Source organism: Citrifermentans bremense (assembly GCF_014218275.1).
In the GTDB taxonomy this organism is placed as follows: Bacteria; Desulfobacterota; Desulfuromonadia; order Geobacterales; family Geobacteraceae; genus Geomonas; species Geomonas pelophila.
The window spans coordinates 4,053,360-4,110,464 of record NZ_AP023213.1 but is presented as its reverse complement, the minus strand read 5'-3'; the positions used below and the strand labels follow the sequence as shown (position 1 = coordinate 4,110,464).

51 protein-coding genes and 1 pseudogene (2 of these 52 running past the window's edge) are annotated in these 57,105 nt (G+C 60.0%); 20 read left to right on the top strand and 32 right to left on the bottom strand.

Going from position 1 to position 57,105, the window contains the following annotated elements:
- From GEOBRER4_RS18240 to GEOBRER4_RS18230, 3 genes are all read left to right on the top strand, one after another.
- A protein-coding gene (locus GEOBRER4_RS18240; RefSeq protein WP_185243458.1) for an AAA family ATPase crosses the window boundary here: on the top strand, positions 1–673 show its 3' portion. Its footprint begins 1,682 nt before the window's first position; the window shows 673 of its 2,355 coding nt (coding positions 1,683–2,355); the start codon falls outside the window, past its left edge; its stop codon occupies positions 671–673.
- The gene (locus tag GEOBRER4_RS18235; protein WP_185243457.1) at positions 670–2,628 is read left to right on the top strand and encodes a UvrD-helicase domain-containing protein; all 1,959 of its coding nucleotides are present in this window, start codon (positions 670–672) and stop codon (positions 2,626–2,628) included. The genes GEOBRER4_RS18240 and GEOBRER4_RS18235 overlap by 4 nt, the downstream gene beginning before the upstream one ends.
- 276 nt (positions 2,629–2,904) lie before the next feature.
- Positions 2,905–6,612 (top strand): ATP-binding protein, encoded by a 3,708-nt coding sequence (locus GEOBRER4_RS18230; RefSeq protein WP_185243456.1) that lies wholly within the window; start codon positions 2,905–2,907, stop codon positions 6,610–6,612.
- 557 nt (positions 6,613–7,169) lie between these two features.
- Here GEOBRER4_RS18230 and GEOBRER4_RS18225 read toward each other — a convergent pair.
- Positions 7,170–7,919 carry a metallophosphoesterase gene (locus tag GEOBRER4_RS18225; protein WP_185243455.1) on the bottom strand — a complete coding sequence of 250 codons (750 nt, stop codon included), beginning with the start codon at positions 7,917–7,919 and terminating at the stop codon, positions 7,170–7,172.
- A gap of 378 nt (positions 7,920–8,297) precedes the next feature.
- Positions 8,298–8,531, bottom strand: a complete 234-nt coding sequence (locus tag GEOBRER4_RS18220) for a hypothetical protein (RefSeq protein WP_185243454.1) — start codon at positions 8,529–8,531, stop codon at positions 8,298–8,300.
- Positions 8,532–8,697: 166 nt separating this feature from the next.
- Here GEOBRER4_RS18220 and GEOBRER4_RS18215 point away from each other — a divergent pair, with 166 nt between their 5' ends.
- Both GEOBRER4_RS18215 and GEOBRER4_RS18210 read left to right on the top strand, forming a co-directional pair.
- A complete protein-coding gene (locus GEOBRER4_RS18215; RefSeq protein ID WP_185243453.1) occupies positions 8,698–8,925 on the top strand; it encodes a helix-turn-helix domain-containing protein in 228 nt (75 codons plus the stop codon).
- A 304-nt stretch (positions 8,926–9,229) separates the two neighbouring features.
- A pseudogene (locus GEOBRER4_RS18210) lies at positions 9,230–10,162 on the top strand (RQC domain-containing protein); the annotation flags it as partial.
- A gap of 67 nt (positions 10,163–10,229) precedes the next feature.
- On the opposite strand, the gene ilvA reads toward GEOBRER4_RS18210, so the two are convergent.
- Genes ilvA through GEOBRER4_RS18195 form a run of 3 tightly spaced genes read right to left on the bottom strand, consistent with a single transcriptional unit; the run spans position 10,230 to position 13,245 of the window.
- Positions 10,230–11,438, bottom strand: coding sequence for a threonine ammonia-lyase (gene ilvA, locus GEOBRER4_RS18205; protein WP_185243452.1), 1,209 nt, complete (start codon positions 11,436–11,438; stop codon positions 10,230–10,232).
- Between the two features lie 16 nt (positions 11,439–11,454).
- Positions 11,455–12,459, bottom strand: a complete 1,005-nt coding sequence (locus tag GEOBRER4_RS18200; RefSeq protein WP_185243451.1) for a cation diffusion facilitator family transporter — start codon at positions 12,457–12,459, stop codon at positions 11,455–11,457.
- A 48-nt stretch (positions 12,460–12,507) separates the two neighbouring features.
- A complete protein-coding gene (locus tag GEOBRER4_RS18195; protein WP_185243450.1) occupies positions 12,508–13,245 on the bottom strand; it encodes a hypothetical protein in 738 nt (245 codons plus the stop codon).
- Positions 13,246–13,389: 144 nt separating this feature from the next.
- Here GEOBRER4_RS18195 and trxB point away from each other — a divergent pair, with 144 nt between their 5' ends.
- From trxB to GEOBRER4_RS18175, 4 genes are all read left to right on the top strand, one after another.
- Positions 13,390–14,340 (top strand): thioredoxin-disulfide reductase, encoded by a 951-nt coding sequence (trxB, locus tag GEOBRER4_RS18190; protein WP_085814820.1) that lies wholly within the window; start codon positions 13,390–13,392, stop codon positions 14,338–14,340.
- A 264-nt stretch (positions 14,341–14,604) separates the two neighbouring features.
- Positions 14,605–16,134, top strand: coding sequence for a YifB family Mg chelatase-like AAA ATPase (locus tag GEOBRER4_RS18185; protein WP_185243449.1), 1,530 nt, complete (start codon positions 14,605–14,607; stop codon positions 16,132–16,134).
- On the top strand, positions 16,131–16,583 hold the full coding sequence (locus GEOBRER4_RS18180) for a hypothetical protein (protein WP_185243448.1): 453 nt from the start codon (positions 16,131–16,133) through the stop codon (positions 16,581–16,583). Before GEOBRER4_RS18185 ends, GEOBRER4_RS18180 begins: the two co-directional genes overlap by 4 nt.
- A 39-nt stretch (positions 16,584–16,622) precedes the next feature.
- The gene (locus GEOBRER4_RS18175; RefSeq protein ID WP_185243447.1) at positions 16,623–16,826 is read left to right on the top strand and encodes a hypothetical protein; all 204 of its coding nucleotides are present in this window, start codon (positions 16,623–16,625) and stop codon (positions 16,824–16,826) included.
- A gap of 67 nt (positions 16,827–16,893) precedes the next feature.
- Here GEOBRER4_RS18175 and GEOBRER4_RS18170 read toward each other — a convergent pair whose 3' ends face one another.
- The 4 genes from GEOBRER4_RS18170 to GEOBRER4_RS18160 form a co-directional block, all read right to left on the bottom strand.
- Complete coding sequence (locus tag GEOBRER4_RS18170; RefSeq protein ID WP_226377834.1) at positions 16,894–17,754, bottom strand: multiheme c-type cytochrome; 861 nt, start codon at positions 17,752–17,754, stop codon at positions 16,894–16,896.
- A 27-nt stretch (positions 17,755–17,781) separates the two neighbouring features.
- Positions 17,782–18,117, bottom strand: coding sequence for a multiheme c-type cytochrome (locus tag GEOBRER4_RS20175; protein WP_226377833.1), 336 nt, complete (start codon positions 18,115–18,117; stop codon positions 17,782–17,784).
- 175 nt (positions 18,118–18,292) lie between these two features.
- Positions 18,293–18,691, bottom strand: a complete 399-nt coding sequence (locus tag GEOBRER4_RS18165) for an Hsp20/alpha crystallin family protein (protein WP_185243446.1) — start codon at positions 18,689–18,691, stop codon at positions 18,293–18,295.
- A gap of 32 nt (positions 18,692–18,723) precedes the next feature.
- Positions 18,724–19,170: an Hsp20/alpha crystallin family protein gene (locus GEOBRER4_RS18160; RefSeq protein WP_185243445.1), complete on the bottom strand. Its 447-nt coding sequence runs from the start codon at positions 19,168–19,170 to the stop codon at positions 18,724–18,726.
- A 283-nt stretch (positions 19,171–19,453) separates the two neighbouring features.
- On the opposite strand from GEOBRER4_RS18160, the gene GEOBRER4_RS18155 reads away from it, so the two are divergent.
- From GEOBRER4_RS18155 to GEOBRER4_RS18125, 7 genes are all read left to right on the top strand, one after another.
- Positions 19,454–19,903: a DNA-processing protein DprA gene (locus GEOBRER4_RS18155; RefSeq protein WP_185243444.1), complete on the top strand. Its 450-nt coding sequence runs from the start codon at positions 19,454–19,456 to the stop codon at positions 19,901–19,903.
- A 285-nt stretch (positions 19,904–20,188) separates the two neighbouring features.
- A complete protein-coding gene (locus GEOBRER4_RS18150) occupies positions 20,189–20,644 on the top strand; it encodes a Fur family transcriptional regulator (RefSeq protein WP_185243443.1) in 456 nt (151 codons plus the stop codon).
- 256 nt (positions 20,645–20,900) lie between these two features.
- On the top strand, positions 20,901–22,331 hold the full coding sequence (locus tag GEOBRER4_RS18145; protein WP_185243442.1) for a carbohydrate porin: 1,431 nt from the start codon (positions 20,901–20,903) through the stop codon (positions 22,329–22,331).
- A gap of 82 nt (positions 22,332–22,413) precedes the next feature.
- Entirely contained in the window at positions 22,414–22,665 is a 252-nt protein-coding gene (locus tag GEOBRER4_RS18140; RefSeq protein WP_085814831.1) for a FeoA family protein, read from the top strand.
- A gap of 2 nt (positions 22,666–22,667) precedes the next feature.
- The gene (locus tag GEOBRER4_RS18135) at positions 22,668–22,895 is read left to right on the top strand and encodes a FeoA family protein (protein ID WP_085814832.1); all 228 of its coding nucleotides are present in this window, start codon (positions 22,668–22,670) and stop codon (positions 22,893–22,895) included.
- Positions 22,892–25,117: a ferrous iron transport protein B gene (feoB, locus tag GEOBRER4_RS18130; RefSeq protein WP_185243441.1), complete on the top strand. Its 2,226-nt coding sequence runs from the start codon at positions 22,892–22,894 to the stop codon at positions 25,115–25,117. Before GEOBRER4_RS18135 ends, feoB begins: the two co-directional genes overlap by 4 nt.
- 1 nt (position 25,118) lies before the next feature.
- Positions 25,119–25,244: a FeoB-associated Cys-rich membrane protein gene (locus GEOBRER4_RS18125; protein ID WP_185243440.1), complete on the top strand. Its 126-nt coding sequence runs from the start codon at positions 25,119–25,121 to the stop codon at positions 25,242–25,244.
- An 89-nt stretch (positions 25,245–25,333) separates the two neighbouring features.
- Here the strand turns inward: GEOBRER4_RS18125 and GEOBRER4_RS18120 are convergent, their stop codons facing one another.
- Positions 25,334–26,566: a bifunctional alpha/beta hydrolase/OsmC family protein gene (locus tag GEOBRER4_RS18120; RefSeq protein ID WP_185243439.1), complete on the bottom strand. Its 1,233-nt coding sequence runs from the start codon at positions 26,564–26,566 to the stop codon at positions 25,334–25,336.
- Between the two features lie 305 nt (positions 26,567–26,871).
- Here GEOBRER4_RS18120 and GEOBRER4_RS18115 point away from each other — a divergent pair, with 305 nt between their 5' ends.
- Positions 26,872–27,630 (top strand): endonuclease/exonuclease/phosphatase family protein, encoded by a 759-nt coding sequence (locus GEOBRER4_RS18115; RefSeq protein ID WP_185243438.1) that lies wholly within the window; start codon positions 26,872–26,874, stop codon positions 27,628–27,630.
- 112 nt (positions 27,631–27,742) lie between these two features.
- Positions 27,743–28,081, top strand: coding sequence for a hypothetical protein (locus tag GEOBRER4_RS18110; protein WP_185243437.1), 339 nt, complete (start codon positions 27,743–27,745; stop codon positions 28,079–28,081).
- 162 nt (positions 28,082–28,243) lie between these two features.
- On the opposite strand, the gene GEOBRER4_RS18105 is transcribed toward GEOBRER4_RS18110, so the two are convergent.
- The gene (locus GEOBRER4_RS18105) at positions 28,244–30,064 is read right to left on the bottom strand and encodes a KUP/HAK/KT family potassium transporter (protein WP_185243436.1); all 1,821 of its coding nucleotides are present in this window, start codon (positions 30,062–30,064) and stop codon (positions 28,244–28,246) included.
- Positions 30,065–30,312: 248 nt separating this feature from the next.
- Between GEOBRER4_RS18105 and ileS the strand changes: the two genes are divergently transcribed.
- Both ileS and lspA read left to right on the top strand, forming a co-directional pair.
- Positions 30,313–33,090: an isoleucine--tRNA ligase gene (ileS, locus tag GEOBRER4_RS18100; RefSeq protein WP_185243435.1), complete on the top strand. Its 2,778-nt coding sequence runs from the start codon at positions 30,313–30,315 to the stop codon at positions 33,088–33,090.
- 32 nt (positions 33,091–33,122) lie between these two features.
- Positions 33,123–33,617 (top strand): signal peptidase II, encoded by a 495-nt coding sequence (lspA, locus tag GEOBRER4_RS18095; RefSeq protein ID WP_185243434.1) that lies wholly within the window; start codon positions 33,123–33,125, stop codon positions 33,615–33,617.
- Positions 33,618–33,799: 182 nt separating this feature from the next.
- On the opposite strand, the gene ybgC is transcribed toward lspA, so the two are convergent.
- The 21 genes from ybgC to recA form a co-directional block, all read right to left on the bottom strand.
- Positions 33,800–34,201, bottom strand: coding sequence for a tol-pal system-associated acyl-CoA thioesterase (gene ybgC / locus GEOBRER4_RS18090; RefSeq protein ID WP_085814841.1), 402 nt, complete (start codon positions 34,199–34,201; stop codon positions 33,800–33,802).
- 16 nt (positions 34,202–34,217) lie between these two features.
- Positions 34,218–37,451, bottom strand: a complete 3,234-nt coding sequence (gene glnE, locus GEOBRER4_RS18085) for a bifunctional [glutamate--ammonia ligase]-adenylyl-L-tyrosine phosphorylase/[glutamate--ammonia-ligase] adenylyltransferase (RefSeq protein ID WP_185243433.1) — start codon at positions 37,449–37,451, stop codon at positions 34,218–34,220.
- The gene (mtnA, locus tag GEOBRER4_RS18080) at positions 37,448–38,488 is read right to left on the bottom strand and encodes an S-methyl-5-thioribose-1-phosphate isomerase (protein WP_085814843.1); all 1,041 of its coding nucleotides are present in this window, start codon (positions 38,486–38,488) and stop codon (positions 37,448–37,450) included. Before mtnA ends, glnE begins: the two co-directional genes overlap by 4 nt.
- A 155-nt stretch (positions 38,489–38,643) precedes the next feature.
- Positions 38,644–40,095 carry an Asp-tRNA(Asn)/Glu-tRNA(Gln) amidotransferase subunit GatB gene (gene gatB, locus GEOBRER4_RS18075; RefSeq protein WP_264177107.1) on the bottom strand — a complete coding sequence of 484 codons (1,452 nt, stop codon included), beginning with the start codon at positions 40,093–40,095 and terminating at the stop codon, positions 38,644–38,646.
- Positions 40,096–40,226: 131 nt separating this feature from the next.
- The gene (gatA, locus tag GEOBRER4_RS18070) at positions 40,227–41,684 is read right to left on the bottom strand and encodes an Asp-tRNA(Asn)/Glu-tRNA(Gln) amidotransferase subunit GatA (protein ID WP_185243431.1); all 1,458 of its coding nucleotides are present in this window, start codon (positions 41,682–41,684) and stop codon (positions 40,227–40,229) included.
- A gap of 80 nt (positions 41,685–41,764) precedes the next feature.
- The gene (gatC, locus tag GEOBRER4_RS18065; RefSeq protein WP_085814847.1) at positions 41,765–42,052 is read right to left on the bottom strand and encodes an Asp-tRNA(Asn)/Glu-tRNA(Gln) amidotransferase subunit GatC; all 288 of its coding nucleotides are present in this window, start codon (positions 42,050–42,052) and stop codon (positions 41,765–41,767) included.
- Positions 42,053–42,146: 94 nt separating this feature from the next.
- Positions 42,147–42,887: a fibronectin type III domain-containing protein gene (locus GEOBRER4_RS18060; RefSeq protein WP_226377832.1), complete on the bottom strand. Its 741-nt coding sequence runs from the start codon at positions 42,885–42,887 to the stop codon at positions 42,147–42,149.
- Positions 42,888–42,920: 33 nt separating this feature from the next.
- Complete coding sequence (gene argH, locus GEOBRER4_RS18055) at positions 42,921–44,297, bottom strand: argininosuccinate lyase (RefSeq protein ID WP_085814849.1); 1,377 nt, start codon at positions 44,295–44,297, stop codon at positions 42,921–42,923.
- A 75-nt stretch (positions 44,298–44,372) separates the two neighbouring features.
- A complete protein-coding gene (locus tag GEOBRER4_RS18050) occupies positions 44,373–45,515 on the bottom strand; it encodes a hypothetical protein (RefSeq protein WP_185243429.1) in 1,143 nt (380 codons plus the stop codon).
- A gap of 227 nt (positions 45,516–45,742) precedes the next feature.
- A complete protein-coding gene (locus tag GEOBRER4_RS18045) occupies positions 45,743–46,195 on the bottom strand; it encodes an NUDIX domain-containing protein (RefSeq protein ID WP_085814851.1) in 453 nt (150 codons plus the stop codon).
- A 64-nt stretch (positions 46,196–46,259) separates the two neighbouring features.
- The gene (locus GEOBRER4_RS18040) at positions 46,260–47,480 is read right to left on the bottom strand and encodes an argininosuccinate synthase (RefSeq protein WP_185243428.1); all 1,221 of its coding nucleotides are present in this window, start codon (positions 47,478–47,480) and stop codon (positions 46,260–46,262) included.
- Positions 47,481–47,544: 64 nt separating this feature from the next.
- Positions 47,545–47,847 (bottom strand): HepT-like ribonuclease domain-containing protein, encoded by a 303-nt coding sequence (locus GEOBRER4_RS18035; RefSeq protein ID WP_197971388.1) that lies wholly within the window; start codon positions 47,845–47,847, stop codon positions 47,545–47,547.
- Entirely contained in the window at positions 47,840–48,136 is a 297-nt protein-coding gene (locus GEOBRER4_RS18030) for a nucleotidyltransferase family protein (protein WP_185243427.1), read from the bottom strand. The genes GEOBRER4_RS18035 and GEOBRER4_RS18030 overlap by 8 nt, the downstream gene beginning before the upstream one ends.
- A gap of 25 nt (positions 48,137–48,161) precedes the next feature.
- The gene (gene argF / locus GEOBRER4_RS18025; RefSeq protein ID WP_185243426.1) at positions 48,162–49,073 is read right to left on the bottom strand and encodes an ornithine carbamoyltransferase; all 912 of its coding nucleotides are present in this window, start codon (positions 49,071–49,073) and stop codon (positions 48,162–48,164) included.
- A gap of 51 nt (positions 49,074–49,124) precedes the next feature.
- A complete protein-coding gene (locus GEOBRER4_RS18020; protein WP_185243425.1) occupies positions 49,125–50,318 on the bottom strand; it encodes an acetylornithine transaminase in 1,194 nt (397 codons plus the stop codon).
- A gap of 142 nt (positions 50,319–50,460) precedes the next feature.
- On the bottom strand, positions 50,461–51,339 hold the full coding sequence (gene argB / locus GEOBRER4_RS18015) for an acetylglutamate kinase (RefSeq protein WP_085814857.1): 879 nt from the start codon (positions 51,337–51,339) through the stop codon (positions 50,461–50,463).
- A gap of 110 nt (positions 51,340–51,449) precedes the next feature.
- Positions 51,450–52,589 carry a hybrid sensor histidine kinase/response regulator gene (locus GEOBRER4_RS18010; RefSeq protein WP_185243424.1) on the bottom strand — a complete coding sequence of 380 codons (1,140 nt, stop codon included), beginning with the start codon at positions 52,587–52,589 and terminating at the stop codon, positions 51,450–51,452.
- 74 nt (positions 52,590–52,663) lie between these two features.
- The gene (gene alaS, locus GEOBRER4_RS18005; protein WP_185243423.1) at positions 52,664–55,291 is read right to left on the bottom strand and encodes an alanine--tRNA ligase; all 2,628 of its coding nucleotides are present in this window, start codon (positions 55,289–55,291) and stop codon (positions 52,664–52,666) included.
- A 170-nt stretch (positions 55,292–55,461) separates the two neighbouring features.
- Positions 55,462–55,932 (bottom strand): regulatory protein RecX, encoded by a 471-nt coding sequence (locus GEOBRER4_RS18000; protein ID WP_185243422.1) that lies wholly within the window; start codon positions 55,930–55,932, stop codon positions 55,462–55,464.
- On the bottom strand, positions 55,933–57,087 hold the full coding sequence (locus GEOBRER4_RS17995; RefSeq protein ID WP_185243421.1) for a type IV pilus twitching motility protein PilT: 1,155 nt from the start codon (positions 57,085–57,087) through the stop codon (positions 55,933–55,935). It abuts the gene before it with no gap.
- 3 nt (positions 57,088–57,090) lie between these two features.
- A protein-coding gene (gene recA, locus GEOBRER4_RS17990; RefSeq protein ID WP_185243420.1) for a recombinase RecA crosses the window boundary here: on the bottom strand, positions 57,091–57,105 show its 3' portion. Its footprint extends 1,002 nt past the window's final position; only the last 15 of its 1,017 coding nucleotides appear in the window; its start codon lies off the right edge, out of view; its stop codon occupies positions 57,091–57,093.

Genomic DNA, 57,105 nt, shown 5'->3' with positions numbered 1-57,105 from the left:
GAGGCCCCTGGTTGAGAAGCTCCGGATTCCCACCGTCGTCATCACCGACCTCGATCCGACCGAGAAGAAGGCCGGACCCAAAGGCAAGATGCGCTGGCTGGCCACGGCGAACACAGGCCAGGCTGGCCTCAGGTGCGGCAACGCCACGCTGCGCGAATGGCATCCCAAACTGCAAAACGTGGACGACTTCAAGGCGCCAACGCCCGCGCAACTCATCTGGACCGGTGCCCCGGACTGCAAGGTGCGGTTCGCATGGCAACTGCCGGTCGCTGAGGCGAGCAACCAATGGCCGACGACCTTCGAGGACTCGCTTATCCTGACCAACATCGATTGGTTCAAGGGACTGAACAAGTTGGCTGAAGAGGCCGAGGCTGCCATGGCCGGCGGCCAACACAAGGACAAGGACAAGGACAAAGACAAGGAAAAGAAGGTCAACCCACCTACCGGTGCACTGGCCGAAGCGGCCGAGGTCGTGGCAGGCGCTGCCACCCACGTGGACCTACTGAAGGCCCTGCACGCGCTGATGCACGATTCGTTCAGCAAGGGCGATTTCGCGGCCGGCATCTTTGAGCGCGTCGCGGCCGGTGAGGACGTCACGTGCCCTAAGTACATCGCCGACGCCCTCACCTGGCTGCAGGATGAACTCGATCCCGCCGAAAGCGTGACGCCATGACCGGCACCGTCGTCCATGAAGGAAACGACCGCGACGCTGGCGTCGTCGAGGAAATCTGCGGGTACCTGACGGAGCAGCCGCCGCAGAGCTTCTTCCTGTTCGCGGGAGCCGGCTCGGGCAAGACACGCACGCTGGTCGAAGTGCTGCGCCGGCTGACCGGCGTCGTGCCGCACGCGAGCGGTGGAAGGCTGGCCAACCGCCTGCGCCTCTATGGTCGGTCTATCCGCGTCGTCACGTATACGAAGAACGCCGTTGCGGTCATCAGCGGCCGGCTGGGCAGCAATGACCTGGTCGCCGTCTCGACCATCCACTCGTTTTGCTGGGAACTGATCGGCGGCTTTGACGAGGACATCCGCGAGGCGCTCATTGCCGACAAAGCGGTGCAGCTCGAAGAGGCCAAAACCAAGGCAGCGGCCAAGGTGAGGGGCATCAGTGATACAGACCGCAGGAAATTCGCCGAGATCGAAGCGGAGATAGAAGCCCTGAAGGGCGTGCCGACATTCATCTACCACCCCGACAAGGACACCTACGGTGAAGGTGCCATGCAGCACGGCCAAGTGCTGGACGCCACGGCTTGGCTGCTGTTGAACCGGCCGACGCTGCGAACCATTCTGCAGGATCGCCACCCCATCATCCTGATCGACGAGTCCCAGGACACGATGAAATCGGTGCTGGACGCGCTAATGAAACTGGCGGAGCCCAGGGGCAGCGGCCTCACGCTCGGCCTCCTCGGGGACCACCGCCAGCGCATCTACATGGACGGGCATTCCGACCTGCCCGGCCTCGTGCCTCCCGGCTGGGCCAAGCCGGAGTTGAAAATGAACCACCGCAGCCAGCAGCGAGTTGTTCAGCTCATCAACAAGATATGGGCGGCGAAGCTGGCGGGTCGTACACAACCCTCCTCAGGCATCGAACAGCATCACCGCACCGAGAAGACCGGGGGCACGGTGCGCTTGTTCATCGGACGTACATCCCTCTCGACACCAGAAAAGCGTCAGAAGGAAGCCTGGGTCGCATTACAGATGCAGCAGGCGGCCCAGAGCGATGCGTGGGCGACGTCTGCCGGCTATCAGTCGCTCGCGCTGGAGCACAAACTGGTTGCGGCGCGCGGCGACTTCTTGAATGTCTACACGGCGATAACGCTCATCGACCCGAACGCCGCGGCACCGTCGGGCAGGGGTGAGAACACGGGGCCTTCAGTCGCTCGGCTGGTGCTTCAGGATCTCGCGCAGCTCGCGGCCTGCGTGGCTGCGGACGGGTCCGTCAACGACTTCGCGGCCACAGAGGTGCTCAGACGCGCCGGCTGCCTTGATCAACTCCCGGCTGACGCCGATCAGCGTATCGCGCGGACAGAGGAAATGCATGAGGCCCTCGCGGCGTTTGGCTCGGCGTGCGTCAAACCAGACGCTACCGTCGCCGAGGTCGTCGCTCCCATCATCAAGGCGCAGGTGTTCAAGGTGGACTCTCGGCTGCTGCAGCAGTTTGCCGACCAGACCCCACCGCCAGCTGCGCCGATTCCGCGCCAGGAAACCGAGACGGACGACGCACGACGGCGAAGGGGGTGGTGCGCGTTGTTCAAGGCGCCATGGGCCGAACTGGAGCGGTACCGGCGCTACCTGGCCGGCAACTCCGAACTCGCCACGCACCAGGTGGTCAAGGGGTCGGAGTTCACGCACGTCATGGTGGTCATGGACGACGACCAGTCCGGCGGCAACCAAATCTCTTACGACAAGTTGTTTGGCGCGACCGAACTGGGAAAACGTGATTTGGACAACGTCCAGGCCGGCAAAGAGACGACCATCGACCGAAGCCTGCGACTGCTGTACGTCACCTGCAGCCGGGCCCGAGAAACGCTGGCACTGGTGTTATGGGCCGAGAACCCGGCAGAAGCGCTGAAATTTGCGCGGAACAAGAGCGACTGGTTTACAGCGGAGGAAATCGTGGAAATCGCTTAAAGTGAACATGGGGTCAGCCATTTATAACACGATAACTTTTCTCCCAGATGAGAATCCGAACGAAAAACGTCAAAAGGCAACGCCCAACCAGCGCCTTGGACGCGGACGGCTGACGCCGCCGGTCAAGGCGGCGCGCCGTTGAGCATTAGGATAAAGAAAAGTTAAAGCCTTAATAAGGATCGGACTATATTTCTCTTCGGGCAGACTATGAATAATCTCCTAGATGTTCCAATCACATCAGTAACCGAGCTCACGGCAGAGGGCGCAGTGGTTGTCATGCGCACCATTCTTCGATCTGAATGTGGTTACGCAAAATTGCCCCCAGCTGTATTGACGATCTCTTCTCGACTCACGGTCGCGGATGGCGGTATCGATGCGGAAATCAATATTCCCTCCGGTATTGTGCTTCCAAATGATTGCATTTTTCAGCAGGGACTTACTGGATTCCAAATTAAATCCGGAACAACGTTCAAGCCTTGGACGCCAAGCGCCATTCGTAGCGAATTGCTCAACAGCAAAGGAGAGCTATGCCCTGAGGTAGAGCGTCTCATTCGCCGTCGTGGACGCTACACACTTGTTTGCACTGGTCATGACCTGACTCCGGAACAGCGTAACGATTCGCGGCACCACATTACTCTTGTATTAGCCGAGGTGGGTGTCGAAGGATACGAAGATCTGGTTGAGGTTTTCGGTGCAAGTCAAATTGCCGAATTTGCCGAGCGTTATCCAGGGACAGCATCCCTTCTGGCAATCGACCCAATTCAGGAAGCTTGGGTACTCGATGAGTGGCAGCGTGACGCACATATGGCAAACTTCTTCGAAGCATCACCAGAGCAGGATCAATTGATTGCCCAAATACGTGCAGGCTTACAAAAGGAAACCAAACATTTACGTATTCTGGGTGAGCCAGGTCTGGGCAAGACACGAATTGTGCTTGAGGCTGTCAAGGACGTGGATATTGCACCCTATGTGCTTTACATACAGCACGGGTCACAGTTTGGGCAGACGAGGCTCTTCCGCCAGTTACTGAAATGCGGTTACGACAAACCGCTTATAGTTGTCATAGACGAACTTGCAGAGTCTGATCTGTCAGATATTTGGAGACACTTAAAACCTCGTTGCGGTAGCCTGAAGATAGTGTCGCTTGATCATGGGAGAGACGAAAGTCACGACGAAGAAATTGTTAGACTGAATGCCCCGCGCCTACCTGATGAGACGATAAAAAAGATACTTGTTCGCGGAGTTGGCGACTCACGTGAGATCGATCGATGGGTTGCGATTTGCGAAGGTTCGCCTCGGGTTGCACAGGCGGTTGCAGATAACTTAAGAGCAAATCCAGGTGACCTTCTGAAATCCCCAGCCACAGTACCAATTTGGACCAGATTTCTACATGGCTACGGCATCCGGGATGAAGGTTCCGCGAGACAAGTCGACTGTGTGACACAACATCTAGCACTATTTAGCAGATTTGGGTACGAAGCCCCCGTAGGGAAAGAAGCAGAGTACATAGCTGAACTCATTCGCGAAAATGATCCAACTATTGGATGGGCGCTTTTCCAGGAGATTGTCCAAAGCCTACGTGCACGAAGGGTGCTACAGGGGAGCAGAACGCTCTTCTTTGTGCCCAAAGCCCTACACATTTACTTGTGGAAGCAGTTTTGGGAGCGCTATGGGCGAGGATTCGACTTCACTCAAACCTTCGACAAGATGCCGGAGTCTTTACACGCTTGGTTCATGAACATGTTCAAGTTCGCAGAGGGTACGGCAACAGCGCACATAATTGACGACATCCTTAGACCAGAAGGCATTTTTTCTAAACGCGAAGCGTTAATGTCGATGAAAGGTTCTCAATTTCCCTCAATTTTGGCCGAAGCCAATCCATCTGCTGTGCTGCGGCTTCTGGAAGCGACAATCGGCAGATGGACGGATCAGGAGCTTCTAGCTTTCGAGGATAATCGGCAAAATCTAGTCTGGGCGCTCGAAAAGATCGCCGTTTGGCCAACGCTTACCGTCAGGGCTATCCAAGTGCTAGGGCGTCTCGCTGTCAACGAGAATGCCAATTACTCCAACAACTCCACGGGCACCTTGATTGGATTATTTCACATTGGTCCTGAGGCAGCTGCTACCGAATCGAGTCCCGAAGCCCGACTTCCGGCAATGCTCAAGCTTCTTCATGCTCCTCGTGATGCAGAACGTCTTCTTGGGCTCAAAGCGATTCGTGCGGCCCTCGACAGTCGTGGCATGGGCTTCCGGATTGTCGGGCCTGAGTATCAAGGGCTACGGGAGAGAGCAAAACTCTGGACACCTACGACATACGGAGAGTGGTGGCAAGCCAAGTTCGTCTATTTCCAGACGCTGGTTGATGAGACCCGGAAATGGCCGCCTTCCCTGCAAACTGAAGTTTGCGAGACCTTGCTGGAAGCCGTAGAACAGCAAATTACAACCCCACCATGTACCGAGTTGGCGTTTCAAGTCCTCAATCTACTTGTGGATGATCCTGCGATGTCGCCAGAGAAGCTGAATGCCTTCTTTTGGCATTGGAGGGAGTATCAAGACGATGGCAAGCACCCAGAAATCACCACGAGGCTTAGCTGCCTTGAGCGTCGTTACACAAGGCGTGACTTAGCGAGCCGGTTTCAACGCTACGTAATCGATGTGGACTGGATGGAATGGGACGACGACTTTCGCGAGCGGCACAACAAGGTCAGGAACCGTGCGAAGCCACTGGTTAACGCTTTGGCTCGCCGCATCGCAACGCATCCCGAGAAGTTGAATCAGATTCAGCACCTCCTGTCGCCAGCGAAAAATTCGCCTGCACTGTGGCATTTCGGAGCACAGTTGGCACAGAACGATAGGTCTCGAGAGTTGCTACTCTCACTCATTAAGTTGGCACTGGAAACAAAACACCAAGTGTGTCTGCATGGCTACCTTTCTGTAGTCCAACTAAGCGATCCAGATTTTTATGCCGCAACAGTGGCATGCTTTTTTGACACAGAGAGTACAGCATGGCTTGGTGCAACTATTGCGCTCCATTCAGCTTATGATGATGGGCTGTTCGTTAAGTGTCAGGATGCATTAGAAAAGAATTGGATCGATCCATATCTATTTCAGGTGTTGCGATATGGTAGGGCCATCGAATCGGTCCCCCCTGAAAGAGTTATGCGTCTGCTATGTCAACTGCACGACCATGGAGGACAGGACTCGCTGTCCCTGCTGATTGATCTACTGGAGTCTATCCCGTTCAACGATTCATCGCAGTTCAATCCAGATTTCGTGTTCGGGGTCGTGTCTAGATCCATTCCTGACGAGGAGAGCCGAAATGTAATGCGCGGCTACCACTGGAAAAATGTCTGCTTAAAACTGATCAAGTGGGACCGGAGTCGTGCCCTTTCTATGCTGGATTGTTTGCTTGCTAAAATGGGCACAGTCTACCGCCTGAGCTACGATCATAATGTTGTGCCTCTCGCAAATGAGATCGTAAAAGCAAATCCTGCCGGAGCGTGGAAAATTGTGAAGACGCATTTTGAGGGAGCACTTCCAAAATGGCGTAACGATTTATTCGGTTGGCTTAAGGGAGGCCTATCAGGATTTAATGAGGAAGGCACAAAAGGCGCAATAGCCGATCTGCCGATATCGGAAATTATTGAATGGATAGAAGAAGACCCTTCATCCAGGGCTTCGCTGATTGCTCACGCAGCCCCCGGAACACTAGATGAGGACAAAGGGGGGCGACTGACGAGAGAATTGTTATACAGGTATGTCGAGTGCGACGGTGTGCAAAGTGGAATCAGTGCATCATTTCACTCAGGAGGATGGACCGGCCCAACAAGTGACTATCTGAAGCGAAAACGCGACAAACTCCGCACTTGGCTCGCGGCTGGTTTCGAGTTTGAGGTAACACAATGGATCGAGAACGAAGTAGAATATTTAGATCGAAGGATTGAACACGAGGAAACAAATGAAGAGCGTTCGCGGTTTGATTGAGTTGGCAGGAAGTAGGGCTAAACTCCAAATTTCAAAAAGTAAGGGACGAAGGGGTTCCAACCCACGGTTGGACCGGCCTAAAATCTTGCCGGTCAGCCTTATGATGTTGGCATAAAGGGAAAATACATGGGACTTGATATTTATGTAGGACCATTGACCAGATACCATGCGGGTGACTAGAAGACTATTCTTCAGCAGATGGCACGCCAATCGGGGACGAAAGTTGAAATCATAACGTCACATCCTGATCCAGGTGACTCAATCACAGATAAAACAATCGTCAGTCAAGCCGTACTTTCATGGATGGCAGGCATTTCCGCTGCTCTCAAATCTCCCGTAACAGAGGACATTACTTGGAATGATGATCCTGACGGCACATATGTCACAGACAGGCCCGACTGGCTCGGATATCTCATGGCCATGGCTCACGTCGAAAGAGCCAGATTGTCTTGATCTACACTATCCTCACTGACACCACAAGACAGTAGCTTATGAAATCAGAGCATTTCCGAATTAACCAGTTAAACGCTGGCGCCGAGACGTAGTCCGTAAACAAGTCACAATATAAGTTCAACTAGTTGATCCTTTTGGGTATCATAGACCCAATAACCTTCGAAAGTGTTAAGGTTAATCCAAGAAGCTGCGGGACCACCGGCAAAGTCCATGCTAGTTCCTCTCTCTGGATAGGGTACTGGAGTATGTCCAAAAATTTGTAGACCAACTGCAGGACTCGGTTGGGTCTGTTCACCAAACGCATCAAACCAGAAAATTCCACCATATTCATCCGTGCCGCCTCGACAAACTGGAATTTTGAACAACGGTCCATACCCAAATCGCAACTCATCCGAATCTTGCTGAGGGAGTCCGGTCCGGAGTTCTCTTATGAACTCGGCATTTAGCCAAGCCACAACGGCTTCCAAGTCAGTGGTCTCTACTTCTTTTGCGAGAACTCGCGCTACCTTTGGTGAGACTCCTGCATGCGTGCAAAGCCAGCCATCAACGGAATAGGCGGCGCGGAGTCGGTCCCGGGCCGTGTCGAACTGCTTCAGGAATGCACTTTCCCCAAAATTTCCATAACATTTCCAGGGACGTTCCGGAAGGTAAGCAAGGTCGTGGTTGCCCCACAAGAGAATAGAGTCAGATTGGAGAAGCAGGTCGAGGCATTCTGCTTCTTTTTCGAAAGATGAAGGCCTTTCTCGGCCATCGACAAGGTCTCCAAGGCATATATGGAGTTCCTCTGGCCGAAAGGCCAGGAAGGCTTTGGCGACAGCGGGGTCACCATGTATGTCAGTTGCGATTATAGCCATGTTGGGTCCTGTTTTGCCGGCACCAGCATTTTTGACCTCAGCAGGTTCATTAAGCTGAGAATGCCAACCAACTCCCAGATATATGCGAGCGGGTTTCGGCAGGCTATGTCGGTATTTCTGCTTTGCAGTGTATTTAGGTCATATGCTATGGTGCGCAGGAGTCGGTTTGTGGTCGAGAGACGTCGTGTCTGCAGGGGCAATACGAGGTCGAAGGGTCTAGGTCGGGCCTGTAACCTACTTAAGACGTGACGCCACAAACTGGCTTTTTTCATTTGTTGTTGGCTTTGCCCCACCCCAGTTTCATGGACCCCCACAGAGGCACGTCCAGGTAATCCTTTTACTCTCCCCCAAGCGTTGGTGATACCGGAGCAGTGTTCGTTACTCCCTACCGGTCTCAGCGACCAGAGGGGTACTACCTAGCTTAAGCAACAATAGAAGCTGCTTTGCAATTTGGACACAATTACGGTTCAAAACATTTGCGGTTTCAGCCTCAATATCACTTTTCCCACTTGGATCCACCCAGTAGGAAAGATGGTGGTCAATCATGGCTGATAACTGCTCGGCTGTAAAGTACTGCTGCTCAAGGCTGCCACCACAACATGAAGGCTTCATTTTTTGCTCCTTAATGGGATGTCCAGTCTATGCCGCTCTGGCTGACATGTCATACATAATCCACACATCACTGCGACAATAACATGCAATCCTCATTTTTTGAAGACTATAGTCCGAAGACTAATTAGCGTTTTATAGGTACGGTGCCTGCCTAGGAGGGCGGCACGTGAGACCTGAAGACGCGTTTGGCAAAGTATTGCGAGATCTTCGCGTGAAAAGTGGCCTTTCGCAGGAAAAGCTGGCCTTGGAAGCGAACTTAGATAGAACGTTTATATCCCTACTAGAGCGGGGCTTGAGGCAACCATCATTAGTCACTATTTTGGAAATATCAAAAATACTAAAAGTTCCTGCTGCGCATCTTGTTGAACTAGCAGAAGCAGAAATGAAGAAATAACTGTAGCCAACTTTACAAAAGCCCCCTCACTCCCGACCTCGTCTACTGTATTAACATTGTCCTGCACAAAGCTGCAAGAATAAGAACGACAGCTCTTTTCACTTAATTTGGGGATCAGCTCGCCCGCTGTTCCATTCTGAGCAGCTCCAACTGTGGGGCTGCCGTGATTTGAGGTGGTCGCAACAACATCTATTGCGCCGACAGCCCAAGCTTTGCTTTGAACCGCAGCCACTCTTGCCACCTTGGGCAGCCCCCCCCCCTGCACGCTTAAAAAACCGACTTTAACTCACGTTCCGATAAAAGCATGGGGATAGACAAGTCCAACGTCCGCTTCGTGGTGCATTACGACATGCCGAAGAGCATAGAGAGCTACTACCAGGAGACGGGCCGTGCGGGCCGTGACGGGCTTCCCGCCGACGCGCTGCTGTTGTTCGGTTACGGCGACGTCGCGGTGGCGCGTGGGCTCATCGGCAACGGCGGCAACGCGGAGCAAAACCGGATCGAACTGCATAAGCTCAACTGCATGATCGGGTTCGCCGAGGCGCAGACCTGCCGGCGTCGGGTGCTCCTTGGCTATTTCGGGGACCGACTGGAGCAGGACTGCGGCAACTGCGACATCTGCGAGAGCCCGCCGGAGCGCTTCGACGCCACCGAGGATGCCCAGAAGGCGCTCTCCTGCGTCTACCGCGTCGGACAGCGCTTCGGGATGGGGCACGTCATCGACGTCTTGCGCGGTTCGCAGAACCACCGGATCCAGGAGCTGAAGCACGACCAGCTTTCCACCTTCGGCATAGGGAAGCAGCATTCCCAGGATTTCTGGGGGAACCTTTTCCGCCAGTTGATTCACCTGGGGTACCTGGAGCAGGACCTGGCGAACTTTTCTGTCTTGAAGCTGACCGAGGGTGCGCGCCCGCTTTTGAGGGGGGAGATGCGGTTGGAACTTGCCAAGCCGCGCGACACGAAGGTGGTGGAGAAGAAATCGGCGGCCAAAAAGCCGGCTTACGACGGCGCGCTGTTCCAGGAGCTGCGGGAGCTAAGGAAGGGGATCGCGGACGAGCAGCAGGTGCCGCCATTCGTTGTATTCGCCGACGCGACGCTCGCCGAGATGGCGGCACAGATGCCCAAGGACAAGTGGGAGTTGCTGAAGATAACCGGGGTGGGGCAGCACAAGATGGCCCGCTACGGCGATGCCTTCTTGCGGGTGATCAGGGACCATCTGGAGAAGGCGGAGAATTAAACGTTAAAACCGTTGGCCACTGGGAATATTGCTTCTTTCACAATCTTCTCCGTGGCCAACGGTTTTTTTATTTGATGACTTCCAGCAGGTAATCTTGCTTATTCAGGTGCCTGATCACATCCTGGATATGCTCAGCCCCCCTGGTCTCCAACTCGACCAGCACCTCGGTCTTCCCTATGGGAAGCGACTCGGAGCGGCGGTCATGGGTGATGATGGATATGTTGGCCCGCGCCTCGGCGATCTCGGTGGCGAGCCGCGCCAGCGCGCCGGGAACGTCGTCCAGCTCGATCTTGAGCTTCAGGTAGCGCCCCGCAGCCAAAAGACCCCGCTCCACGACCACGGCTATGGTCTTCACGTCGATGTTACCACCCGAAAGAAGCGCCACCGTCTTCCCGGAGATCCGCTTCACCTTGCCGTTCAAAAGCGCAGCAAGCCCTACCGCGCCGGCAGCCTCCACCATCAGCTTGTTCCGTTCCATGAGAGAGACGATGGCGAGTGCGATCTCCTCCTCGTCTACCAGGACGATCTCGTCCACGTACTCCTTTACTACCGGAAAGGTGTCGCTTCCCGCGGTCTTGACCGCGATACCGTCGGCGAGGCTAGCCCGTATCGGGACCGTCACGACTTCCCCTTTGTGCAGCGCCTGGTGCATCGAAGGGGCTGCGGCGGCCTCGACACCGATGATCCGCACCTGCGGGTTGGTCTCCTTGATGGCGCGGGCGATGCCTGCAATCAATCCTCCCCCTCCCACCGGGACCAGCACGTTGGCGAGATCCGGGAGATCCTCGAGCAGCTCAAGCCCGATGGTTCCCTGTCCCGCCATCACCAAGGGATCGTTGAATGGGTGCACGAAAAGTGCTCCGGTAGCCTTGGCCTGCCTCAGGGCGGCGGCACACGCCTCGTCGAAGTTCCTCCCCTCCAAAACGACCTCCGCGCCGTAATCGCGGGTGGCGAATACCTTCTGCGGCGGTGTGCTCTCCGGCATGTAGACCACCGCCTTCACCCCGAGGAGATCGGCGGAGAAGGCAACTCCCTGTGCGTGGTTTCCTGCCGAGGCGGTGATGACGCCGCCCGCCAGAGCCTGACGCGGCTGCGCCGTCATGAAGTTGAGTGCGCCGCGTATCTTGAAGGCGCCGGTGCGCTGCAGGTTCTCGCATTTGAAGTAAAGGGGGAGGCCGAGCCGCTCGCTGAAATGCTGAGCATGGATCAGTTCCGTGCGGCGCACCCTTTTCTTGAGTCTCTGGGCTGCGTCGACGATCAGGTTGTAATCAAGCATTATCTACCGTCCGGGGTCAATGTGTGTGGTCGTGGTGGTGATGCCCCTGGCAGCTGCCGTGGGGGTGGTGGTGCGGATGGGCATGTGCGTGTGCCAGGGACGCCGCGCGTGGGCGGTGGCGGAACTGCTTTGCCCCTTCTATGTCGGTGCAGCGGCTGGTTTCCAGCTGGAGCGTGGTGTGGGAGATGTGGTAGCGCTCGAAAAGCCGTTCCTCGATCCTCCTGAGGATGCCGCCATGGTCGCCTTTGAAAGTCGGTGGAACCACGACGTGCCCGGACAGCGCCAGGATGTGCGAGCAGATGGTCCAGATGTTGACGTGATGCACTTCTTCCACACCTTCTATCTCCAGGATGGTGGCCGACACCTTCTCCACCTCGATGCCGCGGGGAACCCCTTCTAAAAGGATGTGCACTGCCTCGCGCATCACGCGCCAGGAACCCCAGAAGATGATGAAGCCGATGCCGACGGAGATGAGCGCATCGAGAAGATACCAGTTGGTGAAGTACATGATGATCCCGCCGATGATCACTCCTACCGAGGCGGCTGCGTCGCCGATCACGTGCAGAAACGCGCTGTGCACGTTCAGGTCGTCGTGAGAGTGCGAGTGGAGCGCCCCCGCCGAGACCAGGTTCATCACCAGGCCGATGAAGGCGATGATCAGCATCTCCAGGCTCTTCACCTCTTCGGGATGGACGAAGCGGATAACCGCCTCGTAGCAGATGATCCCGGCGATGAGAAAGACGGTGCTGCCGTTTATGAAGGAGGCGAAGACCTCCATCCGGTGCCAGCCGAAGGTGCGGGTGTCGCTGACCGGGTAGGAGGCAAGCTTGATGGCGCCCAGGGAAAGCAGCAGCGCGAAGAGGTCGAGGAAGACGTGCGCCGCATCAGAGAGAAGCGCAAGGGAGTTGGTCCAAAGCCCCCCCGCCAGTTCGGCGACGAGCGTGACAGCGGTTAGTATTATGGCGTACTTGAAGCGTCCCGTTATGCTCTGGTCCAGATGGGTGTCGGCGTGGGCATGCATGGTGTTCCCCGGCGGGAGGGGGGGAAGCCCCCTCCCGACTGACGGTTGTTAGAAACCTATGGCAGCCTTCAAGGTGTAGATCGGGCGCTCCTGGTATTCCACCTCGCCTGTGAAGTGGAACAGCGGGAACGGGGAGACCTGCACACCGGCGAAGACGCGCGGCTGGAAGACGTCTTCTGATTTGAGATTGGGAGAGAGGGTCTTGAGGTTCCCTTTCGCCTCGCTGCTGATCCATACCCCGCCTGCTCCGGCGTACGGGGTCAGGATGAGGAAGCCCTTGCTGATCGACGCATCTACGCCGGCGGTCTGCAGGTCGAGGTCGCCCACCCCGGAGAGCTTGCTGTAGGTGCCGCGAACGCCGAGGGCTGGGGTTGCGGCGGTACCTTCCAGGATCGCCTTGCTGACTTCGATACCCCAGAGCTTCATGTTGGAGTCCGGTACGTAGGAGTACATGGCGCCGACGTCGATTCCCAGCGGCAGCCCTTTTCTCGCGCGCAGCTTGGGGAGCACCGCGTAGGAGGGTGCGTTCCCCTCGAAAGCCTTGTTCATGTAGTCGCTGCCGCTGATGTCCACGGCTGAGACCTCCAGCCCCACTTCAAAGCCGGTGATTCCAAGAGGTTCCGCAGGTGCGGTGTTCTTGAAGGAGATGGCGGCGCCAGCCTCCTTGGTGAAATCTTTGAACTCCCCTTGGGTAAGTGCGCCGGTGAAACGGATATCTTTTGCCATTGCTTGCCCCCCCCCGACCAACGCCAGGGACAGTGCCAGTGATACCACGATTTTCTTCATGCTTCCCTCCTTCTCATTATATGACAACGGCTTGAATATTAGCAGAGGTACCTATTCCGGTCAATGACTTAGCCCTTTGGCGCCTTGCAATTCTCCAGATATGCTGATATCTTCTCGGCTAAATTTCAGCTGGAGGTCGTTTTAATGGAAGTGACTCACCACCGTCTCATTATTCTAGGCTCGGGCCCTGCCGGATACACCGCTGCGGTCTATGCTGCGCGTGCCAACCTGAACCCGGTACTGATCACCGGGCTGCAGCCGGGGGGGCAGCTGATGACGACGACCGAGGTGGACAACTGGCCGGGCGACCCGGAAGGGGTGATGGGCCCGGATCTCATGGAGCGCATGCGCCTGCACGCCGAGCGTTTCGGCACCCAGTTCATCTACGACCACATCAGCAAGGCCCAGGTCACCAAACCCCCGTTCGTGCTGGAAGGGGACAACGGCAGCTACAGCTGCGACGCCCTGATCATCGCCACCGGCGCGTCCGCCAAATACCTGGGGCTTCCCTCGGAGCACGCGTTTAAGGGCAAAGGCGTTTCCGCCTGCGCCACCTGCGACGGATTCTTCTATCGCGGCAAGCCGGTAGTAGTCATCGGAGGCGGCAGCACCGCGGTCGAGGAGGCGCTCTACCTCTCCAACATCGCGAGCCATGTAACGGTGGTGCATCGCAGGGACAAGTTCCGCGCCGAGAAGATCCTCGCCGACAAGCTGATCGAGAAGACCAAGAACGGCAATGTCACCATCGAGTGGAATCATCACCTGGAAGAAGTGCTGGGGGACGAGTCCGGGGTCACCGGCGTAAGGCTCAGGCACACCAGCGGCTCGGACAAGGTGATCAGCGCGCACGGCTGCTTCATAGCCATCGGGCACCAGCCCAACACCCACATCTTCGACGGACAACTGGAGATGGACGAAGGGTACATCCGCACCAACTGCGGCTATGAAGGGAACTCCACTTCCACCAACATCCCCGGCGTCTTCGCCGCCGGAGACGTGCAGGACAGAAACTACAAGCAGGCGATCACCTCCGCCGGGACCGGCTGCATGGCCGCCCTCGATGCGGACCGCTACCTGGAAATGCTCAAGTCCTAGCTCATCTTCAACGAAAGCTCCCCCTCGCCAGGAGGGGGAGCTACCCTGACACCCCCACCGATGCCGCCGCGCGACTCTGTGCAAAGATGATCTGATCTCGTCGCTTTCCCCCGCTTGACCAATCCTTGGTAGCTGTTAATCTGGCTGACGTCGTTTCAACCCGCTACTGGAACTCAGCACCTGCCTCCCACATACGCACACACAGGCTGTCTCGCCATAAGACTCAGAACTTACCAGATAACTCTGGATCAGTTGGGGGTTCTCATGCTAGCCAAGGTTCTCTCCAGCGCTCTGGTCGGAATTGATGCCATCCTCATCGACGTGGAGGTGGACATCGCCCAAGGGCTGCCTCAACTGGCCACCGTGGGGCTTCCCGACAACGCGGTAAAGGAGAGCAAGGACCGGGTCAAGGCGGCACTGAAGAACTCCGGCTACGATTTCCCCAACCGCAAGATCACCGTAAACCTCGCCCCCGCCGACGTGAAGAAGGAAGGGGCCTCCTTCGATCTCCCCATCTCCATAGGGATACTGGCCGCAACCGGCGCCATCAGGGAAGAGCAGCTTCAGCGCTACATCCTCCTGGGAGAGCTCTCGCTGGACGGAGGTGTGAAACCGGTGCGTGGCTGCCTCTCCGTAGCGGTCGCCGCGCGCGAGGCGGGGCTTTCCGGCATCATCATCCCGGCAGAGAACGTCGCCGAGGGGGGAGTGGTCGAGGGGGTCGAGGTGATAGGGGTCACTGACCTCTCCCAGGTCGTCGGCTTTCTGAACGGCCAGGCGGAGATAGCACCTTACCGCGCGGACATTGCGGCCCTGTTCGGCCAGGGGGGAGAGGCAGGCGACGATTTTTGCGAGGTGAAGGGGCAGGAGCATGCCAAGCGCGCACTCGAAGTGGCCGCAGCCGGAAGCCACAACCTGCTCATGATAGGTCCTCCTGGATCGGGAAAGACCATGCTGGCGCGGCGCATCCCCTCTATCCTCCCACCCATGCTTTTCGAGGAGGCGATCGAGACCACCAAGGTCTACAGCGTGATGGGGCTTTTGGAGCGGGACCATGCGCTCATCTCCAGCAGGCCCTTTCGATCCCCGCACCACACCATCTCCGACGTGGGGCTGATCGGCGGCAGCAACACCCCCAAGCCCGGCGAGGTGTCGCTCTCCCACAACGGCGTCCTTTTTCTCGACGAGTTGCCCGAGTTCAAGAAGCACGTGCTGGAGGTGCTGCGGCAGCCGATGGAGGACGGCAGGGTAACCATCTCCCGCGCCCTCTCCTCGGTCACCTACCCGAGCCGCATCATGCTGGTCGCCGCGATGAACCCATGTCCCTGCGGCTATCTCGCCGACCCGGTGCACCTCTGTTCCTGCACCCCCCTAATGATCCAGCGCTACCGCTCACGCATATCGGGTCCACTCCTCGATCGCATCGACATCCACATCGAGGTTCCAGCAGTGAAATACCGCGAACTGTCGGACCGGGGGGAGAGCGAGGGCTCGGTCGAGATCGCCGCGCGCGTCGCCCGCTCCCACGACGTGCAGAAGGAGCGCTTCAAGGGGACGAAGGTGCGCTGCAACGCCCAGATGACGGCGAGGATGATCCGCAAGTTCTGCGAGACCGACGCGGCTGGGAGCCGGATGCTCGAGGTGGTCACCGACCGTCTTGGCCTGTCGGCCCGAAGCTACACCAGGATCCTCAAGGTCGCCCGCAGCATCGCTGATCTGGACGGCAGCGAATCCATCAAGGAACACCACATCTCCGAGGCGATCCAGTACAGGAGCCTGGACCGGAAAACGGGATGAGGGGCGAGGTGATGCTGGCGAGGCCAGGGGATGACCCGCACCAGGAACTCCTGTTCCAGCTGGCACGGCGGTTCAGAGAGGCGATCTTGCGGAGCAACCCGCGGACGAGCCGCCTGGCAACTCTCCGGGAGTTCCCCGCAGGCGCTTGCGGTGACGCTTCGCTGCTGCTGGCGAAATACCTTCAAGTCAACGGGTGCGGACGGTCCCATTACATGGCTGGGAAGAGAAAAGGTCGGACCCATGCATGGCTGCAACTTGCCGATTTAACCATAGACATAACGGCGGACCAGTTCGATGACCAGGATGCCGGTGTAATCGTCTCCGCGGACAGTTCCTGGCACTCCTCCTTCGAGGGAAAAATCCAGAGCGTCGCAGACTTCTGCTTGTACGACCAACGCTCCGCCTTCGAGCTCGCTACTGCATATGAGGCCATCACGGGTTGCCTTTAGGGATTTGTAATTCCATCTGGCACGGCAGGAGGTTCCACCATGCTCTCCAAAGACGACGCTAAAAAGAAAAGGGAACGCAGGCATTCCCCTTACGCCTGGACCTGCCCACTTTGCGGCAAAGCATGCCACGGCAACGGCGGCCAATCGGCCCACCAGAGCTGGCATTTGAAAAAGGAAGGTTCTCCCAAGGGGGAGTGGGGGGAACTGGTCGAGCGCGCGCAAGCCAGGCGGAGCGGGAGCTGATGGAACCAGTAAAAAAGCGGGGCGCTTTTGGCGCCCCGCTTTTTGTTGGGTGGGAAGTATCTGGTGGTTATTTCTTGTGACCCGATTCGCGGATCATCGCTGCTGCATCGGCTTTGATCTCCACCAGGTCCTTCTGCATCTCGGCCAGACCGTACCAGGTGACGTAGTCGGGATTCATGTGGAACGCCCCCTGGAAGGCACGCATGCGGTGCTCCAGGAACATCACGTACAGGGTCTGCTCGATGGGGGTCCTGGTGTCGTAGAAGGTGAGCAGGTCCGGGTAGGCCGGCTGACCTTTCTGCGGCTTGATGATCCCCTTCTCGTAGAGGTCGGCGACTATGGTGATCGCCTCGGCCATCAGCTTGTCGGCTTCCTTGATCATCTTGTCGGCGTTGCCGAGGCTGGTCTTCGCGTAGCTGGCGCTGTGGCACTTGGTGCATACGCCCACCATCTTGTCGCGGGATGCCTGCCATTCTTCCTTGGTGAGACGCGCGACCTTGCCAGCCTTCACCAGGTCCAGGCGCGGGGTCGGTTTGCCGGCTGCGTCGAGAACTCCCAGCCCTTTCAGGATCGTCACCCGGTAGCCCATCCACTCGGCGTCGTCTTCCGGCAGGCGCAAGGCGAGGAATCCCCAGGAGGTCATGACGTTGTGGTCGCCGTCACCCATGTGGCAGGTCTGGCAGGTGGGGGCGCGGCCGGTGTCGCCCTCCATCTCGTAGATGGAGCCATGCTTGGAATTGGACCACATCTCCCATTGCGGATGATCGAACCCCATGTGGCAGGTGCGGCATGCTTCGGGCTTCTTGGCCTCGGCCTTGCTGAACTTGTGGCGGGTGTGGCAGGAATTGCAGGGCGAACCGTAGCGTCCCTCGTCGCGGGACTTGTCGTCGCGGATACCGACCTTGTGGCAGCCGCCGCATCCCTTCATCCCCTGGATGTAGGCGTGGGGCTGGATTTAGTTGGTCGGCATGGCGTCCATGGCAACCCAGGCCATGGCGTGCTTACCGGACGCATACTGGTCGTGCTCTTTGGTGTGGCACTGCTTGCAGGTCTTCTCGGTGGGCATGGTGACCTTGGCCACGTCCTTGGCACTCTGGTGCTCTTTGCCATGGCAGTGGAAGCAGTCGACGCTGCCGCTTTTGCCCATCTCCCCTTCAAGGAAGTCCTTGACGATATTCGGGGTGACCTTCTTATGGCAGCTGATGCAGTTGCTCTCGGCAGCCAGCGCAGGCAGAGCCAGCATGAGAACCAGCGCCATCCCTCCAGCTAATTTTTTCAGACATTGCAGCATTGAAACCTCCTAGAAAATAAAAAATGGTGACCATGTAAACCACATGCCCGAGGGGATTTCTTTGATCGAGATCAAAAAAGAAGGGAAAAGCGAAGGGCCGCTCGAGGCGGCCCTTCGCATTCAATCGTGGTGGAAAGCGGCTGGAAATCTCCCACCTGGGTGCATCGATCGGTTGTCAGCCGACCTGCACCTCGATCCGTCTCGGCTTCGCGATCTCAGCCTTGGGAATCCTCAGTGTCAGGATGCCGTTCACGAAGTCCGCCTTGGCCTTCTCATGGTCGAGGCTGTCGGGAATGGTGAACTGCCGGTAGTAGTTCCCAAGCTGGAACTCACTGTAGACCGGGGTCCCGGTGAGATTCGATTTCGCCGGAGCCGTGATGGTGAGGATCCCTTTCTCCACGTTGACGTCGATGTCCCCCTTGGCGACGCCTGGGAGGTCGGCGGTCAGGAAGAGCCCTTCTTCGGTCTCCACGATGTTGACTGCGGGGCGGATATACCTTTCGTTAGACCTGGTTTCCTCACGGGTCTGGACGTTGCGTTCGTCGTTTCTTTCGGTCAAGCTGTTGGGTGCCATTTCTAAGACCTCCTTCCTGATGGAATTGATCCTTACGAGAGCTTGATGTCTATTTTCTTCGGTTTCGCGTGCTCGGCTTTCGCCAGTTTGATCTGCATCAAACCATCCTTGCACGAGGCGGTTATGTTGTTCGGATCGATGTCGACGGGCAGTTCCAGCGTGCGGCTAAACTTGCCGGAGCCCAGTTCGGAGCGGTGGATCATTCCCTTGACCTCCGCGAAGGGTTTCCGCTCGCCGCTGATCGTCAGGGTGTTCCTGAGGACGGATATGTCAGTATCCTTTGGATCGACGCCTGGTACCAGTGCCTCGACATAGACGCTGCCTTCATCCTCGCTGAAGTTCACCAGCGGGAACCGGCGGGTGGCCACCGGCGAGAGGAATACCGGGCTGAAGGGGCGGTTGTACCCTGCGCCGCGAAATGCTTCGTCGATTTCTCTTCTCAGGCTGTCCAACTCTTTGAAAACGTCCCACGTTGCCATGTCGATTGCCTCCTTTCGAGAGTGATTTTCTGACGGGAAGATAAGCATTGTTTTTGTCTTGTCAATGGGGGCGGTTGAGGCTGTAAAGTTGGCACGATCAAAGGTTTGTCGCAATATCCCTCCCGCAACCACTAGTCCGGGAATACCGCTCTTTACCATCCGTTGCAAGGCTAGGGAACAAGGCTGAGCCAGTTTAAAAAATGAGGAGGGGTGGCGGTGAGCAAGGCCGCGGCATTACAGCTATACTTGGGGCTGCTCGCGGGGCGTGGAAGGGGGGAGGCTCATGTACTCGGTAGGCAACGAAGAGCTCTTGATGCTGCACAAGATCGCTTTCCTTTGTTCCCGGAAGGTTCCCGACGGGGTCGCGGCGAAGGCGCGTCGGTGGGCCGACGAGCAGCGGGAACAGGGAAGGTGCGTCATCTCCGGCTACCATTCGCCGCTGGAGAAGGAGGTGCTTTGTCGACTGCTGCTGGGGTCGCAGCCGATCATCGTCGCCATGGCGCAGGGGCTTCGGAGGATCGATCCCGAATGGGAGAGACACATCTCCGCGGGGCGCCTGCTGGTGATTTCACGCTACGCCGAAAGCGTGACCCACCCCTGTGAATCCAAATGCTATCAGCGCAACAGGATGATGATGGATCTTGCCGACCAGGCAGTCATAGCCCATGCCTCTCCAGGAGGAAAACTGGAACTCCTTTGCGCAACTTATCCGGATAAGGTCATACTTCTGTAGCGGCGGTTTCCAAAACTGGCAAGCGGGCGCACTGCATGCCAATAAAAAAGGTTGACAACTCACAAAACCTCCTCTATAAACGAATTCAATTTTCAAAACCAATAGCCTCTCTTGTCATCGTAGAAATTCTCAAAAATTCAAGAGGTTCTCTGTAACATCAAGTGCCACGGCTGCTCGCTATGTTGTGTGAGATCTGCCAGGGAATAGATTTGTTGAAATGGTGAAACTGACATTCATTCTTTTTATGCGACAGCAGTACCACTCTGATCCAGAAGAGCGAGCGTTATGCAAATGAAGCAGCAGGTGAAGGAACAGTTCAACCATTTCCTCTCCAGAAAAAATCTGAAGACGACTTTGCAGCGCAACCTGGTGGTCGACGCGATGGTCGAACTGGACCGGCACACCCACGTCGACGAGCTTTACCTGTTGCTGCGGGCGAAGCATCCCTACATCGGTCATGCCACCGTCTATCGCGCCTTGAGGCTTCTTGCCGAGTCGGGCTTGGTCCGGGAGATCAACCTGGGCGACGGTATCACCCGTTACCGGTTGGCCCGGCAGGGTGAACGTCGCGATTATCTTGTCTGCAGCGACTGCGGCGGCGTCACGGAGTTCGAAAACGGTCTTGTTGAGAAAGAGCAGCTAAAACGTGCTCACAGCCTCGGTTTCATGGTCGAGAGTTTCAAGATCGAACTCAAGGGGCTTTGCCGGCACTGTCAGGGGCGCAATTCTCGCACTCACTGATAAAAACCGAAATAAATCTGCGGCGATAGTACCTTTAGTTCGACCTCGGTGTTATCTGCTGCTAAAGGGATGACTGTTTTTTTTCTCAAATGAATGAAACTAACTTTCAGTTTTAGCTCTGCTGGCCGATATGAGACGTGCCCCCGGTTCACATCTGTGGGACTAAGAAGAACAACTATTTCGTTAAAGAGTGTCTAGCTGAGAGCAACCGCTCCGAATGAGAAATGGTAACCGCATTAGCTAAGAGGGGGACCAGATGGGTTTCAAGAAGATTTCCGTAGCAATTACTTTACTGTTGGGGAGCATTCTGCTTTCTTCCGGGACAGCGTTTGCCCTGCATCCTGATCTGGTCGTTCCCGAGAGGGTGGAACTGAAGCACAAGGCCTGCCAGGAGATCGTGCGGCTCGGAGCGAAGTACAAGGTTGAAGGACTGTTCCCGCCGGAGTTCCTGGAGGGAAAGCAGCATGACTGCAGCAGGATGGATGTGGCGCTTGCAGTGCAGCTTCTGACGGAAAAAATGGCTGAAAAAGCGGTGAAGGAGGGAGTCGATGCCGTCGACAGGGAAGACCTGCTGCTGCTCGCCGACCTGAAGGAAGAGCTGCGCGCCGAGATGCTTTTGGTGGGCACCAGGACCTTCCAGTCCCGCTACCAGGACCTGGGCACCAGGTTCACCGCTCTCACCAAGAACATCTCCCTAAGCGGCGGGATGGTTGGGGTGCTCCAGGGGACCGTCGGCCACAGCCCGAAAAACCACGCGGACACGGTGGGACGCGCCGATCTGGTCTTCAACTTCAAGGTGGGGGAGAACACCATCGCCGTCCTCGACCTCGAGGCGACCGGGGGCGACGGCCTCGACACCACCGCAGGGATCAACTCCTTCTCGGGGCTGAACGGCCTGGCGGGATCCACCGGCGACCGGGTCAGGTTCCGCGAGGCGTGGGTCGAACACTCCGCACTCGACGATCGCATGTTGCTTACCGCCGGCAAGATCGACCTTTCCAACTACTTCGACTCCAACGCGGTCGCCAACGACGAGACGGGGCAGTTCCTGGCCGGTGCCTTCGTCCACTCCGCGGTGCTGCCGTTCCCAGCCAACGGCCCCGGCGCGAGGGTGGCGGCAAAGCTGACCGATTCCCTCGTCGTCGGCCTTGGCTATGGCAGCGGCGACGCCGACAGCGAGGATAGCTCCGATTCCGCCGACATCTTCAGCCACGGCTTCGGCATCGCGGAGCTAGACTACAAGGTGAAGAGCGGGGAACTGGAGGGGAACTACCGCATTTACGCAGCCTTGGACGGCGCCCTGGCAGGCGAGCTGGAGCAGAAAAACGCCTGGAACTTCGGGGTGAGCGTCGACCAGCAACTGACCGATAAGCTGACCCTCTTCGCCCGCTACGGGCAGCGCGACAAGGACGTATACGAGGTTCAGCAGGCCTGGAGCGCAGGCGGACAGTACGCCGGGCTGATCCCTTCAAGAAAGGACGACGTCCTCGGCGTAGCCTACGGCCAGATCAAGGCTCACGGTTCAGTCGCCGATTCCCAGGAGAAACTGACCGAGGTCTACTACAGGTTCAAAGTGAACGACCAGATCGAGATCGCTCCGGTGGCGCAGTACCTAGTCCACCCGGCAGGACTGCGCGGCAGCGACGACGTCCTGGCCCTGGCGCTGCGCACCCGTATCAGCTTCTGATCGGATAGGGCAGGGAACTCCCTGCCTGTCTTTTTGACCTTTGGGTGAAAATGAATATTAAAATTGAAGCAGGGAGGTTCTCATGATACCACTCGGAATCCTGGGTGCAGGTGAAAGCGGCGAGATAGTGGAAATCCTTTTGGGCAAGGCGGAAACCTCCGCCGCGCGCGGTGAGCTGGAAAAGACGGTGGTCCGGGTCGAGGACATGGGGATCCGGGTGGGAAGGAGCGTGGAGATGCTGAAAAACGGCGGTGCCACGGTCCTGCTCAGGGTGGATGAATCGAGAATCGCCATCGCCCGGCGCATGGCAATGAAAATCATGGTGAGGAGGTAGTGATGAATCTGGCAAAGCTGAAGCCGGGGGAAAAGGGGAAGATCACCGCTATCGGGTCGATCGGCCCCCTGAAGCGGCGCCTCATGGACATGGGGGTGCTGGTGGGTGAAGAGGTGAAGGTGCTGAAAGTGGCCCCGATGGGGGACCCGATAGAGGTAAGCATAAAGAGTTACAGCCTGTCGCTGCGCAAGAAGGAGGCTGAAGGGATCGCTGTGGAGGTGGCAGGGTGAGCACGCAATTGAAAGGCAAGGATAGCCTGGAGGACGCGGAGGGAAGCCTCGCCGGCGCGCAGCAACCGGCGCAGGATCGCGTCATCACGGTCGCAGTTGCGGGAAATCCCAACTCCGGTAAGTCCACCCTCATCAATGCCATCGCCGGCACCAGGCTCCATGTCGGGAACTGGGCGGGGGTCACCGTCGAGAAAAAGGAGGCCCAGCTCGAGTACGCCGGCAGGAAGATCAAGCTGGTCGATCTTCCCGGCACCTATTCGCTTTCCCCCTACACGCAGGAAGAGATCGTGGCGCGCGACTACCTGGTCAGCGAGCGCCCGGACCTGATCATCAACGTGGTCGACGCGACCAACCTCGAGCGCAACCTCTACCTCACCGTGCAGCTTTTGGAGCTGGGTATCCCGGTGGTGATGGCGCTCAATATCTACGACGAGGCGCAGGCCAAAGGGTACCGGATCGATGTCGAAGGGATCGGGAAGATGCTCGGCGTCGCCGTTGTCCCCACCTCGGCCACAAGGAGGACCGGCCTCGACGAGCTGTTCCGGTCGGTGCTGGTCGCGGCGGACGATCTGGCTGGGCACGCGCCCAGGAAGCTTAGCTACGGAGAAGACATCGAGGCGGCTGCGGAACAGGTCGGAGAGATCATGCGCCACAGCCACTGGCCCCTTTTGGGGCGCTACCCGCAGCGCTGGCTATTGCTGAAACTGATGGAGGAGGACAGCCACGTCCTGGAGCAGATGAAAATCGACCGCGTCGACTTCCTGGACCAGGCGCTGCAGCACCTGAAAAAGGCGCACGGCGACGATATGGAGTCGATCATGGCCGACGCCCGCTATTCGCTCGCCTCCGGGCTCACACGCGAGGTGCTGCAAAAGCCGGAGTTGCGCCAGACGGAGCTGACCGAGAAGATAGACCGCATAGTGTTGAACCGCTTCCTGGGAATCCCCATCTTCCTCGTCGCCATGTGGCTTCTGTTCAAGCTGACCTTCGATCTGTCGGCCCCCTTCGGGGAGTGGATCGGCGCCATGACCGAAGGGCCCTTCAAGCGTTGGGCGTCTGCGCTCTTGCTCCCGCTGGGAGCGCCGGATTGGACCGTCTCGCTGGTCAACGACGGGGTGATAGCCGGCGTGGGGTCGGTGCTGGTGTTCGTCCCGGTCATCTTCGCCATGATGTTTTTCATCACCTTCCTGGAAGGTAGCGGCTACATGGCACGGGCCGCCTTCGTCATGGACCGCACCATGCACTCCATCGGCCTGCACGGCAAGTCGTTCATCCCCATGCTGCTCGGCTTTGGCTGCAACGTCCCGGGGATCTACGCCACCCGCACGCTGGAAAACCCCAAGGACAAGGTGCTGACCGCACTGCTGGTGCCGCTCATGTCCTGCGGCGCGAGACTTCCGGTGTACGTGCTCTTCGTGGCGGTCTTTTTTCCCGACAACTCCAGCACCGTCATCTGGTCCCTTTACGTGATGGGGATGCTGCTCGCGGTGCTGATGGGGCTCGTCTTCAAGAGGACCCTGTTCCGCGGCGAGGCCCCCATGTTCATCATGGAGCTCCCCCCTTACCGTATGCCCTCTTTCAGCAGCCTCTGCGTGCACACCTGGGAGAAGGGGAAGCACTTCCTGTTCAAGGCCGGCACCTACATCTTTGCCGTCTCGGTGCTGGTCTGGTTCCTTTTGAACCTCCCCTGGGGGGTGGAGCACAAGAGGGATTCCTACCTCGGGCAGGCGGGAGCGGTGATAGCCCCTGTCTTTGCGCCGGTAGGCTTTGGCACCTGGGAAGCGGCGTCGTCGCTCATCACCGGCGTCATCGCCAAGGAGATCGTGGTGGGCACCATGGGAGAGATCTATTCGCCGAAGCATGACGAGAAGAAGGAAGTCCCGACGCTGCAGGAGGATCTCAAGGAGATAGCGGTCTCCTTCGGCCAGGCCTGCAAGACGGCGGTGACGACGCTTCTCTATCTCCCGGGCGACCAGGAGAAGGAGGAGGACCAGTCGGCCTTAAAGCAGGCGATCCACGGCGCCTTCACGCCGCTTTCCTCCTACGCGTTCATGGCGTTCGTCCTGCTCTACATGCCGTGCATGATCGCCATAGTCGCGATGCGCCAGGAGTTTGGCACCTGGAAATGGGCGGCGGTGGGGCTCGTTTACCAGACGGCGCTGGCCTGGACGGCTGCGCTAATCATCTACCAGGGGGGGAGCTTCCTGGGAATAGGAGGCTGACATGGGAGTGGCGGATATCATCATCGCAGCCGTCATCATCACCGGCGCTCTTTACATCCTGTATCTGAATCTCTGGAAGAAGAAGGGGTGCTGCGGGTGCGAAGGCGGGAGCTGCTGCAAGAAGTAATCTTACGCTGAAACGACGGCGGGCCAGGGTAAACCCCAGGCCCGCTTCTCGTTTCGGGTGCGCGCAGCCGTGAGGAGGGCCGGGACTTCTTAATCGTCCCACCGCAAGCTGGTCTCGATGCGGATCTCCCCGGAAAGCGTGCGATGCACCGGGCATTTCTCGGCGATCTCCAAAAGCCTTTGCCTTTGAGCGGAATCCAGTTCCCCGAAGACCTCGATCTCGCGGTGGAACATGTCGATGCGTCCCTCCCTGGTTTCGCAGTCCCGGCAATCCTCGGCGTGGATCTTGTGGTGGGACAGGCGTGCCAGTGCGTCCCGCAAGGGCCACCCTTTCTGTCGGGCGTACATCTGCAGGGTCATGGTGGTGCAGGCGCCGAGCCCCGCCATCACGTACTCATAGGGGGAGGGACCCTCGTTGCTGCCGCCGTACTGCAGAGGTTCGTCCGCCACCATGCTGAAGCCGTTGGCGAATATGTCGGTACGGAAACCTTGTGCGCCGGTGCGGGCGGTGAGCCGGTTGTCGGCAGGCTCGCGGCGCTGCAACGCCTGTGCGCTTTCCATGCGGGGGAGATAGCGCGAGGCCCAGGTGGCGATGACTTCGCCGGCATAGCGGGAGTCGGCGGGATCGGTGAGGAGGTGGTCCGCCTCCCCCAGAGAGATGAAGCTCTTGGGGAATTGCGCCGCCTCGAAGATCCTGGATGCGTTGTCGATCCCGACAATCCTGTCTGCGGGGGAATGCAACACCAGTAGCGCCGCCTTTAGACGGTCCAGGAACTCCTCCGGCCTGTGCGCCTCCAGATCGTCGAGGAGGCTCTTCCTGATGGTGAAGTCATTTCCTCCCAGGTGCACCGTCGCTTCCCCCTCCTGTTCGATCTGCTGCGCGCTTTCACCCAGCAACTCCCGCAGGTGCGCCGGGGTGAAGGGGGCCGCTATGGTGGCGATGGCTAGCGCCGAAGGGATCTCGCCCGCCGCAGCGAGTACCGCCGCTCCCCCCAACGAGTGCCCGACCAGTATGCTCGGCGCGGCGTACTCCCGTTCCAGAAAGCGCGCCGCCGAGACCAGGTCGCTTACATCGGAGGAAAAGGTGCTCCGGGAGAAGTCCCCCTCGCTCTCGCCCAGGCCGGTGAAGTCGAAGCGGAGCACGGCGATCCGCTTGCTGCTCATGGCGCGGGCGATGTTGACCACGGCCTTCAGGTTCTTGGTGCAGGTGAAGCAGTGGGCGAAGATGGCATATGCGATCGGCTGCTCGTCTTCTGGCATCTCAAGCCGTGCGGCCAACTGCTCTCCGCGTGAATTGGGAAAGCTCACTTTCTTCGTGTTCATCTTCATCTCCTTTTCCGTCCGCCCAGGGTGCGGCGGGGTAGCAATGGGGCGTCAGTTCTCGCCCTTGCGCCCTCTCAACAGGCCGGCCAGTTCAAAGTTAATCTTCCCGCGGGCCAAGTCAAGAACCCTGCAGCGAAGGGGGCCGCGCCTTCAGCCCAGCATATGCCGCGCATCGGGCATTTCGGCAGGGTCCCGTCCCTTCTGCAGCAAAGGCGCGTCCGCAGCGGACAGCATGGAAAAACCTTGTATAATCTTCTGCGTCGTCCAAAGGGAGAGTGGAAGCAGCCAAGGACGCGGGGTGCGCCATGTCCGACCAAGACCGCTCCTTCACAATCATGACCTACAACGTGCACCGGCTGATCGGCAACGACCGGTGCTCCTCAGCCTCACGCATAGCCGAGGTCATTCACAGCTGCGGGCCCGACATCGTCTGCCTGCAGGAGCTCCCGGGCGCGAGGGTGCGGCCGGAGGTGGGCGGCCCCTGTCAGGACCTGGTCCATGAACTCGCCCTCCTGACCACAGGGGAGCGGCATTATTTCCTGGAACGGGAACGCTGGGGGAAGGTGGTGTTGAGCCGGTTTCCGATGCGGCTGGTCCAGGCCGGCGGGCTGCATCCCCAGAACAGGTACCGGACCGTGGTGCCGCGGGGGGTGATCTGGGTCGAGATAGACCTTTTCGGCCAGAAGCTGCAGGTGGTGAACGCACACCTGGGATTGACTCACAGGGAGCGGAATTACCAGGTAAGGGTGCTGACCGGGCCCGAGTGGCTTTCGCACCCAGACTGCCGTCCGCCGGTGGTCCTTTGCGGGGACTTCAACACGCTGCCGAGCTCCACCATCCACAAGCGGCTCAAGAACGCGCTCATGGACGAACAGGAAAAGCTCAAGTTCGGGCACAACCAGTTCACCTTCCCGAGCAAGCTTCCGATGGTGCGCTTCGACCACGTTTTCGTCTCGCCCGACCTCGTGGTGGAAGATGAATTGATCCCTCGCACGAGGCTCACCGGCGTCGCTTCCGATCACCTGCCGCTGGTGGTCAGGCTGCGCCTGGCAGTTACCCCTTAGGTATAGGCCAGTTGGACAACACCCGGCGAAAAATCCTAAAGTCTGGGAAGTCCGGTCCGAAGAGAAACCTATAAAGCACAACCGTCCCCTGGGACGAATAATGGAGACAGCCATGAGTTACTCGGAGATGCCGGCGGATATGGAAGTTCAGGAAGTGATAATAGACAGGGTCCTGCAGAACACTGGGGCTTTACTGGAGATATGCCTGGTAAAGCACGGCAGGCAGTACGAAGCCGCCATCTTCGTCGACAGGAAGTACAAGCCCGGCCCGCCTTTGCCGCGCCCGCTGGAGTCCCCTTCCGGGTCGGCGACACATTGGATGGGCGTCCGCCCCAAGGTGGGGCTGTCTGATGAGGAAGCGGAGAAAATCAACGAGGAGGTCCTCGGTATCAACGCCGCCAACAGGATTACCATGAAGGACGCCTGGGGGAAAATACTGGACGATTACTAGGTACGTCGCTACGGCCGGTAGGTCGCGCCTTGCCTCCTTCGAATAAACGGGGTGGGAGTGCGATCCGCCTCGACCTTGCCACAGAATCAAGAAAGGCCGCATCGGTTTGACGATGCGGCCTTTCTTTTTTGCTCCTGTCACTATTCGCAAACCCTTCCCTTATTACATCTCCACCCGGGTCATGACCCCCTGCAGCTTGGTGGCAGGAAGCTTGTTGAACTGCACGAAGTTCGGGGTCAGCTTCTTCATCAGGGCGAACAGCTTCCAGACCGGGTTCTTGGTCTCGATGTCCTCGATGCCGTAGAAGATCACCTTCTCCTGGATTCCGTGCTCCTTCAACTGTTTCTCGATGTCGAGCACCTCCATGTAGCCGGCGCTGATCTGGAAGTACTCCAGCCCCGCCCCCACGTCCTTCTTGTGCCGTGCGATGTTGCCGAACGGCTCGTCGGTCCGCACGATCGAGATCAGTATGTTGCGCTCGTAGATGATGTTAGAGCGAATCATGCAATGGACGATGTAGGGAGGGATGACGTCGAGCGCCTTGAGGAAGAAGAGTGCGGTCCCCGGGATGTTCTTGCTCTTGCCGTAGATCTGCTCATAGGAGAGCATGAAGGTTTCCAGATCCAGCGGGCGCAGCGCGCGGTAGAGCTGCCGCTGCCCCTTGGTCCAGACCTGTATGGTGATGAACGGCACCGAGGCGAGGGCGATGGACCAGTAGGCCCCGTGCACGAACTTCGGGAAGGTGGAGGTGAAGTAGATCAGGTCGATGACGGCGATGACGGCGACGATGGGGACCTTCCATTTCTTCGTGGTCTTCGAGAAGACCATGATCATCATCAGCGCCGTAATGGTCATCGAGCCGGTGACCGCCATGCCGTAGGCGGCGGCGAGGTTCACCGATCTCTGGAAGAAGAACATGACGAAGATGACCGCGCACATGAGGGTCCAGTTGACGACGCCTATGTAGATCTGGGACTGGATGTGCTTCGAGGTGTAGTCGACCTTGAATAGCGGCATGAGCCGGGTGGTGATTCCCTGGTAGACGATGGAGAAGACGCCGCTGATGATGGATTGCGACGCGATGATGGTGGCCATGATGGTGAGCAGCAGGAACGGGATGTAGAGCAGGCTTGACTGCTCCTGGATCATGCCGAAGAGGATGTTCTTCGCGTCCGGGTGCTTGAGCAGGAAGGCCCCCTGGCCCAGGTAGTTCAGGTAAAGCGCCGCGAAGACGAAGTACCAGGCCCGGATGATCGGCTTCTTCCCCAGGTGCCCCATGTCGGCGTAGAGCGCCTCGCCGCCGGTGGAGCAAAGGATAACTTCGGAAAGAACGAAGTAGCCCGCGATGCCGTTTTCGCGGAAGAAGTCGATGGCATACATCGGGTTGATCGCGGCGACGATGCCGGGGGTGCCCGAGATGGAGACGAGCCCAGAGACGAGGAGCGAGCCGAAGTACAGGATCATGACCGGACCGAAGACCCCGGCCATCTTGTCGGTGCCGCGCGACTGGAAGAAGAAGAGCGTGAAGGCGATCAGGGCCGCGATGGCGACCAAAACCCCCTGCCTCGTCGCCTCCAGCCCAGGTATCAGCAGAAGGCCCTCGACGGCGGAGAGGATGGATATGGCGGGGGTGATGACCCCGTCCCCCAGAAGCAGCGAGACGCCGAGGAAGGAGAGGAATCCCGCGAAGGCCAGCACCCGCCCCTGTTTGAAGAGCTTTATGATGATCTCCCTCAGGACTATCTCGCCCCCTTGCCCCTTCTTGCCGAGGCTCATGGCGAGCCAGGCGTACTCCGCCGTCACCAGGATGGTCATGGTCCAAAAGACAAGGCAGAGGATGCCGTAGACGTTGGCGTGGGTCGGCTTGGTCAGGGTGAAAACGACGGTGAGGGTGTATATGGGGCTCGTGCCTATGTCACCGAAGACAAGCCCCAGTGCCTTGACGATGCCGCCCCAGAATGAATCCTGAGTTTTGTGGATCATAGAACTCCCTTGAGACAGTGAGACGCCGGCGCCGCGGGGGAAAAGCAGTGCCAACTCTCCCGGCGCCAACGCTTTATACACCATTCCGGCGCCGTTTGCCACCTTCGCATGAAAACCGCCCTCTCAAGCCGCCTCTTCAACCCTGTGAAAGTGCCGGAAATCCCCGTTTACCCTTGACATTCAGCGGCATAGCTTGTAGTTTATGTCGTTTCTCTCAAGGCTTTAACTGACAGTGCGGAGGCCGTTACATGGACTACAAAGATACATTGAACCTGCCCCAAACCAACTTCCCCATGAAGGGGAATCTTCCCCAGCGCGAGCCGGAGATGCTCAAGCATTGGGAGCAGGTGGAGATAGACAAGAAGATCGAAGAGGCGGGCAAGTCGAAGCCGCGCTACGTCCTGCACGACGGACCTCCCTACGCCAACGGCCACATCCACATCGGCCACGCCTTGAACAAGATCCTCAAGGACATCGTCCTCAAGAGCAAGAGGATGGAAGGGTTCGGCGCCCCCTACGTCCCGGGGTGGGACTGCCACGGGCTTCCGATCGAGCTGCAGGTGGAGAAGAACCTGGGGAGCAAGAAGCACGAGATTTCCAAGCTCGAGATGCGCAAGCTCTGCCGCGAGTACGCGGCCAAGTTCGTCGCCATCCAGCGCGCCGAGTTCGAGCGCCTGGGGATTTTCGGCGAGTGGGAGAACCCGTACCTGACCATGAACGCGAGCTACGAGGGGGCCATCGCCCGCGAGTTGGCGCGCTTTGCCGAGAACGGCGGCCTCTACAAGGGTAAGAAGCCGGTGCACTGGTGCTCCTCCTGCGGCACGGCGCTCGCCGAGGCCGAGGTCGAGTACGCCGACCACAAGTCCCCCTCCGTGTTCGTGAAGTTCCCGCTCAAGGAGGAGCTGGGTAGCGTTGTCCCCGAGCTTGCCGGCAAGAAGGCCTCCATGGTGATCTGGACCACCACCCCCTGGACGCTCCCGGCGAACCTCGCCATCGCCATCCACCCGGACCTTGACTACGTGGCGCTTCAGCTTCAAAGCGGCGACGTCGTCATAGTGGCGGACGGCCTGAAAGAGAGCTTCCTGAAGGAGATCGACGCCGAGGGCGAGGTGCTGGCGAAGTTCCCGTCCAAGGTGCTTGAGAAGCGGCTCGCCCGCCACCCGTTCTACGAGCAGGATTCCGTCATCCTCCTGGGCGAGCACGTGACGCTCGAAGCCGGTACCGGCTGCGTCCACACCGCCCCCGGCCACGGTCAGGAAGACTACGAGCTGGGGCTCAAGGAAGGGCTCGACATCTACAACCCGGTCGACAACCGCGGCCGTTTCTACGAGAACATCCAGTTCTTCGGCGGCCAGTTCGTTTTCGACGCCAACAAGAACGTGATCGAGAAGCTGATCGAGGTCGGGGCACTCCTGGGGCAAAAGGAGATCTCCCACAGCTACCCGCACTGCTGGCGCTGCAAGAAGCCGATCATCTTCAGAGCCACCGAGCAGTGGTTCATCTCCATGGAGAGAAACGACCTGCGCGGCCAAGCGCTGGAGGCGATCAACAGCGTGAACTGGATCCCCAAGTGGGGGCGCGAGCGCATCTACGGAATGATCGAGAACCGTCCCGACTGGTGCGTCTCCAGGCAGCGCTCCTGGGGGGTCCCCATCACCGCCTTCTACTGCAAGAGCTGCGGCAACGTCCTCGCCGACGGCAAGATCATGCACAAGGTCGCCGACCTCTTCGCCGAGCACACCTCCGACATCTGGTACGACTGGGAAGCGGCGAAGTTCCTCCCGGAAGGGACCTGCTGCCCCTCCTGCGGCAAGAGCGAGTTCGACAAGGAAACCGACATCCTCGACGTCTGGTTCGACTCCGGCGTTTCCCACGCCGCCGTCCTGGAATTGCGCGAGAACCTTTCCTCACCGGCAGACATGTACCTCGAGGGAAGCGACCAGCACCGCGGCTGGTTCCACTCCTCGCTTCTGGCGAGCGTCGGGACCCGCGGCCGCGCCCCCTACAAGAACGTGCTGACCCACGGCTTCGTCATGGACGGCGCCGGCCGGAAGATGAGCAAGTCCGTGGGCAACGTCGTCGCCCCGGAGGACGTGATCAAGAAGTTCGGCGCCGACGTGCTGAGGCTCTGGGTTGCGGCGCAGGACTACCGCGACGACCTGCGCATCTCCCAGGAGATTCTGACCCGTCTCTCCGAGAGCTACCGCCGCATCAGGAACACCTGCCGCTACATCCTGGGGAACATCCACGACTTCAACCCCGATACGGACCTCGTGGCGTACGCCGACATGCCGGAGCTCGACCGCTGGGCCATGCACCAGCTGGAGCTTCTGAAGGAAAAAGTCCTCGCCTCCTACAAGGAGAGCGAGTTCCACATCCTCTACCACGCGGTGAACGGCTTCTGCACCGTCGAGATGAGCGCCTTCTACCTCGACATCCTGAAGGACAGGGTCTACACCAGCAAGGGCAGCTCGCAGGCCAGAAGAAGCGGCCAGACCGTGATGTACCTGATCCTGGACGCCCTGGTGCGCATCGTGGCGCCGGTACTCTCCTTCACCGCCGAAGAGGTATGGGCCGAGATGCCCGGCACGCGCGAGTCGAGCGTGCACCTGGCGCAGTTCCCTGCGCTGACACCCGAGGTCAAGGACGAGGCGCTGGCCCAGCGTTGGGAGAAGATGATCAAGGTACGCGCCGAGGTCTCCAAGGCGCTGGAACTGGCCCGCGTCAAGAAGGTGATCGGCCATTCGCTCGATGCCGCCGTCGCCCTCAAGGCCAGCGGCGACACCGAGGCCCTTCTGAAGGAATTCGAAGGGGAGCTGGCGCAGATCTTCATCGTCTCCAAGGCGGAGCTTGCCGCTGAGGTCGGCGGCGAGGTGTATAAGGCCGAAGGGGTCGAAGGGCTGGAGGTCGGCGTCACCGCCGCTCCGGGCGAGAAGTGCGAGCGCTGCTGGTGCTACGACGAGCAGATAGGTCAGGACAGCGAGCACCCGACCCTCTGCCCGAAGTGCCTCGCCGCGGTGAAATAGAGCGTTTTTCAGACAGAACTTCTAAGGACTCTATGAAAGCGAAATACATCATATTGCTGGCGGTATCGACGCTGGTGCTGGTCCTGGACCAGTTGACCAAGGTCTACATCGACAAGACCATGCGGTTGCACGATTCGATACCCGTTATCGACGGGTTCTTCAGCATCACCTACCTGCGCAACAAAGGGGCGGCCTTCGGCATCCTGGCGAATTCCGCCTGGCGGCTTCCCTTCTTCCTGCTGGTCTCGGCCGTCGCGGTCCTGGTCATCCTCGTGGTGCTAAGCCGCCTGCGGGACGACCAGAAGGGGAGTGCGGTCTCCCTTTCGCTCATCTTCTCCGGCGCGCTGGGGAACCTGATCGACAGGGTGAGGCTCGGCGAGGTGATCGACTTTCTCGACGTCTACTGGAAGGGGCATCACTGGCCCGCCTTCAACGTGGCCGACTCCGCCATCTGCGTCGGCGTCTTCCTGCTGGCCATCGAGATGGTGCTGGAAGAGAGAAGGGAAAAGGCGCAGAAGCAGGACTAAAGTCAAAGACAAGATCTTCGCCACAGAGGTCACAGAGGGCACAGGGGATCTCACAGAGGAAAAAACAAAACCGGAAGGCTCTAGGGTTTAAACCCAAAAAGCCTTCCGGTTTTTGCTTTTCCTCTTTTTTGTTTTCCCCAGTGAACCTCTGTGACCTCTGTGGTAATGCTTTGTTTTTGGTTTTAAGGGGTTTCATTCATCAGCGAGCTGAAGAGGTCGCGGATCTCCTGCGGCAGGCGCCTGGGCTTCATCTCCGGGTTGACACAGGCAAGCGTCACCTTCGCCTCGACCAGGAGCTTCCCGTCATCTTTTCTCACCACCTGCTGCGCGGCGGTGAAGGAGCTGTTCTTCAGCGCCGCGATCTGTGTCCGCACTTCCAGGAGGTCGTCGAGCCGTGCCGGCGCCCGGAAGTTAGCCTCTATCGACACCACCGGGAAGATGATCCCCATGTCGTGCATCTCCCTAACCGACAGGCCGTGCTTTCTCAGGAATTCAGTCCTCGCGCGCTCCATGTAGCTTATGTAGTTGGAGTGGTACACCACCCCACCCGCATCGGTGTCCTCGTAATAAATCCGTACTTCCATCGGTCCTCCAGAATAGTCAGATGTTCGGGCTTTGCGGTTCGGCCTTATCCCCTGCATCCCCTTCATCCCTGTTAGCCGCTTTTGGGCTTTCCACGCCACCGAGGATCCTCTCGTACACGTCCCTGACCGCGCCTGTCACGCGCTCGTAGTCGGCCATGAGCGCCTCCCCCGGGTTTTTCAGCATCGGGTCGTAGCCGAGCCTCCTGGCCAGCTTGTTCAGGTACTTGAGCGGCCCCCCCAGGTCGTTCATCGAGTAGTCATGGATGATCCGCAGGCGGTTCTCCAGGCGGCGCAGGAACTTGTAGCCGTCGAAGAGGGCGTGGTAGTCGCTGTCGGGAAGTATCCCCAGCTCTTGCATCGCATTCATGGCGCGCAAGGTGCTGGTGCTGCGGATCTCCAGGTGCTCGTGCCCGTGCTTCAGCTGCAGGAACTGGATGATGAACTCGACGTCCACCATCCCGCCGCGGCCGGTCTTGATGTTGTAGCTCCCGCTGGTCTCCTTGGCGAGCTCGTTCTCCATGCGCATGCGCAGCCGGTGGATCTCGCTGCGGACCGTGTCGTCGGCGCCGGCGCCGTACACGGTATTCTCGATGATCCCCTCGATCTTACGCTTGAGCTCAGGGTCGCCGTAGGTCACCCGTGCCTTGGTCAGCGCCTGGCGCTCCCAGATCTGCGCCTCGGCCTCGTGGTACCCCTGGAACGCCTCCAGCGACGTGACCAGCGGCCCCGCGTTGCCGGACGGGCGCAGCCGGGTGTCTATCTTGTAGGCGTACCCCTCGCGGGTCTGGCTGGTGAGCACCAGTATGATCTTCTGCCCCAGCTTGGAGAAGTACTCGCGGTTGGTGATGCTCTTCTCCCCATCGGTGTAACCCTGCCCCTCGTAGATGTAGATGATGTCGAGGTCGGAGTGGTAGTTGAGCTCGAAGCCCCCGAGTTTCCCCATGGCCACGACGGCGAAAGCCGCCTCGCGCTCGGAGCCGTCCTCGTCCTTCACCATCGGGCGCCCGAAGCGGGCGAGCTCGCCGGTGGCAAGGCAGCATGCCGCGGCCAGGCAGACGTCGGCCAGGTCCGTCAGTTGCCGTGCCACCTCGGGCTGCTTCATCTTGCCGTGGATGTCGTTCATGCCGATACGCAGGAACTCCTCGTGCCGGTAGCTCCTCATGGCGTCGAGCTGCTCCTCGAAATCGTCCGCCTGGGTCAGGAACAGATCCAGCTCGTGGGCCATGGCGGCGCGCTCCTTCTGCAGGTAGGCGTAGCCCCGCGTGGTCATGCTGTCCAACAGTTCCGGGTGCCCGATGAAGATCTTGGAAAGGAACTCCGACATCCCGAACAGCGAGGTGAGGAGCTTCAGTATGTCGCGGTTTTCTGCAAGAAGCGCGTAGATCGAGGCCCGGGTCCTCGTGGAGGCAAGGAAGCGCTCCAGGTTGGCGAGGGCGAGGTCCGGGTCGGGCGCCGCGAATACCTCCTGCAAAAAGAGCGGGGCGATCTTCTCCAGCGTGCGGCGCCCCTGGCTGGTGAGGTTCACCTTGGCCGGGCCGTCGCGCAGCACCAGGAGGTTGTCGTAGGCGACGTCCGGGTTCTCGAAGCGCCGCTCCTCCAGCATGTCCTTGATCAGGTCGGGGTCCGCGTTGTGATCGAAGAAGTAGTGCACCTCGGGGTGCACCTCCTCCTTGATCTTTTCGTCGCGGGAGAGGAAGAGGTCGCCGTAGATGGCGGAGACGGCATGCCGGTGCAGCTCCAGGGTCTCCTTGAAGCGGAGCAGCCCGTCCTTTCGCAGGTAGCCGCAGCGCCTGGCGAGCGCCACGAATTCCTCTTCCTTTCTGGGCAGGGCGTGGGTCTGGCGCTCCTGGACCACCTGTATCCGGTGCTCGACCGTGCGCAGGAAGCGGTAGGCGTCGGAGAGGGCGACGCAGTCCGCCTCCTTGATGATGCGGGACTGCCTGAGTGTCTGCAGAGCGGCAAGGGAGTTCTTCACGCGCAGGCTCGGATTTTTCCCGGCATAAACCAGCTGCAGCGCCTGGATAAAGAACTCGATCTCGCGGATGCCGCCGCGTCCGAGCTTAATGTTGACCTCCCCCTCCTGGCTCCTTGCCAGCGAGGCGTCGATCTTCTTCTTCATCGCCATCATGTCTTCGATCAGGTTGTAGTCGAGGTAGCGGCGGTAGATGAAGGGGGTGAGGGCGGCGAGTATCGCCTGCCCGAGTTCGATGGATCCAGCCACCGGGCGCGCCTTCATCATGGCGGCGCGCTCCCAGGACTGCCCCCATGACTCGTAGTACACCTCCGCCGAGCGCATCGAGGTCGCCAGGTCGCCGGCTTTGCCGTCAGGGCGCAGCCCCATGTCGACCCGGAAGACGAAGCCGTCCTCGGTCACCTGCGAGATGGCGCGGCTCACCATCTCGGCGAGCTTGACGAAGAAGGAGTGCAGGGAGAGCTTTCCCTTGAAGCCCCCCCTGCCGTCGGGAATGCCGGTGCTCTCCCCCTTGTCGGAGGAGTAGAAGTAGATCAGGTCGATGTCGGAGGAGAAGTTTAGTTCCCGTCCGCCGAGCTTCCCCATGCCGATGATGGTGAACTCGGCCTCGACCTCGCCCTCGGGGGTGGTCTGCATCGGCTTGCCGTGATCCCGGACCAGTTCGGCAAGGGCCGCCTCATAGGCGAGTTGCAGCGTGACCGCGGCAAGGGAGGCGAGCTCTCCGGTCACCTCCTCCAGCGGGGAGAGCCCGTTCAGGTCGCGGGCCGCGATGCGCAGCATCTCGGCATACTTGAAGCGGCGCAGGTGCGCGAAGAGGTCGGCGTACCCCGTTCCTTCGGGGACGCGGCTGCGCAACGTGTCGAGCATCTCCGACTCGGAGCGGCTGCGCATGATCTCGCGGTCGAGAAAAAGCCGCTTCAGAGCGGAGGGGTCGCGGCAGATGAGGTTGGTGAGGAAGGGGGAGGAACCACAGATGTTCATCAACTGGGTGAGGAGCGCCCGGCGGGAGCAAAGCTCCAGGAGGGTTTCCTTTGGGACAGCGGTGCTGATGCGCTCCAGGCCGTTCAAGGCCATGTCGGGAAGGGGGGTCGACAGGGCGGCGATGGCGACCTCGATCAGCCGCTCGCCGGGGAGGACTTCGGACAAGAGGCGCAGGTTCTCGACGGAGCGGGCGCCGTAGCTGTAGCCCCCCTGTTCGAGCAGTTGCGCGAGCTCTCCCCCCTGGCGCTGCGACAGCGCGGCGAGGAGCGCCCCGGCCAGATCCGAGCGGCGGCTCATAGCCCGACCAGCGCCTTCAGCTCCCTTTCGTAATCGCCGCGCACCACCCCTTTTTCGGTGATGATGCCGGTGATGTAGCGGGCGGGGGTGACGTCGAAGGCGGGATTTCTCACCTTCACCCCTTCCGGCGCGATCTGGATCCCCTTGATCTTGGTCACTTCCTCGGAGGCGCGCTCCTCGATGGGGATCAGGTCGCCGTTGGCGAGCTTGAGGTCGAGGGTGGATATCGGGGCCGCCACGTAGAACGGGATCCGGTTCTCCTTGGCGAGGACGGCGACCGAGTAGGTGCCGATCTTGTTGGCGGTGTCGCCGTTGGCGGCGATGCGGTCGGCGCCGACGACGCAGAAGTCGATCTGGCCGGTCCTCATGAGCCAGCCCGCCATGTTGTCGGAGATGAGCGTAACCGGGATCGAGTCCTTCATCAGCTCCCAGGCGGTGAGGCGCGCCCCCTGGAGCCAGGGGCGGGTTTCGTCGGCGAAGACGCGGATCCCCTTGCCCGCCTCGTGCGCGCCCCGGATCACCCCGAGAGCCGTGCCGTAGCCTGCCGTTGCCAGCCCGCCAGCGTTGCAGTGGGTGAGGATGGAGGCCCCTTCCTTGACCAGAGCTGCGCCGTGCCTGCCGATCTCCTTGCAGATGGCGAGGTCCTCCGCCTCGATGCTGATCGCCTCGGCCTTCAAGAGCTCCCGGATCGAGTTGAGATCGAGTTCCTTGTGCTGCAGGGCGACCCGCTTCATCCGCTCCAGTCCCCAGAAGAGGTTGACCGCGGTGGGGCGGGTGCGTCCGATCACGTCGCAGACGTTTTCAAGCTGGCGGTAGAAGGTGTCGAAGCTGTCGGCGATGATCTCACGGGCGCCGAGCGCGACCCCCATGGCTGCGGCGATGCCGATGGCGGGGGCGCCGCGCACCACCATGCCGCGGATCGCCTGGGCCACACCCTGGAAGTCGGTGTACTCGTTGTAGACCTCCTCGGCGGGGAGCCTGGTCTGGTCTATCATGATCACCTTGTTGTCGCGCCACTCTATGGTTCTGAAGGACATCGTCTACCTCGAAAAGAGTCCAAAGGCTTTTGCACACGGATTTGACGGAAAAGGCGCGGATAAAATCGGATCAAACCAAAAAAAGTCTTTATGGGTTATCCGTGCTTTTTCCGCAACATCCGCCTGATCCGCGTGCGACGCCTTTGACTTGTTTTTTACCCCTGCAACTTCTTGAGCAGCATCTCGTTGACGACGGCGGGGTTCGCCTTCCCTTTGGAGGCGCGCATCACCTGCCCCACGAAGAAGCCGAAAAGGGTCTCCTTGCCTCCCCGGTACTCGGCCACCTGCCCGGGGTTCTTCTCCAGCACCTCGTCGATCATCGCCTCGATGGCCCCGGTGTCGGAGACCTGCACCAGCCCCTTCTCCTCGACGATCTTCTCCGGCGCATTGCCGGTCTTGTACATCTCGTCGAAGACGGTCTTCGCGATCTTCCCGGAGATGGTTCCCTTCTCCATGAGCTTCAGGAGGTCGGCCAGGAGGGCCGAGGTGACCGGGCACTCGGCGATGGAGCGGTTGTTGTCGTCGTTCAAGGCGCGGGTGACCTCACCCATGACCCAGTTGGAGACGGTCTTCGCCTGCGGGAAAAGGGCGAAGGCGTCCTCGAAGTACTGCGCCAGCTCCCGGCTTGCCACCAGTACCTCGGCGTCGTACTCGGGGAGCCCCAAATCCGACATGAAGCGGGCGCGCTTCGCCTCGGGAAGCTCGGGGAGCCCGCCGCGCACCTTCTCGATCCAGTCGTCCGAGATGATCACCGGGACGAGATCCGGGTCCGGGAAGTAGCGGTAGTCGTGCGCCTCTTCCTTGCCGCGCATGGAGCGGGTGGTGCCGGTGTTCGGGTCGAAGAGGCGGGTTTCCTGGACCACCTTGCCGCCGTCGTCGAGGATCTCGGCCTGGCGCTCGATCTCGTACTCGATCGCCTGCTTGATGAACTTGAAGGAGTTGATGTTCTTAAGCTCCGCGCGGGTGCCGAAGACGGTGGATCCGACCGGCATCAGCGAGACGTTGGCGTCGCAGCGGAAGCTCCCTTCCTCCAGGTTCCCGTCGCAGATCCCCAGGTACATGACGATCTGGTGCAGCTTCTTCAGGTAGGCTATCGCCTCGTCCGGGGAGCGCATGTCAGGTTCCGAGACGATCTCCAGAAGCGGGGTGCAGGCGCGGTTCAGGTCGACACAGGAGTCGTCCACCCCGGGGATGTCGGCGTGCACCAGCTTCCCGGCGTCTTCCTCCATGTGGATGCGGGTTATCCCGATCCGCTTCGTCTCCCCCTCCACCTCGATGTCCAGGTGACCGTGCTGGCAGATGGGGAGGTCGAACTGGCTGATCTGGTAACCCTTGGGGAGGTCCGGGTAGAAGTAGTTCTTCCGGGCGAAGACGTTCCTTTGGGTAATGGAGCAGTTGGTGGCGAGCCCGGCGCGGATGGCGTATTCCACCACCTGCTGGTTCAAAACCGGAAGAGCGCCGGGGAAGCCGAGGCAGACCGGGCAGGTCTGGGAGTTGGGCTCCGCGCCGAAGCGGGTCGAGCAGCCGCAGAAGATCTTGGTATTGGTGGTGAGCTGGGTATGGACCTCTAGCCCGATGACGACCTGATATTTCATGTTCGCTCCGATCAAAGCAGTCGAAAACTATTAAAAGCATGTGCCAGGAAGGACGCGGGGAGTTTCGAGGTTCGGCCTTCTCTGTTCAGCTTTTCCTCTGTGTACCTCTGTGTCCTCTGTGGTGAGTGCCTTTTATTGAGGATTTACAGCGGTGCCTTCTTCAAGTGCCACTGCGTCTCCTTTTCGAAGGAGTACGCGGCGGTGAGGATATCCTGCTCGCCGAAGGGTTTACCAACCAGCTGCAGCCCGATGGGGAGACCGGCGGCGCTGAACCCGGCGGGAACGGAGATGCCGCAGGTGCCGGCCAGGTTCACCGGGATGGTGAAGATGTCGGAGAGGTACATCTGCAGCGGGTCTTCGAGCTTTTCCGCGATCTTGAAGGCCGGGGTGGGGGCGATCGGGGTCAGGAGCACGTCGACTTCCTTGAAGGCGTTCAGGAAGTCCTGCTGGATCAGGGTGCGCACCTTCTGCGCCTTGACGTAGTAGGCGTCGTAGTAGCCGGAGGAAAGGGCGTAGGTCCCCAGCATGATGCGGCGCTTCACCTCGGACCCGAACCCTTCGGCGCGGCTCTTGGCGTACATCTGGGCCAGGCCTCTGGCGTTCTCGGCCCGGTGCCCGAAGCGGACGCCGTCGTAGCGGGCAAGGTTTGCGCTCGCCTCGGCGGTCGCGATGATGTAGTAGGTGGCGACGGCGTACTCGGTGTTGGGGAGGCTCACCTCCCTGATCTCTGCGCCGAGGCTCTTGTAGAGGGCGATCGCCTCGTCCATGGCGCGCTTCACGTCCGGGTCGAGACCCTCGATGAAGTACTGCTTGGGAAGGCCGATCTTCATCCCTTTGACGCCGCTCCCGAGTCCGGCGACGTAGTCGGGGACCGGGGTGTTGACCGAGGTGGAATCCATCGGGTCGTATCCTGCCACCGCCCCCAAAAGAAGCGCCGAGTCGGTCACGTCGCGGGTGAGCGGGCCTACCTGGTCCAGAGAGGAGGCGTACGCTATGACGCCATAGCGGGAGACCCTGCCGTAGGTAGGCTTGAGGCCAACGCAGCCGCAGTGCGAGGCGGGCTGGCGGATGGAGCCGCCGGTATCGGTGCCAAGCGTCGCGGTAGCGGTGCGCGCGGCGATTGCGGCTGCGGAGCCCCCCGAGGAGCCGCCCGGCGTGCAGGAAAGGTCCCACGGGTTCCTGCAGGGGCCGAAGTAGCTCGACTCGTTGGAGGAGCCCATGGCGAACTCGTCCTGGTTCAGCTTGCCGACGATGACGGCGCCCTGCTCCTTGAGCTTCGCGACAGCCGTGCCGTCGTAGGGGGGGACGAAGTTTTCCAGGATGCGCGAGCCGCAGGTGGTGCGGATACCCTTGGTGACAAAGATGTCCTTGAGGCCGACCGGGATGCCGGTCAAGGACGCGATATCGCCCGCGGCGATGCGGCGGTCGGCTTCCTCCGCCTCTACCAGCGCCTGCTCCGGGGTCACCGTGATGTAGGCGTTAACCTGGCTGTCCACCGCCTCGATCCTGTCCAGCATGGCGCGGGTCGCCTCGACCGAGGAGACCTCCTTCGCCTTCAGCTTCTCATGCAGCTCGTGTATGGTAAGGTCGAAAATTTCCATTGCAAAACTCCGGTGTTGCACATTTTTGTGGTGCTTTCGGACCAGTCCGACCAGTCCGACCTGTCGGACCAAGACTACCTCTACTCGATGACCTTGGGAACCCTGAAGAAGCTCTGGGCGCGCAGCGGGGCGTTGGCCAGGGCCGCTTCGACGCCGATCGAGCCGGTAGGCTCGTCCGCCCTGAAGGCGTTCTCCATCGGGACCGCGTGCGAGGTCGGCACGATCCCCTCGGTGTCCAGCGCGTTCAACTTCTCCACGTAGGAAAGTATCGAGTCCATCTGTCCGGTGAAGGTGTCCAGTTCGGCCTCGGAAAGCTCCAGCCGGGCAAGCCGCGCCACGTGCTCCACCTGTTCTCTAGTGATCTTCATGACCGCTCCAAAAGGCGCCCAGACGGCGCCGGAAAAGGTTAATGCGTGCCCCCGGTTATTATCATGAACCTCTTAAAAAGGCAAGGAGACGGGGTTATTCGGGAAGTGTCAGTGCCCCTTCCGCGACGTTCGACGGCGCGCTCTCGACGCTCTCTCCCTCTACGGTGGAGACGCTGGTGACTACATAGCTGAAGGGGACGTCGAATTGCGGGAGATGGTCCACGTAGCTGTTGGCGGTTATCGGCGTCGCGTTGAGCGGGAAAAGGGGGAACTCCTCCCCCTTCTTGCTGCGGTAGATGTTGTACCCTGCGGGCGTACCCTGCTCCGGGGGGAGCCCCACGAAGCTGAGGGTCACCGCTTCTGCGGAGGATGCGGCCTCCAGCACCGGGGGGAGCGGCGGGATGGCAGCGGTGCGGCGCACGCGGTTCGAATCCTTGCTCTGAACGCCCGCGGCCGTGAAGGAGCGGAGCTTGTACTGGTACAGCTTCCCGGTAGTCAGGTCCCGATCGTCGTAAATCCAGAAGTTCCCGGAGCGCCTGGCACCCTTCGGGTACTCGATCTCTATCTTCACCGGCTCCCCGTAGGCGGTCGGGCACTCCTCGCAGTCCTCGTTGGGCGGGAGCACGATGCGGCGGAACAGGAGAAAGCCAGCGAGGTCCTTCAGCGACGCGCCTGCTTCCTGCCTGGAAGGCGCAGACCATCTGACCTGGAACCGCCCGTCCTTCTGGGCCAGCGCCAGGTTGGTGACCGGCGCCGGAGCCAGCGCTTCAGGCGGCACCAGCGCCCCCTTCTTGCCGCAGCCGGAAAGAAGCGCCAGCCCAGTTGCCAGGATCAAGCAGCAGCGGATTCCCCTAAAGGTCCCCACCGGTTACCTGCCTTCCCTGGCCCGGGCGATCTCTGCGCGCACCCGCTCCAGCGCGGTGCCGCCGGTCGCGCGGCGGGCGTTGACCGAGGCCTCCAGGGTGATCGATTCGAAGATGTCCTCCTCGATGCGCCCGGAGAAGAGCTGCCACTCGGCAAGCGAGAGCTCGGGGATATCCATCTCGTTCTCGATGCAGTAGCGCACCGCTTTCCCCACGATCTCGTGGGCGTCGCGGAAGGGGATTCCCTTGCGCACCAGGTAGTCGGCCACGTCGGTCGCGGTGGAGAATCCCGCGGCTGCGGCGGTCTTCATCCGCTCCGGGTTGATCTTCATCTCGCGCACCATGTCGGCGAAGACCTTGAGGCACCCTTTCACCGTGTCGATGGTGTCGAAAAGCGGCTCCTTGTCCTCCTGCATGTCCTTGTTGTAGGCAAGCGGAAGCGATTTCATCAGGGTCAACAGGGCAATGAGGTTGCCGTTGACGCGGCCGGTCTTACCGCGCACCAGTTCCGGGACGTCCGGGTTCTTCTTCTGCGGCATGATGGAAGAGCCGGTGCAGAAGGAGTCGGAGAGCTCCACGAACTTGAATTCGCTGGTGGACCAGAGGATCAGTTCCTCGGAGAAGCGGGAGAGGTGCACCATGAGGATCGCGGAGGCGGCGCAGAACTCCATGGCGAAGTCGCGGTCCGAGACCGAGTCGAGCGAGTTGCGGGTTACCTCGGCGAAGTCGAGAAGCTCCGCCACGAATTCGCGGTCGATGGGGAATGTGGTCCCGGCCAAGGCACCCGCGCCCAGGGGAAGCACGTTGGTCCTCTTCAGGCAGTCCTCCATGCGCGCCTTGTCCCGCTTGAGCATCTCGTGGTAGGCCATCATGTGGTGCGAGAAGAGGATCGGCTGGGCGGTCTGCAGGTGGGTGAATCCCGGCATGATCACGCCTAAGTTCTCCTCCGCCTGGTGGATGATCGAATCTATCAGGAGGTCGATGTACGCAGAGATTTCCACCAACTCGTCCCGCAGGTAGAGCCTGATGTCGAGCGCGACCTGGTCGTTTCTGGAGCGGCCGGTGTGGAGCCTCTTGCCGGCGTCGCCGATCTTCTCGGAGAGCCGTGCCTCGATGTTCATGTGGATATCTTCCAAAGAGACCGAGAAGTCGAACTCGCCCGCCTCGATCTGCTCCAGGATCGCCTTGAGACCCGAGACGATGTTCTCGACGTCGGCTACCGGGATGATCCCCTGCTGCCCCAGCATCGTTGCGTGGGCGATGGAGCCGCGGATGTCCTGGTGGTACAGGCGCTTGTCGAAGTTGATGGAGGCGGTGAATTCTTCTACGAACTTGTCGGTGGGTTGGGTGAAGCGCCCGCCCCACAGCTTGTCTTTGGACATGTTTAACTCTCCTGCTGGATTTGAATCGCTCCCCCCTCCCGCAAAGGGAAGGGGGGATGCGTCATGTAAAATATGCTACTGCGAGGTACGCCCCTCGCCGTCCCCCACCTTGGCCCACCCCTCATCGGTCCAGCGCATCACCGAGTGCACCTTGAGGGGAACCCTGGAGGTGCGGGGGTCCAGCTCGTGGTGCAAGGGGAGGTTGAAATAGAAGAGCCTTGTTCCCGACCCGAAGCGCAGGCGGCAGACCGGCGCGCCGTCGAAGTCGTCGCTGGAGAATTCCCGCTCCTGGTAGGGGAGCATCTTGTGCCGTGAACTGATGGCGACGAAGGAGATCCCGTAGCAGGGGGCGCAGCGCACGCCCTGGATCTCGCTTTCGTCGGAACAGTTGCCGAAGACGGTCACCGTTTCGCGCACCCCCGGCGTGTCCTCCAGGTATTCGCCGTAAAAGCCAGAGAGGACCTCGCGATAGGAGCGGTGCTCCGGTTTAGGGTTGCACTGGATCACGAATAGGGCGTCCAGGGACTGCCTCAAGGTGAAGAAGAGCCGGTTCGAGTGATCGATGATCTGCTTGATGTTCGACGAGTAGAGGTCGCGGTACAGGTAATCGAGGCAGATGATGGTCATGAAGTTGAAGCAGGCCGGTTCCCCCCTGAAGAGGTAGAAATGGCGCCCGCGGTACAGGTCGTGGTCCTTGTCCAGGAACTCCTCGCCCCGGAAGGGGTGGGTCTTCGCTTCGAGGAAGACCCTGAGGTTGCCGCTCGACTCCTTGACGGCGACGCAGCACCAGTTGACCGGCATGCCAAGAATGTCGCCCGAATCGACGTCATGCTCCACGCATTCCAGAGCCTCGGCGTTGTCCGCGTGAAATCGGATCAGCAAGCTGCGGTACTGTTCCAGGGTCACCTGTTCCAGGCCGAACATGGTCACCGTGTTGGGGCGGAACCGGTGCTCGATGGTCGAGAGCATCTCATCGAAGCGCGACAGCGGCACCGAGATCTCCGGGAACATGAGAAAGTGCAGCCGCTTCAGGTTGCCGTCGCCCGCCGCCACCAGGTCGAGCACGCTTTGCACCATGCGCCACTGTTCTTCGGGTTTCTCCAGCGTGAAGAGGTGGTCCCGGCGCCTCAGCCGGTTCGGGATCTGGGCGATGAGACAGTGCAGGTGATGACCCAGGGGGAAATCGAGCTGGACATGTTTCTCGATGATCTTGACCACTTTAACCCCGTAAACCAGTTGACGATTGACAATTGACAATTGACAACGAACAGCAGCTTAAAACCAATGTACAGTTGACGATTAACAATTGACAATGGTCAACCTGAACATTGCCGACTAATGACAAAGAACTGCAAGCGGTTGAGAATGGACAAGTGACAAATGTAGCCGGTAATTGGCTTTCAGTTGTCAATCGTCAATTGTACATTGTCAATTGCTTTTAGGCGTCAATTGCCTTTGGGCGTCAATTGACAAGTGATCTTAAAGGTCTTTCCGAGAATGAACCTGGCGCCGGCGGGGATTTTGTACTCCGCCAGTTCCTCGCAGGTTACCCAGCGCGCCTCGGCCACCTCGTCCCGGTTGTGCTTCACGTCGCAGTAAAGCGGGGTGCAGCGGTAATAGATGATGATGAAGTGATAGTTGTCCTCGCCGGGCGTCACGTGCTCGAAGACGTCGATCAGCTCCCCCACCTCCACCTCCAGGCCCACTTCCTCCCACACCTCGCGCTTGAGCGCGGCGACGATCGGCTCCCCGAGGTCGATCTTCCCGCCAGGCATCACCCATTCCCCCTGGAACGGCGGGACGTTGCGCTTGGTGAGGAGCACCCGGTCGTCGGCGTCGATGATGACCGCTACCACCGAGGTGACGATATGGCTCGTCTTGAATCCGTTTTGCTCCATATAAAGCGAGATAGGGGCACGAAACTTTCGTGCCCCTATGGACCCTCCTTAACTGCCAGTTGCCTTACTTTTTCTTGTTGGCCAGCATGAGCGAACGGATCCTGAGCCTCAGGGAGTTCAGCTTGATGAAGCCCTCGGCGTCCGCCTGGTTGTAGACCTGGTCCTTCTCGAAAGTAGCGAAGTCGAGGTTGAAGAGCGAGTCGCTCTCGGACTTCCTGCCCACGGTGCGGCAATGACCCTTGTAGAGCTTGAGCCTTGCCACACCGTTCACCGTCTGCTGGGAGTTGTCGATCAGGCACTGCATCATCTCGCGCTCCGGCGAGAACCAGTAGCCGTTGTAGATCATCTCGGCGTAGCGCGGGATCAGGGAATCCCTCAGATGCATGACCTCGCGGTCCATGGTGATCTGCTCGACCGCCATGTGCGCTTCGCGCAGGATGGTGCCGCCCGGGGTCTCGTACACGCCGCGGGACTTCATGCCGACCGAGCGGTTCTCCAGGAGGTCGACGCGGCCGATGCCGTGCTCGCCGCCGATGGTGTTCAGGTGAGCCAGAAGCTCAGCCGGGGACATGCGCACGCCGTCGACTGCCACCGCGTTACCCTTCTCGAACTCGATCTCGATGTACTGCGGCTTGTTCGGCGCCTTCTCCGGAGCCTTGGTCAGCACGAACATGTTCTCGGGGGGTTCCAGCCAGGTATCCTCAAGGATGCCGCCCTCGAAGGAGATGTGCAGAAGGTTCCTGTCGGAAGACCAGGGGCGCTTCTTGGTGATCGGGATCGGGATGTCGTTTCTTTTCGCGTAGTTGATCAGCGCCTGGCGGGAGTTGAGCTTCCACTCCCTCCAAGGTGCCACGACGGTGATGCCGGGGTTGAAGTGGTAGTAGGCGAGTTCGAAGCGGACCTGGTCGTTCCCCTTGCCGGTGGCGCCGTGGGAGACCGCGTCGCAACCCTCGATCTTGGCGATTTCCATCTGGCGTTTCGCGATCAGCGGGCGCGCGATGGAAGTGCCGAGGAGGTAGGACCCCTCGTAGATCGCGTTGGCGCGGAACATCGGGAACACGAAGTCGCGCACGAACTCCTCGCGCAAGTCGTCGATGTACACCTTGTCGGCGCCCGTCTTGAATGCCTTCTCGCGGACCGGCTCCAGCTCGTCCCCCTGTCCCAGGTCTGCGGAGAAGGTAACCACCTCGCAGCCGTACTCGTTTTTGAGCCATTTGAGGATGATGGAGGTGTCAAGCCCGCCCGAGTAGGCGAGAACGATCTTTTTCACTTCTTTCTTTGCCATGGGTTCTCCTTATGCTTTGTTTTGTACTAGCTCTTCGAGGACAGGTAGCAGGTCCCTTTGCAAGTCAGGTAAATCTTCCTGTACGGAGTTCCAGACTATGTCTAAAGCTATACCGATATTCATGGATCAGCTTGTCCCGCATTCCCGCGATCATGCGCCAAGGGACATCAGGATATCTGCACCGGGTATCTTCATCTATGTGCTTCGCAGCTTCACCTAAGATCTCGAACGCACGGGTTACTGCGTAGATAGTCTTCTTGTCGCTGCAAAACTCCTCGTAGCTCATGTCCTGAGTGAACTCTCGGATGCTCTGCATAGCGTCGCTCATGTCAACCAGATAGTCTCTGATATCCCTCGCGCTAGACATACTGGACTTCTTGCAGTATCGCTTGGCCAATATACGGCTTGAGAGCTTTCCGGGAGACGAGATCGACCTTGGTGCCGCCGAAGAGCTCTTCGAGGTGGTATTCCAACCTCATGAACTTCATGAGCCCGACCGGACGGCTGAAGTCAACGAGTACGTCCACGTCGCTGTCCTCGCGTGCCTCGCCCCTTACCACCGAGCCGAACACGCCGATCTCCGCGACGTTAAACTCCTCTGCGAGTTCCGCCTTATGATCCCGGATGATCTCTTTTATCTCTGCAAGCGGTTTCATCTCAAAGCCTCCTTCAGCTTTGAAACTACTTCATCAAGATGGCCATGATGGCCTTTTGCACGTGCAGCCGGTTCTCCGCCTCGTCCCAGACGGCGGAATGGGGGCCTTCGATGACTTCGTCGGTGATCTCCTCGCCGCGGTGGGCGGGCAGGCAGTGCAGCACCATGGCGTTCCCGCGGGCCAAGTCCAGGAGCTCCTCGTTCAGCTGGAAACCCACGAACGCCTTCTCCCGGATCTTCTGCTCCTCTTCCTGTCCCATGCTGGCCCAGACGTCGGTGTTCAAGACGTCCGCGTCCTTCGCCGCTTCCTTGGGGTCGCGGGTGACGACGATCTTGGAACTTGCATGCTTTTGCGCCCACTCCAGCACCTGCGGGTTCGGGTCGTACCCTTCCGGGCAGGCGAGGGTCAGGTCGAAGCCGAAGATGGCTGCGGCCTCGATCCAGCTGTTGGCCATGTTGTTGCCGTCGCCGATCCAGGCGAACTTGAGCCCCTGGTACCCCCCCTTGTGCTCGATCACGGTGAAAATGTCGGCCATGATCTGGCAGGGGTGGTGCAGGTCGGTGAGCCCGTTGATGATCGGGACGGAGGCGTACTTGGCGAACTCCTCCACCGTTTCCTGGGCGAAGGTGCGGATCATGACGCCGTCGCAGTAGCGGGCCATGACGCGGGCGGTGTCCTTGATCGGCTCGCCGCGCCCCATCTGGGAGTCCTTGCTGGAGATGAAGAGCGGGTGCCCTCCCAGCTGGTACATCCCGATCTCAAAGGAGAGCCTGGTGCGGGTGGAGGACTTCTCGAAGATCATGGCGAGCGACTTGCCTTTCAAAAGGTGATGCTCTTCGCCCTTTTTTTGCTTTTCCTTGAGCTCTTTGGTCAAAAGGAAGATCGCGTCCAGTTCGGCCTTCGAGAACTGGCTCAGCGCGAGGAAGTCTCTTTTCATTGGTGTGGTCTCGTTTCTCGTTTTAATGGTGCCGGCCTCGCCGGCACCTCATTACAGTTCCTGCAGAATCCCCGTCAGGGTGGCGAGCATCTCGTCCACTTCCTTCTTCCCTACGATCAGGGGGGGCACGAAACGGAGCACCTTCTCCTGGGCGCAGTTCAAGAGGAGCCCGCGGGAGAGGGCGGTCTTAACGATGTCGCCGCCGGGGATGGCCAACTCCACCCCGATCATGAGGCCGATGCCCCGCACGTCGGTGATGATCTCCGGGAACTTGTGCTGCAGCGCCTCCAGTTCGCCCATCAGGTACTCGCCGATCTCTTCGCAGTGGTTCAGGACCCCTTCTTCCATAATGGCCCGGATGGTGGCGACCGCTGCGGATGTGACCAGCGGGTTCCCGCCGAAGGTGGAACCGTGGGTGCCGGGGGTGAAGGAGGCCGCCAGCTTCTCAGTGGCGAGCATGGTCCCGATGGGGGCGCCGCCGGCGAGTGCCTTGGCGAGCGTCATGATGTCGGGGGTGACGCCGAAGTGCTCGTGGGCGAACATCTTACCGGTCCTGCCCATCCCCACCTGCACCTCGTCGAAGATGAGGATCAGGTTGTTCTCGTCGCAGATCTGGCGCACCTGCTGGAAGTAGGCGGCGTCGGGGACCACCACGCCCCCCTCGCCCTGGATCGGCTCCAGCATGATGGCGCAGGTGCAGGGGCCTATGGCCTCCTTGAGCGCCTTCGCGTCGTTGAACGGCACGTGACGGAACCCGTGCAAGAGGGGGTCGAAGAACTTCTGCACCTTCTCCTGCCCGGTCGCCGAGACGGTCGCCATGGTGCGGCCGTGGAAGGAGGAGATGGCGGTGATGATCTCGTAGCGGTCGACGCCGTAATTCTCGCGGCTGTACTTCCTGGCCAGCTTGATGGCAGCCTCGTTCGCCTCGGCGCCCGAGTTGCAGAAAAACGCCTTGTCCGCGAAGGAGAGCCCGCAAAGAAGCTCGGCCAGCTCGATCTGCTGCGGGATGTGGTAGTAGTTCGAGCAGTGGATCAGCTCGGCCGCCTGCTTGGCGAGCGCCGCCGTCACCTTCGGGTGGCAGTGGCCGAGGTTGTTGACCGCGACGCCTGCGAGGAAGTCGAGGTACTTCTTGCCGTCCGCGTCCCACAGGTAGCACCCCTCACCCTTCACCGGGACAAGCGGGTAGCGGCCGTAGGTCTTCATGATATATTTGTCAGCTTTTTCCATCCATGCTGCTGAATTCATAGCAACTCCTTGAAGGCAGGGGCAAAGGCAGGGACTAGGGAACAGGGACTAGGGGCTAGCGAAACCAAGAGGGGTTTTTTAGCCCCCAGTCCCTAGCCCCTAACCCCAGATTTTTCCAGCCCCTAGCCCCTGCAGTTTGCAGTTAAGCCTGTATTTCCGTCCCGATCCCGACGTTGGTGAAGATCTCCAGCAGGATCGCGTGCTCGATCCGGCCGTCCACGATGTGGGCCTTCTTGACCCCGGCGGCAAGGGCGTCGGTGCAGCAGGTGACCTTGGGGATCATCCCGCCGGTGACGGTGCCGTTGTCGATGAGGGCCGGGACCTCGGCAAGCGGGATGCTGGAGAGGAGCGCCCCCTCCTTGCTCTTCACCCCGGAGACGTCGGTCAAAAGGATCAGTTTCTCGGCGTTCAAGGCAGCCGCGACCTTGCCGGCCACGACGTCGGCGTTGATGTTGTAGCTCTCCCCGGTTCGACCTACTCCTACCGGCGCTATGACCGGTATGAAGCCCCCCTTTTCCAGTGCCTGTAGTATGGCCGGGTTCACCTCGACCACGTCGCCGACGAAGCCGATGTCGACCTTCTCGGTGCCGCCGTCTTCGCGCTTTACTTCCTGCAAGAGCTTCTCGCAGATCAAGAGGTCGCCGTCCTTGCCGGAGAGCCCGGCCGCGCGGCCGCCGTTCTGGTTGATGTATCCCACCACCTCGCGGTTGACCTGCCCGGTCAGGACCATCTCCACGACCCCCATGGTCTCGGCGTCGGTGACGCGCATCCCTTTCACGAACTCGGAGACTATGCCGTAGCGCTTCAGGGTCTCGTTTATCTGCGGGCCGCCGCCGTGCACTACCACGGTGTTGATGCCAATGTATTTGAGCAGGATGACGTCGAGTGCGAAAGACTTCCTGAGCTTTTCATCGGCCATCGCGTGGCCGCCGTACTTGATGACGATGGTCTTGCCGGAGAAACGTCTGATATAAGGGAGCGCCTCCATGAGTGTGCTCGCCTTTTCTATGAGTTGCTGCATTGGTGCCTCTTTCATAGTTTATAGCCGCTTAGAAAGACGTTAATATAGCAGATAGGGGGAAATAATCAACTTCAAAGAGGGTTTGCCTGAACGCGGCAAAACTATGATCTTCAGGGGCTTTGACTGGTAGTGTGGGGGATGCTTATGAGAACTCGGGTGCCTACGTTCTCCTCGCTTTCGATGCTGATGCTGCCGCCGTGCATCCTGACGAACTCGCGGGCGTAGAAAAGGCCGAGGCCGAAGCCGCGCACCTGCCCGGTACGGTCGGCGTCCACCTGGTAGAACTTCTCGAACAGCTTGGGGAGCTGTTCCTTGGGAATGCCTATCCCGTTGTCCTCCACCGAGATCTGGCAGCTGTCGGCCAGGTTTCTCAGGGTGACGCAGACAAGCCCAGTTTCCCTGGAGAACTTGACGGCGTTGTCGATCACCTGCTGCAGCGCGAAGGAGATCTTCTCCCGGTCGAGCATCAATTCGGGCACGTCCTCCAGGTCGCTGTGCGAGGCGACCCCCGGCTTTGCCGGGCATTCCTTGCAATCGGCGAGCGCCGAGGGGATCAGGTCCTTCAGGTCGCAAGGTTCCAGGTGCAGACCGCTGTTGCCGGTCATGAAGGAGGAAAAGGCGAGGAGCTCGCTCACCAGGTTGCCGAGGTAGCAGGCCTCGTTGTAAACGAGCCCTATGTGCTCCCTGGCCCCTTCGTCGCGCGTGTCTATCACGCCGGAGGCGAGGTTTTGCAGGAAGAGCGAGATTGAGGTGATGGGGGTGCGGAACTTGTGGGAGATCATGGAGAGAAAGAGCGTCTTGAAGCGGTCCACGTTCCGCAGGTCCGCGATCTCCTCCTTGAGGGCCTTCTTGACCAGCGCCTTGTCCACGGCGCTTTTGAGCTGCAAGAGGTTGAGCGGCTTGGTGATGAAGTCGTCCGCGTCCGCCTTTAGCGCCTTCAGGATCAGCTCCTTGTCGGCGAAGCCGGTCATGATGATCACCACCACGGTCGGCTCCCGCTCCTTAAGGTTCTTCAGGAGCTCGATCCCGTCCATGAGGGGCATCATCACGTCGGTCAAGATGACGTCGATCCCACCCCGAAGGAAGATGTCCAGCGCCTCCGCCCCATCCCCCGCCTCCACGACGTCGTAGTCGTGCAGCACCCTTTTGCAGAGGTCGCGGATCACCGCCTCGTCGTCTACGATGAGTACGGTTTTCTTCTCGATCTCCTGCTGGAGCGTCTGGTTCGGGTTTGGGGTCAGTTGCAGCATCGGTTTGTCCCGGATGGTCTTGTTTTATAAATATTCCTCCCCCCGGAGGGGGGAGGTCAGGAGGGGGGATTTTTTTACCCGACTATCTGGTAAACCGCCTCGAGCGCCTCGGCCAGGTGCTCGGGCTTCGAGCCCCCCGCCTGCGCCAGCTCGGGCTTCCCGCCGCCGTTGCCGCCGACTATCGGTGCGATCGCCTTGATGATGTCCCCAGCCTTCCAGCGCGCCGAGAGGTCGGAGGTGACCGCCACCAGGATGTTGGCCTTCACCGCGTCGCTGGTTCCAAGGACGATGATTCCGGAGCCGATCCGCTGCTTCAGCGTGTCGGAGAGCTCCCGCAATCCCTTCGCGTCCCCGTCCACCTTCACCGAGAGGATCTTGACGCCGTTTTGCTCGCGCACCTGCTGGATCAGGTCGGCCGACTTGGAGGCGTTCAGGCGCGCCTGCAAGGTTTCCAGCTCCTTTTGCAGCTCGCGCTGGCCGGCCACCAGTTTCTCGACCTTGTCGAGGACTGTCCCCCCTTCGGCCTTCAAGAGGGTGGCGATCCCGCGCTGCTCGTCCTCCATCCCGTGCACCACGGCGAGAGCGCCGCTGCCGGTCTGTGCCTCGATCCTCCTGACCCCGGCGGCGATGCCCGCCTCGGAGATGATCTTGAAGAAGCCGATTTCGCCGGCGCCGTGTACGTGGGTGCCTCCGCAGAGCTCACTTGAGACCTCTCCCACCTTGACCACGCGGACCACGTCGCCGTACTTCTCGCCGAAGAGCGCGGTGGCTCCCGCGGCAAGCGCGTCCGCCGCCGGCATCTCGCGGGCCTCGACCGGGGAGTTCCCCATGATGTGGCCGTTCACCAGGATCTCGACCCTGCGGATCTCCTCGGCGGTCATCGGGGTGAAGTGGGTGAAGTCGAAGCGGAGCCTGTCCGGGGTCACCAGGGAGCCAGCCTGCTTCACGTGATCGCCCAGTACCTCCCTGAGCGCCGCCTGCAGCAGGTGGGTCGCCGTGTGGTTACGGGCCGTCGCGGCGCGGTTGGCGACCGAGATCTTCAGGTCCACCGCGTCGCCGGTCCTGATGGCGCCGGATACCACCTTGCCGCGGTGCACGATCAGGTCGGTGAAGGGGCGGGTGGAGCCGGTCACCTCGACGTGGCCGGAGCCGGTGGAGATGGTGCCGGTGTCGCCTGCCTGTCCGCCCGACTCGCCGTAGAAAGGGGTCGCCGCGGTGACGATCTCGACCTCGTCGCCGGTGTTGGCCTCTTCGACCAGGACGCCCCCTTTGACGATGGCGCTGATGGTGGAGAAGGCGGTCTGCTCGCTGTAGCCCAAAAAGTCGGTGCTGACGCCGGTGCCGTGCAGTTCCTTGTAGATGTCGGCCAGCCCCGTTTCGCCCGACCCCTTCCAGTTCTCCCTCGCTTTCACGCGCTGCTTCTCCATGCAGAGGGCGAAGCCGTCCTCGTCGAGGGTGAACCCTTCGGACTCGACGATGTCGGCGGTGAGATCGACCGGGAAGCCGAAGGTGTCGTAGAGCTTGAAGATGACCTCGCCGGAGATGACCTTCTCACCCTTTGCCTTCAGCGCCGCGGTTTCTTCGTTCAGGATGGCGAGACCGCGGTCGAGCGTCTCGATGAAGCGCTCCTCCTCGGCGAGGATCACCTTCTTCACGTACTGCTCGCGCTCCAGAAGCTCCGGGTAGGCGTCGCCCATCATCATGTTGACCGCGTCGACCACGCGGTAAAGAACCGGCTCGGCGATCCCCAGCATCTTCGCGTGACGGGCGGCGCGGCGCATGATGCGCCGAAGCACGTAGCCGCGCCCTTCGTTACTGGGGAGGACGCCGTCGCAGATCAGGAAGGTGACGGCGCGGGCGTGGTCGGCGATGACGCGCATGGAGACGTCGTCCTTCTCGTCGTCGCGGTACTTCTTCCCGGAGACCTTCTCGATGTGGCGGATGATCCCCTGCAGGAGATCCGTGTCGTAGTTGGAGGTTACCCCCTGCATTACGGCGGAGATGCGCTCAAGGCCCATGCCGGTGTCGACGGAGGGTTTGGGGAGCGGGGTTAGGACCCCGTCCTTGCTCCGGTTGAACTGCATGAAGACGTTGTTCCAGATCTCCATGTAGCGGTCGCAGTCGCACCCTACGGCGCAGTCGGGACTGCCGCAGCCGGTTCCCGGGCCGTTGTCCCAGAAGATCTCGGTGCAGGGGCCGCAGGGGCCGGTGTCGCCCATGGACCAGAAGTTGTCCTTCTCGCCGAAGCGGTAGATGCGCTCGCGCGGCACCCCTTCCTGGTTGTGCCAGATGTCGGCCGCCTCGTCGTCGTCGGTGTAGACGGTGACGTAGAGGCGGTCCTTGGAGAGGCCGAGCTCTTTCGTCAGGAATGCCCAGGCAAAGGCGATCGCTTCTTTCTTGAAGTAGTCGCCGAAGGAGAAGTTACCGAGCATCTCGAAGAAGGTGTGATGCCTGGCGGTGCGCCCCACGTTCTCGAGGTCGTTGTGCTTGCCGCCTGCGCGCACGCATTTCTGCGAGGAGACCGCCCTCAGGTAATCCCTTTTCTCCATGCCGAGGAAGACGTCCTTGAACTGGTTCATGCCGGCGTTGGTGAAAAGAAGGGTAGGGTCGTTGCGCGGGATGAGGTTCGAGCTCTCCACCAGGGCGTGCCCGTTTCTCTGAAAATAGTTGAAGAACTGCGCCCGGATCTCTTTGCCTGTCATAAAAAAACCTCAAAAAAATGAAATGAAGATCAATCTGAAACTAAAATCTGGTAACAGGGATTGAGGGGATACAGGGGATAAAATCAAAAAGATTGTAGTCACCTCTTTGTCATTTCGTCGTGCGTATTATCCCCTTCATCCCTTTTATCCCTGTTAAACGCCTTTCGCCTTCAATCGTCGCAGCAGCCGTGCGCGTTGAGTTGCCTGAAGATAGCTCCGAGCGAAAACCCCTTCCGCTGCAGGTAGCCGATTACCTTGCGCTTTTCCTTGTCCGTCGCGCTCTTCGCATCGAAGGAGCCGTAGCGGCGCTCCATCACCTGGGCCAGCAACTCGGACTCGCCGTACTCGAGCGCCAGCTCCCCCAGCACCTCGTCCACGATTGCCGTAGCGACCCCGCGCCGGGAAAGCTCCATCTTCAGCCTCACCCCGTACCCCTTGCCGTTTCTAAGCAGCGACGCGGCATAGCTGCGGGCGAAACGGAGGTCGTCCAGGTACCCGAGCTCCTTCAGGCGGACGACGCTCGCCTCGACCTCTTCTTCCTGGTAACCCCTTCTCTCCAGCTTCCGGCGCAGTTCCGCTTCGGCGTGGTCGCGCAGGGTCAGGATCCTCAGGGAGCAGTCGAAGGCGCTTCCCCGCTGCACCTAGTACTTCTCGATGGTCATCTCGCCGCCTTCTGCGGGGGGCTCTTCTTCGCTGGTGAACTCGTCCCAGTTGGAATCGGAGGTGGAAGAGATGCCGGAGACCTTGAGGGCGAAGTCGTCGGGGTTGCTCGACTGCCTGAGCGCCTCCTCGTAGGTGATCAGGTTATTGGTCAAAAGCTGCATCAGCGACTGGTCGAAGGTCTGCATCCCGTAGCTCGTGAACCCCTGCGCGATGGCGTCGGGGATCTGCTTGGTCTTCTCCTTGTCGTCGATGCAGTCCCTGATGCGCGCGGTGCCGATCATGACCTCGACCGCCGGGACGCGCCCCTTGCCGTCGGCACGCGGCACGAGCCTCTGGGAGATGACCCCCTTGATGATCCCGGAGAGCTGCATCCTCACCTGCCTCTGGTGGTAGGGGGGGAAAACCGAGATGACGCGGTTGATGGTTTCGGCTGCGTCGAGGGTGTGCAGGGTGGAGAGGACGAGGTGGCCTGTCTCGGCGGCGGTGAGCGCGGTCTCGATGGTCTCGTAGTCGCGCATCTCGCCCACGAGGATCACGTCCGGGTCCTGCCTGAGCGCCGAGGTGAGCGCCTTGCCGAAGGTCAGGGTGTCGAAGCCGACCTCGCGCTGGCTGATCAGGCTCTTCTTGTCCTTGTGCAGGTACTCGACCGGGTCCTCGATGGTGATGATGTTGCAGGTCCGGTGCTCGTTGATGTAGTCGATGATGGAGGCGAGCGTGGTCGACTTGCCGCTACCCGTGGTCCCGGTGACGAGGATCAGGCCGCGCTGCTCCAGGGCGAGCTTTTTCAAGACCGGCGGCAGGTTAAGAGTCTCCAGCGTCGGGATGGCGATGGGGATGGCGCGCAGGACGAGCGCGACGGTGCCGCGCTGGGCGAAGACGTTGACGCGGAAGCGCCCGAGACCCGGGACCCCGTGAGAGAGGTCGACCTCGTAGTTCTCCTCGAAGATCCGCTTCTGGCGCTCGTTCATGATGGAGAACGCCATGTTTCTGACCGCCTCCGACGAGAGCCGGTCGGCGTTGGGGATGGCGCGCAAGGCGCCGTCGATCCTGACGATGGGGGGAAGCCCCGCCTTCAGGTGGATGTCCGACCCCTTCGCCTTCATGGCTATGCCGAGGATCTCGTTGAGTTCCATGGTCTAGGCTGCGCCGGT

Coding starts and splice junctions, on each gene's coding strand:
- GEOBRER4_RS18220 (WP_185243454.1), bottom strand. CDS start 8,531: ATGAAGCCTTCATGTTGTGGTGGCAGCCTTGAGCAGCAGTACTTTACA.
- GEOBRER4_RS18140 (WP_085814831.1), top strand. CDS start 22,414: ATGATACCACTCGGAATCCTGGGTGCAGGTGAAAGCGGCGAGATAGTG.
- GEOBRER4_RS18200 (WP_185243451.1), bottom strand. CDS start 12,459: ATGCATGCCCACGCCGACACCCATCTGGACCAGAGCATAACGGGACGC.
- ilvA (WP_185243452.1), bottom strand. CDS start 11,438: ATGCTTGATTACAACCTGATCGTCGACGCAGCCCAGAGACTCAAGAAA.
- GEOBRER4_RS18155 (WP_185243444.1), top strand. CDS start 19,454: ATGTACTCGGTAGGCAACGAAGAGCTCTTGATGCTGCACAAGATCGCT.
- gatC (WP_085814847.1), bottom strand. CDS start 42,052: ATGAAGATCACTAGAGAACAGGTGGAGCACGTGGCGCGGCTTGCCCGG.
- GEOBRER4_RS18115 (WP_185243438.1), top strand. CDS start 26,872: ATGTCCGACCAAGACCGCTCCTTCACAATCATGACCTACAACGTGCAC.
- GEOBRER4_RS18180 (WP_185243448.1), top strand. CDS start 16,131: ATGAGGGGCGAGGTGATGCTGGCGAGGCCAGGGGATGACCCGCACCAG.
- GEOBRER4_RS18225 (WP_185243455.1), bottom strand. CDS start 7,919: ATGGCTATAATCGCAACTGACATACATGGTGACCCCGCTGTCGCCAAA.
- GEOBRER4_RS18030 (WP_185243427.1), bottom strand. CDS start 48,136: ATGAAACCGCTTGCAGAGATAAAAGAGATCATCCGGGATCATAAGGCG.
- glnE (WP_185243433.1), bottom strand. CDS start 37,451: ATGAGCCGCCGCTCGGATCTGGCCGGGGCGCTCCTCGCCGCGCTGTCG.
- GEOBRER4_RS18185 (WP_185243449.1), top strand. CDS start 14,605: ATGCTAGCCAAGGTTCTCTCCAGCGCTCTGGTCGGAATTGATGCCATC.
- GEOBRER4_RS18230 (WP_185243456.1), top strand. CDS start 2,905: ATGCGCACCATTCTTCGATCTGAATGTGGTTACGCAAAATTGCCCCCA.
- GEOBRER4_RS18125 (WP_185243440.1), top strand. CDS start 25,119: ATGGGAGTGGCGGATATCATCATCGCAGCCGTCATCATCACCGGCGCT.
- ileS (WP_185243435.1), top strand. CDS start 30,313: ATGGACTACAAAGATACATTGAACCTGCCCCAAACCAACTTCCCCATG.
- GEOBRER4_RS18145 (WP_185243442.1), top strand. CDS start 20,901: ATGGGTTTCAAGAAGATTTCCGTAGCAATTACTTTACTGTTGGGGAGC.
- GEOBRER4_RS18235 (WP_185243457.1), top strand. CDS start 670: ATGACCGGCACCGTCGTCCATGAAGGAAACGACCGCGACGCTGGCGTC.
- alaS (WP_185243423.1), bottom strand. CDS start 55,291: ATGACAGGCAAAGAGATCCGGGCGCAGTTCTTCAACTATTTTCAGAGA.
- GEOBRER4_RS18105 (WP_185243436.1), bottom strand. CDS start 30,064: ATGATCCACAAAACTCAGGATTCATTCTGGGGCGGCATCGTCAAGGCA.
- GEOBRER4_RS20175 (WP_226377833.1), bottom strand. CDS start 18,117: ATGCTGCAATGTCTGAAAAAATTAGCTGGAGGGATGGCGCTGGTTCTC.
- argH (WP_085814849.1), bottom strand. CDS start 44,297: ATGTCCAAAGACAAGCTGTGGGGCGGGCGCTTCACCCAACCCACCGAC.
- GEOBRER4_RS18120 (WP_185243439.1), bottom strand. CDS start 26,566: ATGAACACGAAGAAAGTGAGCTTTCCCAATTCACGCGGAGAGCAGTTG.
- GEOBRER4_RS18035 (WP_197971388.1), bottom strand. CDS start 47,847: ATGTCTAGCGCGAGGGATATCAGAGACTATCTGGTTGACATGAGCGAC.
- GEOBRER4_RS18165 (WP_185243446.1), bottom strand. CDS start 18,691: ATGGCACCCAACAGCTTGACCGAAAGAAACGACGAACGCAACGTCCAG.
- GEOBRER4_RS18010 (WP_185243424.1), bottom strand. CDS start 52,589: ATGCTGCAACTGACCCCAAACCCGAACCAGACGCTCCAGCAGGAGATC.
- argF (WP_185243426.1), bottom strand. CDS start 49,073: ATGAAAAGAGACTTCCTCGCGCTGAGCCAGTTCTCGAAGGCCGAACTG.
- GEOBRER4_RS18135 (WP_085814832.1), top strand. CDS start 22,668: ATGAATCTGGCAAAGCTGAAGCCGGGGGAAAAGGGGAAGATCACCGCT.
- GEOBRER4_RS18045 (WP_085814851.1), bottom strand. CDS start 46,195: ATGGAGCAAAACGGATTCAAGACGAGCCATATCGTCACCTCGGTGGTA.
- argB (WP_085814857.1), bottom strand. CDS start 51,339: ATGCAGCAACTCATAGAAAAGGCGAGCACACTCATGGAGGCGCTCCCT.
- GEOBRER4_RS18020 (WP_185243425.1), bottom strand. CDS start 50,318: ATGAATTCAGCAGCATGGATGGAAAAAGCTGACAAATATATCATGAAG.
- GEOBRER4_RS18110 (WP_185243437.1), top strand. CDS start 27,743: ATGAGTTACTCGGAGATGCCGGCGGATATGGAAGTTCAGGAAGTGATA.
- GEOBRER4_RS18040 (WP_185243428.1), bottom strand. CDS start 47,480: ATGGCAAAGAAAGAAGTGAAAAAGATCGTTCTCGCCTACTCGGGCGGG.
- ybgC (WP_085814841.1), bottom strand. CDS start 34,201: ATGGAAGTACGGATTTATTACGAGGACACCGATGCGGGTGGGGTGGTG.
- lspA (WP_185243434.1), top strand. CDS start 33,123: ATGAAAGCGAAATACATCATATTGCTGGCGGTATCGACGCTGGTGCTG.
- GEOBRER4_RS18175 (WP_185243447.1), top strand. CDS start 16,623: ATGCTCTCCAAAGACGACGCTAAAAAGAAAAGGGAACGCAGGCATTCC.
- GEOBRER4_RS17995 (WP_185243421.1), bottom strand. CDS start 57,087: ATGGAACTCAACGAGATCCTCGGCATAGCCATGAAGGCGAAGGGGTCG.
- GEOBRER4_RS18195 (WP_185243450.1), bottom strand. CDS start 13,245: ATGAAGAAAATCGTGGTATCACTGGCACTGTCCCTGGCGTTGGTCGGG.
- gatA (WP_185243431.1), bottom strand. CDS start 41,684: ATGGAAATTTTCGACCTTACCATACACGAGCTGCATGAGAAGCTGAAG.
- trxB (WP_085814820.1), top strand. CDS start 13,390: ATGGAAGTGACTCACCACCGTCTCATTATTCTAGGCTCGGGCCCTGCC.
- GEOBRER4_RS18150 (WP_185243443.1), top strand. CDS start 20,189: ATGCAAATGAAGCAGCAGGTGAAGGAACAGTTCAACCATTTCCTCTCC.
- mtnA (WP_085814843.1), bottom strand. CDS start 38,488: ATGTCCTTCAGAACCATAGAGTGGCGCGACAACAAGGTGATCATGATA.
- GEOBRER4_RS18170 (WP_226377834.1), bottom strand. CDS start 17,754: ATGAAGGGATGCGGCGGCTGCCACAAGGTCGGTATCCGCGACGACAAG.
- GEOBRER4_RS18160 (WP_185243445.1), bottom strand. CDS start 19,170: ATGGCAACGTGGGACGTTTTCAAAGAGTTGGACAGCCTGAGAAGAGAA.